44 protein-coding genes, 1 tRNA gene and 4 pseudogenes (2 of these 49 only partly in view) are annotated in these 57,671 nt (G+C 58.8%); 18 read left to right on the plus strand and 31 right to left on the minus strand.

Translation table 11 applies throughout. The features are described from left to right. Nucleotides 1-896: the 5' portion of a hypothetical protein gene (locus tag D3Y57_RS12010; RefSeq protein ID WP_121153187.1), read on the minus strand. It extends 1,390 nt beyond the left edge of the window; only the first 896 of its 2,286 coding nucleotides appear in the window; the start codon lies at nt 894-896; its stop codon lies off the left edge, out of view. Beyond that, nucleotides 893-1,636 (minus strand): hypothetical protein, encoded by a 744-nt coding sequence (locus tag D3Y57_RS12015; RefSeq protein WP_162987098.1) that lies wholly within the window; start codon nt 1,634-1,636, stop codon nt 893-895. Before D3Y57_RS12015 ends, D3Y57_RS12010 begins: the two co-directional genes overlap by 4 nt. 344 nt (nt 1,637-1,980) lie before the next feature. Here D3Y57_RS12015 and rpsU point away from each other — a divergent pair, with 344 nt between their 5' ends. Beyond that, nucleotides 1,981-2,181 (plus strand): 30S ribosomal protein S21, encoded by a 201-nt coding sequence (gene rpsU, locus D3Y57_RS12020; RefSeq protein ID WP_121155837.1) that lies wholly within the window; start codon nt 1,981-1,983, stop codon nt 2,179-2,181. 174 nt (nt 2,182-2,355) lie between these two features. Here the strand turns inward: rpsU and D3Y57_RS12025 are convergent, their stop codons facing one another. The 4 genes and pseudogenes from D3Y57_RS12025 to D3Y57_RS12040 all read right to left on the minus strand — a co-directional run bounded on the left by D3Y57_RS12025 (nt 2,356) and on the right by D3Y57_RS12040 (nt 5,278). Beyond that, entirely contained in the window at nt 2,356-2,676 is a 321-nt protein-coding gene (locus D3Y57_RS12025; RefSeq protein ID WP_121153189.1) for a DUF736 domain-containing protein, read from the minus strand. A gap of 276 nt (nt 2,677-2,952) precedes the next feature. Then, nucleotides 2,953-3,273: pseudogene (locus tag D3Y57_RS20910) on the minus strand (HEPN domain-containing protein); the annotation flags it as partial. 12 nt (nt 3,274-3,285) lie between these two features. Further along, nucleotides 3,286-4,514, minus strand: a protein-coding gene (locus tag D3Y57_RS12035; RefSeq protein WP_205590142.1) for an IS3 family transposase whose coding sequence is annotated in 2 segments (ribosomal slippage) — nt 3,286-4,179 and nt 4,182-4,514 — 1,227 coding nt in all. Because the reading frame shifts where the segments join, the coding sequence is not laid out codon by codon here. Between the two features lie 53 nt (nt 4,515-4,567). After that, nucleotides 4,568-5,278 (minus strand): ArdC-like ssDNA-binding domain-containing protein, encoded by a 711-nt coding sequence (locus D3Y57_RS12040; RefSeq protein WP_121153190.1) that lies wholly within the window; start codon nt 5,276-5,278, stop codon nt 4,568-4,570. Nucleotides 5,279-5,822: 544 nt separating this feature from the next. Between D3Y57_RS12040 and D3Y57_RS12045 the strand changes: the two genes are divergently transcribed. Beyond that, nucleotides 5,823-6,032, plus strand: coding sequence for a helix-turn-helix transcriptional regulator (locus D3Y57_RS12045; RefSeq protein WP_121153191.1), 210 nt, complete (start codon nt 5,823-5,825; stop codon nt 6,030-6,032). Between the two features lie 415 nt (nt 6,033-6,447). On the opposite strand, the gene D3Y57_RS12050 is transcribed toward D3Y57_RS12045, so the two are convergent. The 6 genes and pseudogenes from D3Y57_RS12050 to D3Y57_RS12075 form a co-directional block, all read right to left on the minus strand. Then, a complete protein-coding gene (locus D3Y57_RS12050) occupies nt 6,448-11,946 on the minus strand; it encodes an autotransporter-associated beta strand repeat-containing protein (RefSeq protein WP_121153192.1) in 5,499 nt (1,832 codons plus the stop codon). A 680-nt stretch (nt 11,947-12,626) separates the two neighbouring features. Further along, nucleotides 12,627-13,007: a hypothetical protein gene (locus D3Y57_RS12055; protein WP_205590123.1), complete on the minus strand. Its 381-nt coding sequence runs from the start codon at nt 13,005-13,007 to the stop codon at nt 12,627-12,629. Next, a complete protein-coding gene (locus tag D3Y57_RS12060; RefSeq protein WP_121153193.1) occupies nt 13,004-13,921 on the minus strand; it encodes a nucleotidyl transferase AbiEii/AbiGii toxin family protein in 918 nt (305 codons plus the stop codon). Before D3Y57_RS12060 ends, D3Y57_RS12055 begins: the two co-directional genes overlap by 4 nt. Then, nucleotides 13,918-14,571, minus strand: a complete 654-nt coding sequence (locus tag D3Y57_RS12065; RefSeq protein WP_239026044.1) for a type IV toxin-antitoxin system AbiEi family antitoxin domain-containing protein — start codon at nt 14,569-14,571, stop codon at nt 13,918-13,920. Before D3Y57_RS12065 ends, D3Y57_RS12060 begins: the two co-directional genes overlap by 4 nt. Before the next feature lie 86 nt (nt 14,572-14,657). Beyond that, nucleotides 14,658-14,777: pseudogene (locus tag D3Y57_RS20915) on the minus strand (AbiEi antitoxin N-terminal domain-containing protein); the annotation flags it as partial. Nucleotides 14,778-15,604: 827 nt separating this feature from the next. Then, entirely contained in the window at nt 15,605-16,750 is a 1,146-nt protein-coding gene (locus tag D3Y57_RS12075) for a hypothetical protein (RefSeq protein ID WP_162987099.1), read from the minus strand. 290 nt (nt 16,751-17,040) lie between these two features. Here D3Y57_RS12075 and D3Y57_RS12080 point away from each other — a divergent pair, with 290 nt between their 5' ends. Then, on the plus strand, nt 17,041-19,146 hold the full coding sequence (locus tag D3Y57_RS12080) for a DUF6077 domain-containing protein (RefSeq protein WP_162987100.1): 2,106 nt from the start codon (nt 17,041-17,043) through the stop codon (nt 19,144-19,146). Between the two features lie 152 nt (nt 19,147-19,298). Here the strand turns inward: D3Y57_RS12080 and D3Y57_RS12085 are convergent, their stop codons facing one another. The 5 genes and pseudogenes from D3Y57_RS12085 to D3Y57_RS12105 form a co-directional block, all read right to left on the minus strand. Continuing rightward, nucleotides 19,299-20,369 carry an acyltransferase family protein gene (locus D3Y57_RS12085; RefSeq protein WP_121153197.1) on the minus strand — a complete coding sequence of 357 codons (1,071 nt, stop codon included), beginning with the start codon at nt 20,367-20,369 and terminating at the stop codon, nt 19,299-19,301. Nucleotides 20,370-20,624: 255 nt separating this feature from the next. Next, a pseudogene (locus tag D3Y57_RS12090) lies at nt 20,625-21,871 on the minus strand (adenosylmethionine--8-amino-7-oxononanoate transaminase). After that, complete coding sequence (bioD, locus tag D3Y57_RS12095) at nt 21,868-22,491, minus strand: dethiobiotin synthase (RefSeq protein WP_121153198.1); 624 nt, start codon at nt 22,489-22,491, stop codon at nt 21,868-21,870. Before bioD ends, D3Y57_RS12090 begins: the two are co-directional and overlap by 4 nt. Then, complete coding sequence (locus D3Y57_RS12100; RefSeq protein WP_121153199.1) at nt 22,488-23,627, minus strand: 8-amino-7-oxononanoate synthase; 1,140 nt, start codon at nt 23,625-23,627, stop codon at nt 22,488-22,490. Before D3Y57_RS12100 ends, bioD begins: the two co-directional genes overlap by 4 nt. A gap of 70 nt (nt 23,628-23,697) precedes the next feature. After that, complete coding sequence (locus tag D3Y57_RS12105; protein ID WP_121153200.1) at nt 23,698-24,315, minus strand: DNA-3-methyladenine glycosylase family protein; 618 nt, start codon at nt 24,313-24,315, stop codon at nt 23,698-23,700. Nucleotides 24,316-24,415: 100 nt separating this feature from the next. Here D3Y57_RS12105 and D3Y57_RS12110 point away from each other — a divergent pair, with 100 nt between their 5' ends. Continuing rightward, nucleotides 24,416-24,733, plus strand: a complete 318-nt coding sequence (locus D3Y57_RS12110) for a 2Fe-2S iron-sulfur cluster-binding protein (RefSeq protein WP_121153201.1) — start codon at nt 24,416-24,418, stop codon at nt 24,731-24,733. On the opposite strand, the gene msrA is transcribed toward D3Y57_RS12110, so the two are convergent. The 3 genes and pseudogenes from msrA to pabB all read right to left on the minus strand — a co-directional run bounded on the left by msrA (nt 24,734) and on the right by pabB (nt 28,638). Further along, nucleotides 24,734-25,408, minus strand: a complete 675-nt coding sequence (msrA, locus tag D3Y57_RS12115; RefSeq protein ID WP_121153202.1) for a peptide-methionine (S)-S-oxide reductase MsrA — start codon at nt 25,406-25,408, stop codon at nt 24,734-24,736. A gap of 236 nt (nt 25,409-25,644) precedes the next feature. Next, nucleotides 25,645-26,846: pseudogene (locus D3Y57_RS12120) on the minus strand (pyridoxal phosphate-dependent aminotransferase). A gap of 25 nt (nt 26,847-26,871) precedes the next feature. Then, nucleotides 26,872-28,638 (minus strand): aminodeoxychorismate synthase component I, encoded by a 1,767-nt coding sequence (gene pabB / locus D3Y57_RS12125; protein ID WP_121153203.1) that lies wholly within the window; start codon nt 28,636-28,638, stop codon nt 26,872-26,874. 119 nt (nt 28,639-28,757) lie between these two features. Here pabB and D3Y57_RS12130 point away from each other — a divergent pair, with 119 nt between their 5' ends. Then, entirely contained in the window at nt 28,758-30,026 is a 1,269-nt protein-coding gene (locus tag D3Y57_RS12130) for a dipeptidase (RefSeq protein ID WP_121153204.1), read from the plus strand. On the opposite strand, the gene D3Y57_RS12135 is transcribed toward D3Y57_RS12130, so the two are convergent. Together D3Y57_RS12135 and D3Y57_RS12140 are read right to left on the minus strand one after the other, a co-directional pair. Continuing rightward, nucleotides 30,023-31,327 carry a glutamate--tRNA ligase gene (locus tag D3Y57_RS12135; protein WP_121153205.1) on the minus strand — a complete coding sequence of 435 codons (1,305 nt, stop codon included), beginning with the start codon at nt 31,325-31,327 and terminating at the stop codon, nt 30,023-30,025. The two genes, D3Y57_RS12130 and D3Y57_RS12135, sit on opposite strands and share 4 nt — an antisense overlap. Next, nucleotides 31,324-32,973 carry an NAD+ synthase gene (locus tag D3Y57_RS12140; protein ID WP_121153206.1) on the minus strand — a complete coding sequence of 550 codons (1,650 nt, stop codon included), beginning with the start codon at nt 32,971-32,973 and terminating at the stop codon, nt 31,324-31,326. The genes D3Y57_RS12135 and D3Y57_RS12140 overlap by 4 nt, the downstream gene beginning before the upstream one ends. Before the next feature lie 98 nt (nt 32,974-33,071). Here D3Y57_RS12140 and polA point away from each other — a divergent pair, with 98 nt between their 5' ends. Together polA and D3Y57_RS12150 are read left to right on the plus strand one after the other, a co-directional pair. Next, a complete protein-coding gene (polA, locus tag D3Y57_RS12145) occupies nt 33,072-35,837 on the plus strand; it encodes a DNA polymerase I (RefSeq protein ID WP_121153207.1) in 2,766 nt (921 codons plus the stop codon). A gap of 70 nt (nt 35,838-35,907) precedes the next feature. After that, a complete protein-coding gene (locus tag D3Y57_RS12150; protein ID WP_121153208.1) occupies nt 35,908-37,473 on the plus strand; it encodes an oligosaccharide flippase family protein in 1,566 nt (521 codons plus the stop codon). On the opposite strand, the gene purH is transcribed toward D3Y57_RS12150, so the two are convergent. The 5 genes from purH to D3Y57_RS12175 form a co-directional block, all read right to left on the minus strand. Continuing rightward, entirely contained in the window at nt 37,445-39,013 is a 1,569-nt protein-coding gene (purH, locus tag D3Y57_RS12155; RefSeq protein ID WP_121153209.1) for a bifunctional phosphoribosylaminoimidazolecarboxamide formyltransferase/IMP cyclohydrolase, read from the minus strand. The genes D3Y57_RS12150 and purH overlap by 29 nt on opposite strands. Before the next feature lies 1 nt (nt 39,014). Continuing rightward, complete coding sequence (locus D3Y57_RS12160) at nt 39,015-40,727, minus strand: heparinase II/III family protein (RefSeq protein ID WP_121155841.1); 1,713 nt, start codon at nt 40,725-40,727, stop codon at nt 39,015-39,017. Nucleotides 40,728-40,789: 62 nt separating this feature from the next. After that, nucleotides 40,790-41,482, minus strand: coding sequence for a ribulose-phosphate 3-epimerase (gene rpe, locus D3Y57_RS12165; RefSeq protein ID WP_121153210.1), 693 nt, complete (start codon nt 41,480-41,482; stop codon nt 40,790-40,792). 84 nt (nt 41,483-41,566) lie between these two features. After that, nucleotides 41,567-42,934, minus strand: a complete 1,368-nt coding sequence (locus D3Y57_RS12170) for a hypothetical protein (protein ID WP_162987101.1) — start codon at nt 42,932-42,934, stop codon at nt 41,567-41,569. A 251-nt stretch (nt 42,935-43,185) separates the two neighbouring features. Beyond that, nucleotides 43,186-44,460 (minus strand): RsmB/NOP family class I SAM-dependent RNA methyltransferase, encoded by a 1,275-nt coding sequence (locus D3Y57_RS12175; protein WP_121153212.1) that lies wholly within the window; start codon nt 44,458-44,460, stop codon nt 43,186-43,188. A 28-nt stretch (nt 44,461-44,488) separates the two neighbouring features. Between D3Y57_RS12175 and D3Y57_RS12180 the strand changes: the two genes are divergently transcribed. Continuing rightward, nucleotides 44,489-44,659 carry a DUF1674 domain-containing protein gene (locus tag D3Y57_RS12180; RefSeq protein WP_121153213.1) on the plus strand — a complete coding sequence of 57 codons (171 nt, stop codon included), beginning with the start codon at nt 44,489-44,491 and terminating at the stop codon, nt 44,657-44,659. Here the strand turns inward: D3Y57_RS12180 and D3Y57_RS12185 are convergent. Continuing rightward, a complete protein-coding gene (locus tag D3Y57_RS12185; RefSeq protein ID WP_121153214.1) occupies nt 44,656-45,633 on the minus strand; it encodes an NAD(P)H-dependent glycerol-3-phosphate dehydrogenase in 978 nt (325 codons plus the stop codon). The genes D3Y57_RS12180 and D3Y57_RS12185 overlap by 4 nt on opposite strands. Next, nucleotides 45,630-46,661: a tRNA (adenosine(37)-N6)-threonylcarbamoyltransferase complex transferase subunit TsaD gene (gene tsaD, locus D3Y57_RS12190; RefSeq protein WP_121153215.1), complete on the minus strand. Its 1,032-nt coding sequence runs from the start codon at nt 46,659-46,661 to the stop codon at nt 45,630-45,632. Before tsaD ends, D3Y57_RS12185 begins: the two co-directional genes overlap by 4 nt. 40 nt (nt 46,662-46,701) lie before the next feature. On the opposite strand from tsaD, the gene hemC reads away from it, so the two are divergent. From hemC to D3Y57_RS12215, 5 genes are all read left to right on the plus strand, one after another. After that, complete coding sequence (gene hemC, locus D3Y57_RS12195) at nt 46,702-47,616, plus strand: hydroxymethylbilane synthase (RefSeq protein ID WP_121153216.1); 915 nt, start codon at nt 46,702-46,704, stop codon at nt 47,614-47,616. Beyond that, a complete protein-coding gene (locus tag D3Y57_RS12200) occupies nt 47,613-48,278 on the plus strand; it encodes a uroporphyrinogen-III synthase (RefSeq protein WP_121153217.1) in 666 nt (221 codons plus the stop codon). Before hemC ends, D3Y57_RS12200 begins: the two co-directional genes overlap by 4 nt. Before the next feature lie 21 nt (nt 48,279-48,299). After that, on the plus strand, nt 48,300-49,259 hold the full coding sequence (locus D3Y57_RS12205; protein WP_121153218.1) for a hypothetical protein: 960 nt from the start codon (nt 48,300-48,302) through the stop codon (nt 49,257-49,259). A 114-nt stretch (nt 49,260-49,373) separates the two neighbouring features. After that, nucleotides 49,374-50,099 (plus strand): 6-phosphogluconolactonase, encoded by a 726-nt coding sequence (locus tag D3Y57_RS12210; protein WP_121153219.1) that lies wholly within the window; start codon nt 49,374-49,376, stop codon nt 50,097-50,099. Continuing rightward, entirely contained in the window at nt 50,100-51,083 is a 984-nt protein-coding gene (locus D3Y57_RS12215) for a cation diffusion facilitator family transporter (protein ID WP_121153220.1), read from the plus strand. A gap of 121 nt (nt 51,084-51,204) precedes the next feature. On the opposite strand, the gene D3Y57_RS12220 is transcribed toward D3Y57_RS12215, so the two are convergent. Beyond that, nucleotides 51,205-51,279 (minus strand) — tRNA-Gly (locus tag D3Y57_RS12220). Between the two features lie 173 nt (nt 51,280-51,452). Here D3Y57_RS12220 and D3Y57_RS12225 point away from each other — a divergent pair. Both D3Y57_RS12225 and D3Y57_RS12230 read left to right on the plus strand, forming a co-directional pair. Then, entirely contained in the window at nt 51,453-52,349 is an 897-nt protein-coding gene (locus D3Y57_RS12225) for a tetratricopeptide repeat protein (RefSeq protein ID WP_121155843.1), read from the plus strand. Next, complete coding sequence (locus D3Y57_RS12230) at nt 52,346-52,990, plus strand: LON peptidase substrate-binding domain-containing protein (RefSeq protein ID WP_277873355.1); 645 nt, start codon at nt 52,346-52,348, stop codon at nt 52,988-52,990. Before D3Y57_RS12225 ends, D3Y57_RS12230 begins: the two co-directional genes overlap by 4 nt. On the opposite strand, the gene D3Y57_RS12235 is transcribed toward D3Y57_RS12230, so the two are convergent. Then, complete coding sequence (locus D3Y57_RS12235) at nt 52,991-54,196, minus strand: FAD-dependent monooxygenase (RefSeq protein ID WP_121153222.1); 1,206 nt, start codon at nt 54,194-54,196, stop codon at nt 52,991-52,993. A 113-nt stretch (nt 54,197-54,309) separates the two neighbouring features. Between D3Y57_RS12235 and D3Y57_RS12240 the strand changes: the two genes are divergently transcribed. The 3 genes from D3Y57_RS12240 to D3Y57_RS12250 all read left to right on the plus strand — a co-directional run. Further along, nucleotides 54,310-56,604, plus strand: coding sequence for an FtsK/SpoIIIE family DNA translocase (locus D3Y57_RS12240; RefSeq protein ID WP_121155845.1), 2,295 nt, complete (start codon nt 54,310-54,312; stop codon nt 56,602-56,604). Nucleotides 56,605-56,673: 69 nt separating this feature from the next. Beyond that, a complete protein-coding gene (locus D3Y57_RS12245) occupies nt 56,674-57,291 on the plus strand; it encodes a LolA family protein (protein WP_430739037.1) in 618 nt (205 codons plus the stop codon). A 295-nt stretch (nt 57,292-57,586) separates the two neighbouring features. Beyond that, on the plus strand, nt 57,587-57,671 hold the beginning of the coding sequence (locus D3Y57_RS12250) for an exodeoxyribonuclease III (protein WP_121155849.1). 710 nt of this gene lie beyond the right edge of the window; 85 of the gene's 795 nt are visible here — the first part of the coding sequence; its start codon is at nt 57,587-57,589; its stop codon lies beyond the right edge, outside the window.

Below are 57,671 nucleotides of genomic sequence, written 5' to 3' on the forward strand. Positions count from 1 at the left end.
GTCCAGATCAGCCCCGCCATCGCGGTCGAAAGCGCCTCCGGCGGCATGAGCTCCGGCCGCCAGCCGCCGTCGGGTTCATCGGCCGTCACGATGGCCTCGAACCTTCCCAGCGTGAATCCGAGCACGTCGCGGCGGTGGGCGGGCGTCAAAAGGTCGTTGTGGACCTGCCGGGCGAGCCAGAAGAGCGATGACGACCCGAGTTCATCCACCCTCGTACCGATGGCTCGTATGAGCCTGCGCAGCAGGCCCGGCCGGTCAAGTGCCGTGAGTGACAGGAGCGGCTCGATCGCCTGATGCCAGTGGTAGCCGAGGAGGTCGAATGGCCGTCGGTCGATCAGCCCGGGGGCGATCTCCCGCGCCGCCTCGGCGACCGCCCGGCTCGGCGTCCAGGCAGTCGCGGCCTGCACGAGCAGCGCGAGGACGTCGTCGATGTCGATGTCCGCGGCAGCCACCGCGCGCAGATGGTCGATGCGCCCGGCGACGCCGAGCTGCGCGCGCATGATCGCCGACAGGCCCTCCAGCGACGCGCCGTAGCTCGCTTCCCGCTTGAACGAACCCACGATCGCGGCGACGTCCCCCGGGTCCGTCACGCACTTGCCAGCGACGATCGCTCCTATGTCGATAACCGGGTCGGGTCGGGGCTCGTAGCTCCTCGTGCTCCGCTCCTCGGAAGCGCGCCGACGAGCGAAAACGGCGAGGATGTCGGGCGGGATCGGGCCGACGGTCTCCGCCGCCGCGACCACCTCCCGCATGTGCCACGCCTCCTGCTTGTCGTCCACCATGTCGCGCAGGATGGTTTGCGCGACCTCGCCCTGATGAGGCTGTGGCAGCTTGGATAGAAGGGTCGGAAGATACTTGAAGCGCCAGGTCCCGCCGAACGCATGGAGGGCCGTCACCGCCCCGATGCCGATCCCTCCAGCCTCCAGCAGCGTCTCCCCACTTCCGGCAGCGAGGTCGGGAGGCCCACCCGTTCCCGGCTGTCCAGCCTCGACGCCGCCGCAAGCGCGGTGGGCGGATGCATCCTGGCCAGCGTCCTAAACACGTCGTGCCAGGGGAACTTGTGGCTGTTGATCTGCGAATAGACTTCCGCCAGTCGGAGGATCCGGTATCCGCATTCGGGAGCATGCTCGCTTTCGGCGACCGAGCGCCCCATCTCTAGCAGCATGTGGAGCCGCTCGTGCAGCTCCTCGCCGACGCGGTCGGCCTCCTCCAGCGCCTGCCTGAAGTAGGCCGCGCTCTCCTCCTTCATGATCGGCAGCAGCTGTCTGGAGATCGCGGCGAGGTTGCGGGCGGTCGCGCGGTAGCGAGCTGCGAATTGCGCCAGCATGGGTGCAATGTCGCCCCACGGCCACGCCCTGTCGGGGTGTTGCGTGGAGTATTTCAGCTGATTGACGACGATTCTGCTGGCGGAGCCGATGTCTTCGCCTCCATAGTATTCCACTGTGTCCGCGACGAGCAAGCCCGCTTCGATGCGCTTCCCCCTATAACGATCCTTCTCGGAAAGGCCTTCGACGGAGATGGCCACCAAGTCGTCTCGGCCGCCAAGTATCCTCAGCGCACGGCGGGTCGTCCAATTTATATGAAAGTCTTCGCCATCGTTTCGGAATCGAACGAGGTCTGTGTATTCATTTGCCACGCATTTGTCAGTCCGCTCGCGTAAATCCGACGTAGGCTGACCGATATGGGCCCGCACGCCAAGCATAATCGGTGTAGCTGCAAGCGCGTTCCCATCAAGTCCGAGGCGGCAGCTGGGGCTTGCCGGTGTTAGAGCGGAGGACCGATGCGGGGTTGGATAGCTACCGTCTCGCTCCAAGTGAAGGAACGGCCGAAAAGGTTAGGCCTTTGCCCGAAAGCGGACGGGCGGCTTTCCACCATTTTCACTAAGTTCCGCTTGCGTATTTCGTGACTTGGCTTCTGACCCAAGCAGCCATACAGCACCAGCATCTAGCAAGCGCCAAGATAGCCGAAAGCCCAGTCATCATGCAGATCATAGTCCGTGACAACAACGTTGACCAAGCACTCCGCGCCCTGAAAAAGAAGCTGCAGCGTGAAGGCGTTTATCGCGAGATGAAGCTCCGTCGGCACTATGAGAAACCATCGGAAAGGCGAGCACGCGAGCATGCGGCTGCAGTTAGTCGTGCCCGAAAGGCGGAGCGTAAGCGCGCTGAGAAGGACGGCTGACAGTCAGCCAACTACCAAAATCGCATCGCCATTGAATTAGCCGGAGCGAGTGAGGCTTTTGAAACCGGCTTGGAACAGCTTCAAAGCGAATGACGTGAGTCAAGCCGGCAGTTCTGCAATTATCGCCGATCCGAAAAGCGACCTGCAGTTGGCTGACCGCAGGTCGCAAACTATTCAGTCTGCCGGGTTCCAGATGACCGCAAACCGGTTGTCGTCCTCGCCAGGCACCCGACCGAGGTTCGCATAAAGCCGCCGCGGTCCGAATTCCGGGGCCGCCAAGCTCAGCGACACGTAGATGTGCCCGGAAGCTGCCGACTGCCGGTTCCAGCCTGCTCCAATCTCGACATCGCCCGAGTATACCCGATAATCGGGCTGGGTGTCGTTGGCCCTGCAGTCGTTGAAGGCGATGGTGATCTCGGCGCGGATGCTGAGCGTCCTGAGCTGGCCGGTGAACGAACCGTCTTCTGCCTGAGTGACATATCCAATAGCTGGCATCGTAGTTACTCCTTTGTGTGCGAGCGGGACCTGTTCCCGTCGACAGCCGACCAGAGGGGATGGGTATCAGGGGGCTTGCGCACCACTTGGCCGCAGCGTCAGCGGAGGACCCGGACCAGCGCTATTTTTGCTGCGCGAGGAGCTGCCTTGCAGCGGGGAAAAATGGCGCAGGGTTCGGGTTGCGCGTGGCCCCGCCCAGCCCCAGGTCACGGCGATCAGTGACGGGATCGGATCCACTCGTCCGAGAAGTAATCCATCAATCCGCTGGATATGGCCTCAGGCGGCGCGTGCGGTTCGCTCAAGCGCCTCAATTTGCTCGGTGCAGATAACCTCGACCACCTTGCCCAGGGCCTCGACACGATCCCCCAGCCAGGCGAGTTCGTCCTCGGTGATGCGATAGTGTTTGGAATAGCGGGCTTTGACGTAAGCTTCCTTGAGTTTGTCGAAGCGCGCGCGGTCGCTCTTGGTCTCCCGCGGCCAGACCTCGATCAGCCGCGGATCGATCCGTTCGGCCTGAGTGCGCAGGAAACCAAGGTTGTGAACATGAGGTGTGTAGAAGGTGCAGACCAGCAGGATGCAGTGATAGAAGCTTTCGGCTGTTGTTGCCCCCTAAAGGCCTGACAGAGCCTCGCAGGTTTGTGCGATGAACTCGCGTGGTGATCGATAGCGCAAAGCGCGGTGCGGATGCACCTCGTTATAATGGGCGAACCAACCGGGCAGTTGATCGATAACGCTTTGCGCATCAGGCCGAGGGTTCACGCGGACATAGTCGCGCTTGAGAGTGCGGACAAATGCTTCTGCCATGCCGTTCGATTGCGGACTGCTGACCGGGGTCGTGCGCGGGATCAGTCCAATGCCTCGGGCGAAGGCACGCGTATCGCGGGCGGTGTAGCAGCTGCCGTTATCGGTGAGCCACTCGATCGGCTCGGGCACGCGATTCACCCGTCCATAGCGATGCTCGACGGTGACGACCATCAAGTCCTGAACGTCCTCGGCGGTGATGCCGCCCGTCGTCGCCACGTGTCCCATCGCCTCGCGGTCGCAGCAGTCGAGTGCGAACGCCACGCGTACCTTCTCGCCATTGTCGCAAGTGATCTCCAGCCCGTCGGAGCACCAGCGCGTGTTACGCAGATCAACGGCGACCCGGCCGTCGTGACGCCGTTCCTCACGGCGTTCGCCGTCTCGCTGGAGCAGCAGCCCGTGCACCTTCATGACGCGATAAACGCGCTTGGGATTGGGCGCTTCGCGCCCGGTCTTCTCGGCTTGCCGACGCAACAGAGCATGAACACGGCGATAGCCGTAAGTAGGCAGATCGGCGACGAGCGCGCGGATTTCGGCGACCAGTTCGGCATCCGGCAGCGGTGGTCGTCCTCGTGGCCGCGGAGGAGGTCGATTACGGACTGCGGAAAGGTGTGGGCGGGCGATCCCGATCGCTTCTGCGACCGCACTCACCGTCCATCCCCCGGCAACGAGGTCGAGCGCAACAGCAGTTTTTTTGGGCCTGCGGCCCGGGACACGGCCTCGCGGAGCAACTCATTCTCCATGGCCTTCTTGCCGAGCAGCCGGTGCAGTTCGCGCACCTGCGCCTCGAGTGCACGATACTCGGACGCCGGCACCACTTCCTCGCCAGCTGCTGCGGCAGTCAGCGCGCCCTGGTTCATCAACCTGCGCCAGGTGAAGATCTGGCTGCCGCTGATGCCGTGCTGGCGGGCGACGAGCGACACGCTCATCCCCGGCAGATACGTCTCCTCGACGATCCGGACCTTTTCCTCCGGTGTCCAACGCCTCCGGCGCTGAACACCGGAGAGGACCTCGCCATCATTGTAACGCCTGGTCATACTGTCAGTCATATGCCTCACTCTTATATAAGAGCGAGGCCCTGTCAGGTCATTTAGGGGGCCACTTCATCGGCTGACTGGTGCAAAAGGAAAGCAGCGTCCTTTGGATACTGCCGGCTGAGAGCTTCTAGCCCAAGTTCAAGTTTGCGCTGGCCGCTGGGCAACCATTCCTCAAAATATTCTCGCGCCATGGCAAGCGCCTGAACGATATCCTGATCGGGTGCGTAAAAGGCGACAGGGCCACCGATGCGGAAGTCAGCGCCGCTGGCAGCGATCAGCGCCTCGGCACGCGGCATGATGTCGCATGCTGATGGCAGTATCGGCGCTGCAGTCATGGCCTTCGGCAGTCCCTCGCACTGATCGATATTGAACACGGTGAAGCGCTTCAGAAATGCAATCGCCCGCGCGTCGCGATCCTCATCACGGGCTTGTGTCTCCTCGCCCTTGGGTGTGAAGCGATCGGCATAACAGACGGTCACGCCCTTCTCGCCACGCCTGACGCTCCCGCCAGCAACCTGCGCCTGCCGAAAGGTCAGCCAGCGCTGCGAGCTGAACCCGCCATCGATCACCGCCGACCACAGGATCAGCACGTTGATCCCGGAATACCGCCGTCCGCTCGCGGCGTTGGCAGGCATGGCACAGCCACAGACCGAACTGTCCCAGGGCTGCGCCCAGGGCAGACGTCCCTCTTCAAGCTCCGCAATCACCCGTTCAGTGACCTCGGCATAGAGACTCTGACGATGTTGGTTGGTCCTGACACTCATAGCCCTTAACTCCTCAAACCAGCGCAACCGGCGCCGGAATGGCGGGGTGGGCGGCAGGAGCGGTCCCCACGGACCTGCAAGAGCGGCGGGAAGCACCCGCAGGGCCGCAACAACGAGGAGAACCCCGGCACAGCCGGGGTTGCCGCCCGCCGCGGCGGGGCCACGGGGCAAGCGACGCCCACACCGCCGATTTCGAAGACCGCGAAGCCAACGCCAGCGCGGCAAAGCCGTGCTGTCCGCATGTCGGGCAACGCCCGACCAGTTTCAGTCCGTTATGATGCACCGCGCACGGGGGGCAGCCCGACTCGGTCGCGGCCTTAGCTTGATCCATCGCGATCGACGGTCAGAGCGCAGTGCCAGACGGCCCTCGACGCCCGTCGACCGCAAAATTCGGCTAAACTTTGTGAGAGCTACGTGGAGCAACGGAGATGAACACGGATGATGACCGCCATTTAGGGAAATTAGCGGGATTGAGGTGCTGCGAATTCAGTTTCAGATCGGTCAGACACGTTTCGTGGAAACCTGATTTGAAAGGACCTGCCCCATGACCGACGACCCATCCAATCGTATCATCCGCCTGCCAACCGTACTTCACAAAACGGGTCTCAGCCGCTCGACGCTCTACCGCAAAATGGAAGCGGGCACGTTCCCCAGAAACCTGCAGATCAGCACCCGGTGCGCGGGCTGGCGCGAAGCCGACGTCAATGTCTGGCTGCGCAATCCAATGTTCTATTCAGCACAACACGGCGTTTAACATGAGCCACCTCGTGGCTTGCGGTTTGCAAATGTGATTTGGCGGGGAATGGGACAAAGGCGTCATTGGCTGTGTGCTCACGAATGGCAGGTTTCCATCAAACACCGGTCATTTCGGTTGCCCGCCAACGACGGCTCGGAATGGGAGTGACTGGCCGAAAGCGAAATGTCAGGTTTGCAGTGCGGAATAGAGCTACAGGAATGTGATCGCACGACCGCAGTGGTCAAATGCCGAACATAATCCTTCTGCCTGCAAATGGCTGCTGCCATCAAAGACATTTTTCGCACATTGTGAAGCGAACCATCGGCGTCGTGGCTCAAGGGCGCCGTTGACCGGCATCGCCGGGACACAAGAAGAGCCGCTGACCTTGAGGTCAGCGACTCTCAAGCCGCAATAAGTATGAGCGAATCCGCGCTTAGAACTGGATACCCATCGTTACCTTGGCACCATGATCGGCCTGATGCGCGCCCGCGTTAACGACATAGGCAGCGCCCAGACGCACCGCGCCAAATGACAGGTCGAAGCCGCTGTGGATCTTGATCGCATCGCCCGGAAGAGCAGAGCCTGTCACAGTGAACGGCGACGATCCGGCAAAGGACGAAGTTGCCGTTCCAGCAAGATCGCCCCAGCCATGCTGCCAGGCGACCGTCAGGCGCGGTTCGAACGTCGCGCGCGTGCCATCGAAAGGCACCTTTGCAGACAGGTGGACGCCGGCGGTGCTATAGTCGACATCGCGCGTGACACGTGCAACCGTCAGCGCGCTCAATCCGGCACTTTCCTGGGCGCCACCGATCCGAAGACGTAGATGCGTGTAGCCTGCAAAGGGCTCCAACCGGAACGTCGGTCCGTCGAACAGCGCATAACCGATCTCGCCAAAGCCTTGGACGGTATGGCCCTTTTGCGATGACTTCACCGTTTCGGTGAGGCCAGTGAAATCGACGTCCCGGCTCGTATAGATGTCGTGCCACGAATAGGCGCCACCGATCTGGGCACGGAATCGGCCCATGGTGTAGCCCGCCTGCGCGCCAGCATAATAGCTGTTCACGTCGGCATTGCTGCCACGTGCGCCCATCCGGTAGGTGCCCTCCGAATAGCCGCTGGCAATGCTGCCGCGGAAGCCGTCACGACCATAGTTGATCCCGGCGATGATGCCCTTGCGCAGCGTATCCAGCTTGGCAGTACCGGTGTTGGGCCGTGCATCGAACTGCCCGGTATTGTCGACCAGGTCGCCCCAGATGCCAAATCCTTCCGACGTCCGGCGACCATCGAGCAACAGGGCATCGCGCACCTTGCTCCCCTCCTCGATCAACGCCGATGGCACGCTTGCGTAGATTTCACCCGATAGCGCGTCGAACGCCTGGCGCGCATTTGGTGCCGTCAGCGGCAGTATCACGTTCGATAGTCCGGATGCCGGAACACCCTGGATCGCACTGGCGACTGCAAGCTGGTTTGGAGTCTGGGCAACCGATGAGAACGTCGCGTCGTTGCGAAGTAGCACTAACGCCACTGTGGTCGGCGCATATTCCAGGGTCGGGGTCAGGAAGGCATAGTTCGACGTCAGCGCGGCAAATTTGCCGGAGACGCCGCCGGTTGCGCTGAGGATCGTGTAGCTGGTGGTCGGCGCATAAGCCGCGCCGGTCGCCAGGACCTGAACCGTTCCGCCCTGTAGCGTAACGGTACCCGTGACATTGACCCGATCGGCTGCGGTCGGGCTGACGTCGACAGCGTAATATGCGCCTGCTGCAATGGTCAGATTGCCGTTGATGTTGAGCGTGCCGATTGAGTTGCCTGGTGCAAGCGTCGCGCCGCTGGAGATTGTGACGCCGCCAACCTGTCCATTGCCGCCGAGACGACCGGTTCCCGAGATCGTCACCGCCGATGCGATCTGCCCGTTGACCGACAGAATCCCATCGCTGACCAGCGTGGCACCGGTGTAGGTGCTGGCGCCGCTGAGGACCAGATTGCCGGTGCCAGACTTGATCAGGCCCCCAGCCCCGCTGATTGACCCTGCATAGTCGGTTTCGACGTTCTGGGCGACGGTCAGCGTGCCGCTGCCGAGCGCGATCACTCCCGAGCCGTTGAGCTGCGCGACGGTTTGGTTGAAGCTTGCCAGATCGAATGTGCCGCTGGCAGCCAGCGTCAGGGCTGCGGTATTGGCAAGGCGATCCGACGCGCCGAGCAGGAGCGTTCCGCCGGAGATTGCTACGGTTTCCGCCGCCGACGTGCCGTTGAGGGTCGTCGTACCCGAAACCTGGGTCAGCGCGCCGGCGCCCAAATTGGCATTCACGACGCCATTGCTAAGCGAATAAATCGCCGCCGTCAGGGTACCGGTGCCGTTGAGGGCGCTGTTCGTCAGGTTAAATGCCGCAACCGTGTCGGTGTTCGCGCCGATATCGCCAATCGCGTTGTTAAGCGACAGCGTCGATGCCTCCGCCAGAGCGTTGGACGCGCCAAGTACAAACGCCCCTCCATCAATCAGCGTCGTGCCGGTATATGTGTTGATGCCCGAAAGCGTCAGCGTGCCAGAGCCTATCTGTGTGATGCCCCCGGCACCCGACACGATACCGGATAGTGTGGAACTGCTATCATTGGTGCCGAGGAAAAGCGTGTTCGCCCCAAGGGTCACCGCTCCCGCGCCGTTGAGCGAAGTAATCGTCTCATCGTCCAGAAGGTTGAGCGTGGCACCGGCATTGACCGACACTGATCCGCTGCTGGCAATCGCGCTACCACCGGCTAACGATAAAGTTCCTGCATTGATCGTGGTCGAGCCGGAAAAGGTGTTTGCTGCAGAAAGTGTAACGTTGCCCATGCCGTTCTTCACGAACGATCCGGTACCGCTGATCGCTTTTGCCACGATACCATCGAGCGACTGATCATAGTCGATCGTCCCATTGTCTACGATGTTGTCGCCGGAAATGGTGTCGGTTGCACCCTGCAAAGTTGTACCGCTATCGATCGTTGTAGCACCGTTCCAGGCATTACCTGTGTTCGTCAGAATAAACGTACCGGCAACAGGAGTGTTCGTTGCATCGACACTCCCAAAGGTCACCGCTTGGGCCTCCGCGCCAGTCTGTGTAATTGCCCCTGACAGTGTCGCGACGACTTGCGCACCGTAGGTCTCCAGCACCGTGGGATCAGCGCCAACGTCGGTTGATTGCAACACGATGTTGTTGGCGTATGTTCCTGAAGCGCCGAACTGTGTCGTCGGATCTTGCTCATAGATCGTGCCCGTGCCGAAGCCACCTGCGGTGGTCGCCCGGATCGTCGCGCCGTTCACGTAAATGTCGCCGGTAAGCCCAGTCGCGCCATCGAAAACCAACAGCCCCGACGGCGTCCCGTTCCCCGCCAGAATCGTCGCAGCCGTCGTCGTTGGATCGCTCGCCACGCCGGTCAGCGTCCACGTGCCGGTACCCGTTTTGGCGATCGTGTTCGCACCACTGACTGTCGACAGATCGAAGCTGGCCGAAGCACCGTTCTCCATCGTATCGTCGCCACCCCCGGTCAGGTTCAGCGTGTTGTTGCCATTTGCACCCAGGTTGATTGGACCATAGACCGCCGCCGCATAGGTGCCGGCCGCTCTTACGGTAACGCTCATCCCATTAACCGGGTCGATTACCGTGTCCGGTCCCGTAGTCACCGCACCGGAATAAAGGCTAACCGCATTGGTGCTGTTGCCCGCAAGGTTTATCGCCCCCGTTGTTGAGCCAGCGAAAAGGTTCACTGTAACGCCCGCTCCACCGTCGGAAAGGTTGTCATTCGACGTCAACCCGCCGCCAGAGCCTGTTGCCGTGCCATAATTGTCGAACGTTCCACCGTTGCCCGCCAGTTGAACCGCATAGCCGTAAGTCGCGTCGGTGCCGCCCGTTAGCGTAGCGCCGGAAGCATTGGTGATCGCAGCGCCGCTGGTTGCGGTGATCGCCGAATTGTTGATGCTTTTGATCGAACCAGTATTGAGTATCGAAGAGTTAGCGCCTCCGGCCAGGACGGCATCGGACGATGCGGAGATTGAACCTGCATTGCTCAGGACAAGCGTAGCATCAGCAACAAGGGCATTTGGACCACCGTAAATCACGCCGGTCGTTTGGTTGGTGATCTGGCCACCCGAATTCAGTGTTATAGCAGAAATGCCACCACTCGTGATCACGCCGGTGGTTGTGTCATAGCTACCTGAGGCGATCGTGCCGGAATTGACGATGGCGTCATTCGCGTTCGTGCTGAAAACACCGTAGTTGGCACCGACGATCGTGCCGGTATTGGTGATCGCCATCTGATCGCCAGCATCGGACCCAACGGCCCAACCCGAACCCGCCAGCTGCCCTTGTCCGTAAATGACGCCGGTGCTGGCATTGTTGAGAATCAGCGATCCCGCCCGAACTGTAACGCCCTCGTAATGAAGGCCTTTGATCAAGCCGGCGTTGTTGATGGTGGTGACACCCGTGCCGTTGAAGACTGCGATTCCGGTATCTTGGCCAATCAATGACGCGCCGACGTTTGTCGCATCGCCATTGTTGATCGTCGCGCCAGCAGCCACAACAACGCCTTGCGTCCCACCCACTGGACCCGTTGTCGAGATGGAGCCAAGATTTGTGAGCGTCGCGACACCCAGATTGATAGCGGGATCGGCGCGATAACTGCCGGTCGACGCGATTATGACGTCTGACCCGTCACTGATGTTAAATCCGCCGCTTTCGCTCAAAGCTCCCGCAAAGGTCAGGGAGCCGGCACCCACCGCTGTAACGCTGCCGGTGCCGTGGATGTCGTTGCCGAGCGTTGCCGAGCCGCCTGCCGAAGCGCCGCTGTCGATCGACAATGAACCCGCCACACCGATTGTGCCGTTCAGCGTGCCCTGCACTCCGCCCGAACCAAGCACCAGCGCGTTGTCGCCTCCAGTGAATGTGATCGCATCTGCGGTTCCACCGCCGCTGATCGTTCCAGTGTTAACGATGACGAGGTTGGCACCCACGACGCCCGCTCCGTCTGCACCCGCAGCTCCGTGAGAATAATTAGAATCGTAAGAATAGGCGGACGGTGTTCCAGCAGCGCCGCCCAGACCGCCAATGATTGTTCCCGCGTTGGTTAAAGTTCCGGAAGTGAAAACTCCCACCCCTCCCGCGCCGCCGTCGCCAGTAACATTATTGTAACCTGTGTAAGCTGCACCGCCTGCGCCCCCGTTACCACCGCGAACGGTTGCGCCACTCTCGATGGTGATCGACGGTGCAGCAGTTACTACAATACCGCTGCCGCCGTCACCGCCGCCGCCGCCGCTACCATATTGCGACTGTCCGCCGCCGCCGCCGACGCCTCCAGTGACATTGACGATGACAGTGAAGTTTGTCGCACCGGCTTCGTTAATGCCCGCGCCGCCGGCACCGCCACCACCGCCCCCGCCTAAATAAGTGTTATCCGCGCCGGCCCCGCCGTCACCGCCGGTGGTCACGGCGGTGATGCCCGTGCCGACCATGATCGCACCATCGCCGCCCCCGCCGCCGCCTGCCGAGGAGCCAGAATTACGATAACTATAATTTACGACCTGCGTACCCGAAGACCCGGCCATTCCTGCAGAACCACCTGCACCGCCCGAGTTGGCAACTACTGTTCCCGATGAATTTAAAGCGTTGCCACCGGAGGCACCGGCACCACCGCCCGCACCTCCTTTAGAGGAATAATAATAGGGATTAAAATCATCTGCATCTGTCCCCGCGACGCCCGACGTGCCGCCGGCCGGCACGGGTGTTCCGGCCCCCTGGAAATAGTCAGCGCCGCCTGAACCGCCCTTTGTTGACTGCGCCGTCGCAGGGCTCACCAGCGCGATACCCACCAGCGCGGTCGATGCAAACAAGGCTCGGCGCAGTGCCGCCTCGTGACGACGGCCATAACCTAACAGTTCACTCGTGAGCGCAATCGACTTCATCATTTCTGGATTTCCCCTCCCCTCTCCTGAGGGGCCATTAAGCAACGGATTCGAATAATTTGTACGGTGCCCGACCTAGATAAGTTGGAGTTAAATATCGGTTATGTTTCCAGCGATTTTCGCGAATGGGTCGAGACAATCTACAAGAAGGAGGCGATGGTGACCGGAAGCGAGCGGCAGCTCCAATGCCGCCTCCTCGCGCGAACTCATTGCCGCGCTCGAAGTACGCTGGTGTGGGAATGGAAGACGGGGAACCCGGACAACGGTCGGTCTTGGCCTCGGCAGCGCCCTCCTCGCGCCTTTGGGCAAATGCATTCGCTTTCAGCAGGTGGGACCAGGGCACGGTCGCCCGACTAATGCTTCGGACCGAGATGAATGAGCGGCAGCTTTCAGGAAGAACGTGAGCGCCTTGTAACGACGCAATTTGGGCGCATTGCCGATCGTCTGCTTCGATCAACTTGATTGGCAGCTTCTGTCAGACCTGGACGTTCACCGGAGGAAGACCAAACGACCGGCTCTGGTCTGCACCGGCCGGTCGCCTACGTGCGGCGGCACGGAGGCATTATAGGAACAATGGCTGAAACCGGGATACTGGGAAGCGGCCGCACCGATCAAAGCGAGCTGGAACTATCGGCGACAACTCAAAAGTCGTAACTTATGCATAACATGCCGATCGGGGTGGGTTACATCGCTGGCCAGCCGCGTGGCCACCAGTCGAAATCCCGTGCGGCCCATACCGCCCCGCTCTGGTCCACGGCGAAGAACACATAACGCGGCGGGTCAGGCCATCCATGCCAGTCGCGCTCCCGCACAATCCAGCGGCGCCCGTCCACCTCGCCCACCGCGATCGTTACATCTCCGAAGCGCGCCAAGATCGCGTCGGCCGCGATCTGGCTCACTTCCTCCTGGGTGGGTGTTCTCCATTCGACCGATAGGCGCCGGCAGCGCCGAAAGCGCCACATGAACCGGATATCCTCGCCCATGCTTTGCCCGAAGTCGACATGCGGATCGGGGGCCGGGCCAAGCGCCACATACCGGAGGAAGCCGAGCATAGCCTTGATCATGGATCCAGGCATTGATCCACAGCCCGCAATTGTTCCTCGAATTTGGACGGGTTCTGCTCGCGCAGCTTTTCGAGGTTGATACTCTTCCACCGAAGCGCCGGCAGGTCTGCGATTGCGGGTTCAAAGCCAAACGCATCCCAGTCCGGCGACAATTGGTGAAAGGTCGTCAGGAAGCGCCGCGCGTCACTTAGACGTGCGCGCGACAGGATCTCGGCGATCAAGCGTTCGCGCGCCTTTAGCAGCGCGTCCAATGGCAGATCGTTTACGGTCATGCCGAGGAACTCGTCGCTGTACTGGGCAGAGATATCAAGCCGATGGGGACAAAGCAGCTCGTGCGCAGGGCGAGGATGGCTGACGAGATAGATCAGGAAGGCCTTGAAGAGATCGTTGCTGATGCCCTCGTTGGCGAACAGGAAGTGGATGTCGAAGAGGTCGCGGGGATGCTGCCGGTCAAGCGCGGCTGCGATTTTGCCAGCATAGAGATCGGCCTCGGAGACCAGCTGCATCTCGGCGAAGCCGAAGCGGTTCTCCACCGCCGCGCTAACCGATCGGACCGTCGGCGCAAACACCGTGCCGCGCAATACGGGCGAAACCTCGATCTTGATCGTTACGCCGTCCGCCTGGACGATAAGTCTTTTGCCATCGGGCAAAAGCCGCCGCTCCACGGCCATCCGTCCGCTCCGCTCGAGCCGCACCGCGATCCGTTCGAGCCCATCGCGGACCGCCTGCAGTGAGGCGTCGCGGTCGGCTACCGGCAGATAGACAAGGTCGATATCGACCGACAGGCGCGGGAGATCACGCACGAACAGGTTGATCGCGGTCCCACCCTTGAGAGCAAAAATCTCCTCGTGCGCGATTTCCGGGATGGCGCGAACCAGCAAGCTGACCTGGTCAGCGTAGCGTTGCGCCGTCATTGTGCTGTTTCCCCTGCTCTGGCGGTCAGGCTTGCCGGGACCGTTATCTGATATCGGGCATCCAGGCGGCCGCCCGCGACGAGCTGCCGCTTGCCCCGGCCGAGATCGATGTCGCTACGATCGATGTGTTTCGACCAGCCATGCCCGTGACGATCGGCGAAGAACAGGAAGAGCCGCTTGGCACGAACGCTGGTGCAACTCTCGAGCAGATTGGTCAGCAGCTTAGGGCGCAACGTCGTCAAATTTTCGAAGATCATGTCGGCATGTTCGAATGTCGGACCTTGCGGCACATTCTCCAGCATTTCGATCGATGCGCGCTCCGCGCCGGCGACCTTCAGGAAGTGATCCCAAGGCTCGCTGGCATCGGGAGAGGGAACGACAGCACCAAGGCGGTCCGTTCCGAGATCAAGCCGGTGCCAATCGATGCCAAGCGATGGCGTCGAGAATAGGGCGCGTTTGTGAAGGGAAATCGCTGCATCGGTCGGAAGCTTTGGGAGCCACGACGGTATCGTGCTGTCGGGATCATAGAGGTGGATCGTTTGATCGTCTCCAAGCCGCGCGAAATGCCCTTGGCCCAGAAGCTCGAGAGCAGTGATGCCGCCGACATAGAATGAAGTCGACCCGAAACGCTGTGCCGATAGAACCGCCATGTCCCATCGCAGGCTTGTCGCCCCCCCGATCCGCCTGCCCTCCGATAGACGCGGGGCGCTACTCGTTCGAGCCAGCCCCTTTTGACATAATCATGGATAGAGGTCCGAGAGATCCCTTGTGCCTGCAACCACGCGGAATCGACCAGCAAGCCAGGCGAAAGGCTGGTGAGCAGATGGTTTAGTGGTTGGCGTTTCCGTTCGTCCATGATGAACTATTTGGCCGATGTGCAAACCATTAGCAACCGCCTAGTTTATGAAATAGCGAATATGTTTGCTCTGCGCGAACGTTATCGCGAAGTTGAAAACTCACCTGGCAGCCGCTCTATCGCGAGCGATTGCGTTCATAATTGTGACCTACGCATCCCATGCCGATTGGGGCTGATTCGCCAACAATATCGATCTCCAAAACCTCAGGACACGATCAAAAAAATTAGTCATGCCGTCGCGCGAACTTGATGGACTTTCTGATGGTACAGCGCGCATTTAACTGAAATTAAATTGTGATATTTCAATCAGTTATGGAGAAATTACAGGTCTCGTTGGGGTCACCATTCAAGTAAATTCGTTTACTTGAATGTAGTGCAAAATCGAGTGTGCCACGCCATTGTGACGAAGGCGAAAAGGTTGCTCTGTGTATAGGGCGCCGCCTCAGGCTATGGCTGATGATTTGATTCTCAGCGCTACAACGATGCGGTTGAACAAGGGTCCGTCGGATGAAGCGATTGCCGGTCGGTCGTTTGCGCCCCATAATTGTTGGGTGCATCACGCCAGCGTAAGCCGTTGGCCGATCAGGAAGGTGATCCCGCCGTCCACTCACCAATATTCCTATCATTGCTACTTCCGCGATAATTGGGGAATGGAGCTAAAATTGGCGCACCTCCGCTTTGGCGAGCCAAAGCGATCACTTATGAGAACATCTCCTCAGAGCCGCCATTGAATTAAAGAATAGATTTTCTCTCATGCACTTTAATGGCCCGATCCTTAATAACCGTTAAGTTTCGTACATTTATGAATGGTGTTCACGAGAGATTGATTAAAGATACCGTCTTACGATTATATCAGAGGCAATGCTCAAATAGTCTTTGATAGATCTTGTCATTTTTTGTACGATCAAGGCTAGAAAGTCTAGAGGGCGACTGGAAAAGCGGCGAACGAGCAAGATGTCATAGGCATAAACTACAGCGATCACCGTCCCGAGGAGCATAATGGCGGATAGGGTTTGCAATATTACGCTGCCGTAATAATTTGCCCAGCAGGAGATGATCGCATTGCCAAAACCAAAAACAAATAAGGATCGCTTCCCAACCACGAGCGCCGCTTCTCTTGGTTTAAAGCTTCGTAAGCCAAGCACAAGGACGGGAATTACGAAAACAGCCAATGCGCCATAGATCATTGTGTAAGCCGGATGATTGAGATTTCGCAGCGTAAGGTCGCTTAGCGTTTTACCAGTTACTGCAACGATGCTGTTTTCGGTGACTGACCAGGCGGCAACCACCGCGAATGCCAGAAACGGTGCGATCAATCGCGCCAAGCCCCGATTAGTCTGCAGAACGTCGACTATCAGTCTTCCCACCCATACCCCGCCTAGTACAAGCGCAAGACTGTGGAGAATCGATGGTCCCGCGATCATGTTTTGCGTCCCTGCGCCAATAGCGAGGTCGATGATCCGCTGGATATATGCAAACCCTGGCACACGATCCGATATTTGCAGCGCCTTGATCGGGACAAATGCGAGATGAACGAGAAACGCAAATGCCAGCGCGCGAACAAGCCCAACCTTCTGCAGTGCGGCGATCAACCAAGGAAGCGCCAAAAAGTAGACCGTATACAAAGTCAAAATTTGCACATAAGCCGTAGATCCCATAAAAAAAGCGGACCTTATAGTGTATAATAGAGACTGGCTTCCAGTTAAAAACAATAAAAATAAGTTAAACAAAAACCAAAGGTAACATTCTCCGGCCCTCATCCAACAAATTCTTGTAAAATATCCGAAACTAATCTTATTATATCTCGGTATATAAACTATCGTAATCATGCAGCCAAAGAGCACGAGAAATAAAGGAGTCGATGCGCGCATCGCCAATTCCGCTGCACTTGTAAATACCAAACCTACTCTACCGAAAGCGTGGGATAGCAATGCAAGAAAAATAGCAATGATACGAGCGATATCGATACCCACTATTCTATCCGATGATCGCGGTATCTTATATAAATTTCCGTCATTGCAAGCGATGTTCATTTCGACTCATCTATAATGATAAATTTCTAATATATTCCGTCTCTGACAACGAAACACTACAACTCAGGGGCAAGCGCATATTCTTTGGCCAACCATAAAGCCAAACTGAGGAAGCCGCGATCTCCTTAAAAGCTGGACATCTAAGCTCGATTCTTTTCTCAAGGTTATGCGCGATCGCTTTGGCATCTCTTTCGACCTTTAGCGAAGCGCCAAGAAACCGGGGATGAGTGATGACTAATTTTCTGGACAACGGAGGGGGGGCGTCCAGTCTTACTCATAAAATACAGCTTTGGTGGCGTCCTCAACGGCCTTTCTCAACGTCTGAGAATCAAGCGATTAGCCCACAGGGTTTTGCGGCGATCTTCGTTAGTTTGTTTCTTATCTGGTATGCCGCATGGACGATAATCTGCAACGCTGCCGTTTTAAGCGGAGCGCATTATGCAGCGATTTTTCCGCAGACGCTTATTATTCCGACTCTGCTAGTTGCCGCTGCGACACCATGGGTCAGTCGTATGGCGAGGGAGCGATATAAGGACAAGGAATCCCTGGCTCTGATCGGCGGCTTTACGCCGCAGTGGTGGCTCGCGGTAGCTCTCGCGGCTGGCTCAACGACGATATTGATTGTCGCCGATCAGCTGAAGCACGGAAGTATCGCCTCAGGGGGATCTCCGCGTTTGACGCAAGTCGCGACCGGACTTTGTGTCGTTACGACTCTTGCTGTTGCTTGGTTCATTAGTTTCGGACCGAAAAATGGCCTGACATTCAACCTTTCCGGGTCATCGAACTCTTGGTGGCGCCTTATTGCCCTCATAATTCTTGTCTTCGGGATTTATTATTTTGGTCACCGTCAAGACGAGGACGAATCCAATTTTATAAACTTAGCACTCGGCGCCCAGCGCACTCATGGCGGAATATTTTCTCTCGACACCATGATCGGCGATGGTCCGCATGCAATTCATCTTCCAACATATAAATTCCATAGCTTTGAGTTATTGAGCGCTTCCCTTTCGAGCTTATTTCATATTGAGCCAATCTACGTCGCGCACTTAATGCTACCGGCTCCGCAGCTTGTCCTTATCTCAATGATAGCATGGCTTCTGCTCGAGCCAGTCGTCGGAAAACTCTGGCTTGCATCGAGTATTTTTTTGCTGGGTTTCCAATTTTTTGCCACCGAAGGCTATTCGACTTGGGGCCTCCACGGACTGCCGCGACTCTTCGAGGGCAAGGCGTTTTTGGTTACCGCGCTCGTGCCGTTGATTGCTGGAATGACAATCCGATGGTTCCAGCACGGCAACCGCACGGACTTGTTACTTTTGGGTACCGCGCAAATATGCGCGATCGGTTTCTCTGCGAATGGATTATATGTTGGCCCGTCTGCCAGCGCATTCGTAGCTTGCGCGTTTCTTATAGCCAAACCGAGCATCTTCTCCTTGCAAAGAGCATCCGCTCTTTTGCTTACGCTCATCTACCCGGCGATAATGGCGGTGATCATCTCGCTCACTCACCTAGCATTCCCGTCGGAAATACTCGTTACCGGGCAACCGCTCGCGCAATTGCTAAGTGTGAGCGGGAACAGTCTTTTCGGCATGCTGGTATTAACATTCATGATGCTGCTCGCCATGGGATTGGCGCATACTCCAATTTTCCGGCCGGCCATTGCATACGTACCCTTTGCACTGATCGCGACACTCAATCCTCTTTCGTGGAAAATCATATCGGGCCTGACAGGAAACCTTGGTTTCCGAATATTCTGGGCGTTGCCGATTCCAATGATGGCGGGGATCTTGGCGACCCTGACGTTGCTGCGGGCCAAAATCAGAAGCGAGGCCATTGTCACCACGATTGCTGCCCTAACGCTTGTTGCGGGCATCGCGTTCAATGCACTTTTAAGTAGCACACCATTTAAAGTGCATTGGCATCTACCGACATTGAAAGTGAATGCAGATCAGTATGGGAATGCTAGGTTACTCGCAAAGATCACGGGGCCAGGTTGTGCAATACTCGCGCCTGAGGTCGTCTCACAATGGCTCTCAACAATTGAAGGCGCTGCCTATCCGGTGTTTACCCGTCGATTGTATCTCGTTCACTATCGTTTCACGATGCCCCCTCGCGAGTTGAGGGCGCGTGAACAACTTGCCGATCTTGTGGAAAAGCCAGCAATCATCACCGCCACGCCCGATTTGCGGCAGCTTCTTATCCCAATCGGCACCATCGCTGTCGCGAAGACCATAGGGCCGATCGCGGCGGCAGACTCGCTCGCGCGGCAGCTTAATTTGAAGGGCCCATTTGCCAGACGCGACCTTCTCGTCTGGACTGGAACTTGCGCAAAACTCTGATCGAGAGTCCGACCTGAGAATGAAACGAACAGATGAGGGAGGGCGCTTTCTAAAGAGGCTGCTTGGCGCCTCTGCCTTCCCCGTCGCAGCTAAAAAAACGCTAATCATCCAACTCAGTCTCGATGCGCTTAAGGAACCGCTCGGCCGGTGCCTCACAGCCTAACGGCTCCAAGACTTGCCTTATACCGCGCACGTACTCTCATCGGCTTGCCGTTAAACAGAAAAGTCATCAGCTTACTTCGAACAACTAAGAGGTGAAACCAATAAGAAGCAGTTAAAACAAAAGCTATCCTGATTATATAATCTAACAGATATGATGATGAAGATGGAATATAAACTAACGCATAACCTGCAATCGGAAAATGTATTAGATAAATAGTGTAAGAAGACTTAGAAAATTTAATGATTTTCTCTGAGTAATTTCTGATCTTAAATGCCTGCTGCAGTATTAGACAGATTATTGGATACATCACGGAACTATAGGTGAATGTTTTAATTATGGTCTGATGCTGTCCAAAACCATCTAGAGCTTCATATCCGTAGATATATACAAAAATGCTCATTGGCACGAGAGAGCAAATTATCAAAATAACCAGGGCAACGTTATTACTGTTCGCAAGATCTCTAACAGATTGATATTTTCCATAGAAATATCCAAGCAAGAACGGGGCAACATATTGCACGGTTTCGCAGGTTAAATCTGAAACCCTTTTCATGGCTGGCAGCACGTAAAATGTCGCCTGCGTTGCGAATACAGTCACAATGGTAAATGCCATCACCACCAACATAGCAGGAACCAGTTTCATCTCTGAAATGTCAAGATAACTAGTTACATCATATTCTCTCGTAGTAAAATATATGTTGCCTATATAAAGTATAGTGCAATAAACTAACAATGAAATTAAGAACCACATGTGATACAGTTCTATTGAATGAGTAAGAGGATAAAGTAGCGTATTCGTAACTAACAATCCAACTAACATGGGAATTCCAAGTTGGATCATCTTTTTATGAAACCAGACTCTTGGATGTCTTGAATGTAAGACGATTCCGGACAAAACGCCTGCTATCGCCATAAATGCGCCCATGCGAAACATGCTTGATAGTATTTGAATAAGGTATTCTGCGGGAACGTGCTTTGCATCTGTTGTATGCAAGCAAACCCCCAACGTAAGAAATACTGCGCGCCACACGTCAAGGCCGTCAATTCGTTCGCTTGTCACAACAACCCCCGATTTGCTCGGCGCGTGTTAACCGCTAGTGCGTCGCGACAAATCATAACAAATGGTTAACGAAACGCGAGTCTCACAGCGGAGTTTCGCGATCAGGCGTTCCATGATCGGGTCGGGATTCTGATAATGCTGTATTAATCGAAGGCATCAATCCAATCGAAACCGACTGGCAAACTTCGTTGATGAATATCGTATTTATATAAAATATTAGTTATAATCAGTAATGACACAATCTTGGCAATAGTTTCAATTTATATAATCACGTATGATGTTATATACCGCAATCAAGTCGCCGTTATCGATGCAATAGGGCGGCATGACATATATCGTATTACCCAATGGCCGTAACAACACGTCGTGTTCTCTTGCATAAGCCATCAGGCGTGGAGCCAGAGCAGACAGATAGGTACCGTTGGTATCGGCAATCTCAAACGCCGCGATTGTACCGAGGCGACGAATATTGAATATATTCGGATTGCCAGAAAAATAATCAAGTTGCCGTTGCTGTCGCCTGCCGAGATCGGCAACTCGTTCCAGGACCGGCTCATCGCGCCAGATAACCATGTTAGCATTTGCCGCTGCGCAGGCGATCGGGTTTGCGGTGTAACTCGATGAATGAAAAAACATTCTGGCCCGATCGGTCGAGCGATGCGCATCGAAAATAGCAGGCGTTGCAAGCGTCACCGCCAATGGCATTGCCCCCCGGTCAGTCCCTTGGACAAGCATAGAATGTCGGGCACAATGTCTGCCTGCTCACAGGCGAGCAGCGTTCCAGTGCGGCCCCAGCCGGTCATGATCTCATCGGCGATAAACAGTACATTATGGCGCAGACAGATTGCGCGCATTTCGGCCAACACGACGGGTGAATAGATCAACATGCCCCCCGCCCCCAAAACGAGCGGCTCCACAATGAACGCAGCCGGTTTGGGAGAAACACTGCATTGACGATCGAGTTCGTCGAAAGTTGCCTGCTCGTGCTCCTTGACTGGAAAGGGGATCGTGCCGACATCGAACAAAAGCGGTGAGTAAGCTTGATTAAAAACCCCACGTGCGCCGACCGACATCGCGCCGATCGTGTCACCGTGGTAGCTGTGTTGCATCACCAAAATGCGATCGCGGGGCTCGCCGCGATTGGCCCAGAAACCGAGTGCCATTTTTAACGCGACTTCGACACTGGTCGATCCACTGTCCGAAAAGAACACGTGGGCGAGTGGCGCGGGCATCATTTCGATCAATGCGCGGGCAAGCGTCTCTGCGGGTTCGTGCGTCCAACCAGCGAAGATGATCTGGTCAAGCTTGCCCGCCTGTTCGGCGATCGCGGCCATGATCCGCGGGTTGTTGTGGCCATGAGTTGTCACCCACCATGACGAAATTGCGTCAATGATGCGGCGACCATCCTGCGTGTAAAGGGCGGCGCCATCGGCATGGGTGACGAGTGGGATCGGTTCGTTGAGACCGTGCTGCGTGAAAGGGTGCCATACGGGCGATGTCATGCGGTGAAATCCGCGACGTTGAAGTTGGCAGAGAACACCTGAGCAAGTGTGGCGCGGTTCAGAGGAGCGAGGGAGGGCAGGCGACCGAGTCGCTTAACCTTGCCCATGGTGGTAATCGTGGATTCAGTATCTTCGTTGGTCTCGCCGATAAAAACGATGCCTAAAAGCGGGACGCGGCGCGCGCGGAGGGCTTCGATCGACAACAAGCTGTGATTGATCGTGCCGAGGGTCGTGCGCGCCACCAGCACTGTGGAAAACGCCCAGTCGGCAAGCAAATCAGCATACACGTAAGCGCGGGTTATCGGCACCATGACGCCACCTGCCCCCTCTATAATAAGGGGCTTCGTGGTAGGGAGCGTCAGTCGGGCGGTATCTATTGTAACACCGTCAAGCTCCGCCGCACGATGGGGCGAGCACGGGGTGGTGAGGCGATAAGCTTCGGGATGAATGCGGTGAGCGGCCAACCCCGAAAGCTCGGCAACGCGCTGGCTGTCGGTTTCTTCGTCAAGGCCAGCCTGTATCGGCTTCCAGTAATCTGCGTCGAGAGCAGCGGCCAATGCGGCAGCGAAAACGGTCTTGCCTATTCCAGTATCGGTCCCGGTGACGACAATCGCGCTCATTTCAGCGCGTCCTCGAGTTTAGCAGCGAGTGCCAATATATCGTCGGCACCAATATTAAGCGTGAGCGAGATACGCAGGCGCGATGTGCCCGCCGGTACGGTCGGCGGACGAATACCCCGGACGTCGAAACCCGCAGCCTGTAGCGAGGTTGCAACGCGCATCGTGCGAGCATCGTCGCCGAGAATGACCGGCATGATCTGGGAACCGGTTACAAGCGCTCCGAAGGGGGCAAGCGCGGTGCCCGCGATATCGATAAGCGCGTGCAGCCGATTCTGACGTTCGGGTTCCTCGACGAGCAATCGCAGCGCGGCGCGGACGGCGGCGGCCATCAGCGGCGATGGTGCCGTGGAAAAGATAAAGGCACGGCTTCGGTTGACGAGAAAGTCGCGCATGATTTGTGGACCGCACAGCAACGCGCCTTCGCAGCCCAGTGCCTTCCCACAAGTGCGCAGAACGATGACGTTATCCAGACCGTCGAACGGTGCGGCCAATCCGCGTCCTTCAGGGCCAAAAACGCCAGTGCCGTGAGCGTCATCGATCAGAAAATAACCATCATGACGTCGGGCAAGCTGCATAAGCTCACCAAGCGGAGCCCGGTCGCCATCCATGCTATAAAGGCTTTCCACCGCTATCCACACGCGCCCAGTGCCGCCCTCTCGACGCCAACTGGTGATAACGTCCGCAAAGCCATCGACATCGTTATGCCCGGCTGCGCGATATTCGGCCCGGCCAAGACGCATCCCTTCATGCGCACTGGCATGGACGAGTTCGTCATAAACAATCAGGTCGCCGCGCTGAGGCAGTGTGCAAAGGAGCGCCGCATTCGCCGCATAGCCACTGGAAAAGAACAATGCGCTTTCGGAACCGAAGAAAACGGCGGCTTCATGTTCCAGTGCTTCGTGTTCGAGATGATTACCGCGCAACAGGCGCGACCCCCCAGATCCTAAAGGAACACCACTCGCCAGTGCGGCGGCGACGGCAGCAGCCAAACGGGGCGACGATGCGAGCCCCAGATAGTCGTTCGATGAGAAATCGCGACCGGCGCGGGGAATCAGTTGGCGGCGGCGACTAAGGACAGCAAGCTGAGCGAGATCGCGGGTTTGAGCGTCGAACATTTGGGCATCGATTGTCTGCATGACATTTGCGTTAAGTAGAACTGGCTGCCCATGCGACCGAAAAATTGCCTTCGCAAAATCATGCCTTCGATCAAATTACCGGTATCTTATAGTGATGCCACGCAAAAACCGCCGCTGCGCCGCGATGAGGTCGCCAGTTCTTCGCAACTTCGCGAACGGTTTTTTCAGTCGGGCGGGTGTTATGGCCCAGAATGCGTCCGACCGATTCCTGTACGGCAAGATCGCCTGCTGGCCAGATGTCAGCGCGTCCTTCGGCAAACAACAAATAAACTTCGGCGGACCAGCGCCCAATGCCTTTTACCGCAGTCAATTTGGCAATGGCCTCCTCATCATCCTCGGGCAGATTTTCGAGATCGAGTTCGCCTGCGACGATCAGTTCGGCAAGGCTGCGACAATAGCCAATCTTTTGGCGCGACAGTCCGGCGGCACGCAATTCCTCATCGGTCATCAGCACCATCGCAGCAGGGTCGGTGATCTCTCCAACGGCCGCCGCAACCTTCAACCAGACAGAATCCGCTGCCTTAAAGCTGATCTGCTGACCGACGATTGTACGCAGCAGAGTTGGATAGCCAGTGTCGCGACCTCGTGGTTCGGGGTAGCCAGCCTGCGCCAGCGCCTTGGCAAAACGCGGTTCTATGACGGCGAGCGCGTCGAGGCTGGCGCGAAGTTGTTCAGCGGAAAGTCCCATATATCTTCCTGAACCATCCTTCTTTCAGATTGATGCTCGCTTGATCCCGGACAGTTCCCGCGACATAGGCTGCCTTCGAACATACCGCACGGAGTCTTAGATGCCCAAGCTGATCGTTACCACACGCGAAGGAACCGTGCAGGAAATCAACGGGGATGCCGGGCTGACGGTTATGGAAGTCATCCGCGACGGCGGTGTGGACGAACTGCTCGCCCTATGCGGTGGTTGCTGTTCCTGTGCGACGTGTCACGTCTATGTCGACGCCGAATTTGCCGGCGCCCTGCCGCCGATCAGTGAAGACGAGAACGATCTGCTCGATTCATCCGATCAACGTGACGGACGATCGCGACTGTCGTGTCAGATTCCTTTCAGTGCAGCGCTGGACGGCTTGAAAATAACGATTGCCCCTGAAGATTGATCAACCGACCGGTCGCGCCGACCATAATGCAGGAAAGGTTTTCTGCAGTGCGACCAGTTTTGGCGCGTCCCAAGTCCGAATATAGCCGTTGTTCGGATTTAGAGCCGCGAAGTTCTGATGATACGCCTCAGCAGGGAAAAATCCGCCTGTTTCCAGTTTCGTGACGATCGGCGCGCCCCAAACTTTAGATGCGGTCAACTGACCGATATATGCGCGAGCGACGCGCCCCTGATCGGGTGACTGTGGAAAAATCGCCGAACGATAGCTGGTGCCAGAGTCCGGCCCCTGTCGGTTCAGTTCGGTCGGATTCATCGCCACGGAAAACAGAACCCGCAGCAGCGTGCCGTAACTGACGCGCGCTGGATCATAAGTGATCTTTATAGCTTCGGCATGGCGCGTCATCTCTGTACTCACCGTCTCGTAATTGGCCGTGCTCCGCATTCCGCCAGCATAGCCGGACACGACCGAAGTAACGCCCCTCACATGGCTGAAAACGGCTTCCATTCCCCAGAAACAACCACCGGCAAAAATCGCGGTGGCGGTGTGGCCGGACGCAGGCGCGTCAACCACTGGTATTGGAGCCAGCACAGTCCGCTCTGCGGCACCGGCGAACTGGATGGCAACGCCCCCGGCAAGGAGGAGTGCCACCGAGATGGGAAGAACGTAGTTTTTCATGGGCTGCCTTCAATTTCGGTACGCGTTCAATCTGGTAACGCTTGAACCGAATTTACAGGTGCAGGCCCGGTGTAGCGAGGAGCGCTACCGCACCGAAAGCAAAGCCGCCCAGAATACGCTGAACGAAATCTGATTTGACGAAGCTAAGCATGTGCCATTTCCTTTTCATCTGTCCCAGCTACGTGAAATAGCCGCCTAGGGTTTCACACTGGCTGAATGAAAAGATTAGCTTAGGTTCAGCTTAGTGCTTTGCAGGCAGTCTGGATTCGGGTGCACGCCTCGGTCAGGATTGCTTCAGACGTCGCATAGCTAACGCGGAAAGCGGGGCTGAGGCCGAAGGCCTCGCCATTCACCGCAGCAACCCGAGCATCATCGAGAAAATAGTTGATGAGGTCGGCGTCGTTGGTGATCTTCTGACCCTTTGGCGTAGTCTTGCCCATGCATCCCGTCGCATCGGGATAAACATAAAATGCACCCTCTGGCGTCGGGCAATGCAGGCCGGGCGCTTCGTTCAGCATCTTAACAACGAGATCGCGACGACCACGGAATGCGCTGTTGCGCTCGGTCAGGAACGACTGGTCGCCGTTCAGGGCGGCCAAGGCTGCAAATTGCGAGATTGAACAGGGATTCGACGTGGACTGTGACTGAAGCTTTGCCATCGCCTTGATCAACCACAATGGACCTGCGGCGTAGCCGATGCGCCAGCCGGTCATCGCATAAGCTTTCGAACAGCCGTTCATCGTCAGCGTGCGATCGTAAAGTTCGGGCGTAACCTGCGCGATCGTTGAGAACGGCGCATCAGCATACCAGATGTGTTCGTACATATCATCGGTCAGAACGAAGACGTGCGGATGACGCAGCAAAACTTCGCCGAGAGCACCGAGTTCTGCGGCCGTATAAGCGGCACCGGTCGGGTTCGAAGGCGAGTTGAGCAACACCCATTTGGTAGCAGGCGTAATCGCCGCATCCAATTGCTCAGGGAGAATCTTGTAATTCTGATTCGCACCCGCCGCGATGATAACCGGAGTGCCGCCGGCGAATTCAACGATATCGGGATAACTCACCCAATAAGGCGCGGGATGATAACTTCGTCGCCGGGCCCAACGGTCGCAAGGAAAGCGTTAAACAGAGTATGTTTGCCGCCGACATTTACGGTGACCTGATTGGTTGCGTAAGTCAGCCCATTGTCGCGCGAGAATTTGGCAGCGATGGCGGCTTTTAATTCAGGGATACCGTCGACATCGGTATATTTGGTCTTGCCGCAACGGATCGCCTCGATCGCAGCGTCCTTAACGAAATCGGGCGTGTCGAAATCGGGCTCACCCGCTGAAAGGCCAATGACATCGACTCCTGCACGCTTCAATTCGGCAACGCGCCCGGTCATCGCCAGTGTCGGCGATGGTTTGATGCGCTGGATGGCTGCTGACAGGTCGGTCATGGTTACTCCCAGGTTTCGGGGTCGCCTATAAACCCGTGATCTGCGCGAGCAACAGTCCACGAAGCGAATTGCCGATGAAAAATTGCTCGCCGAGGTCATCGACACGCAATTTAGCCTCCTTCGCTATGCCGGTCTGGATCAGTTGATTGCGAAGAACGCCGCCGAGCAAACCCTGTTCGAGCGGAGGGGTAAGGAGAGAATCTTCGCACGGCACGAAGATATTGGTGAAACTGCCTTCGGTCAGGAAACCTTCGCAATCGGTGAAAAGTACTTCGAACGCCCCCGACTTTCGACGGGCATCGTCGTAGAAATTGCGGTCGGTTGTCTTGTGCAAAAGCCGGAAGTCCCGTGGATCGACCGGCAGCGGCGCAACGACAACAGTCGCAATAAGTGGCGCTTCCGAAATCGCTTTTGTTTCAACGGCCATCGCGCCGCTTTTTGCCAGTAGCAATCGGACTCTGCTTGGGATGCGCAGGCGAAACGTTGCGGCCTGCAATTCATTACGCGCAGCATGGCGGTCGAACGTAAAGCCGAATAGTTCAGCACTGTTCTTCATGCGCTCAAGGTGAGTTTCCAGCCGGGTTAGGCCTGCCAGCGGGTCGAATGCCATTGTTTCGATCAGGTCGAAACGCCGATTGCTGGCAACAAAAACGCCCTTGGCGAGACATTCTGACCATTCGGGACCGGCACGCGAATCTGCAACAATGCCGGAGCCAAGGCCCATGTGTGTCGCGCTTTCGCCCAGTTGCAAGGTGCGGATCGCAACATTGAACACAGCATCGCGCGCGCCCGCGTCGATGCGCCCGATGCTGCCAGTATAAGCACCGCGCACTGCCTGTTCGATATCGGCAATGACCTCCATCGCGCGCAATTTCGGGGCACCGGTGATCGACCCGCAAGGGAAGAGAGCGCTCAGAACGTCGATCGCGTCCTTTTCAGGCTGCAACAGCGCGGTGACAGTGGAAGTCATTTGGTGGACTGTCGGATAGGTTTCGACGGCAAACAACGCAGGGACTTCGACACTGCCCGGCACCGCGACACGCGACAGATCGTTGCGCATAAGATCGACGATCATCAGATTTTCAGCGCGCTGCTTTTTGTCGGAGGACAGATCCACCACGGCTGCTCGATCGCGCACGGCGTCAGTATATCGGGTGGCGGTTCCTTTCATCGGGCGCGCAGTCAGGACACCATCGCGGCAATCGAAGAAAAGTTCGGGAGAAAGCGAAAGCAGCCAGTCCGCGCCGGTGTGGACAATACCGCCATAGCCAGCCGATGCCCGCCCACGAAGGCCTGCATAAAGAGCGAGCGGATGGCCAGCCGTGGCTACGTGCGCACGGAACGTCAGGTTAGCCTGATATATATCCCCCGCAGCGATCAGCGCCTGAACGCCAGCGATCGACCGGTCATAAGTCGCGCGATCGATCTCAGGTTTGGGCGCACCAGCCCACGCACCCAAGGGATCAGGGAGCAGCGCGGCAACCTGGTCGGCTGCGATCTCAGTGAAAGTGCGAAACAAACCGAACCAGAGCAACGGCAGTTCCGGGCTTTTTTCGGAAACTGCACCTCCGGCAATCGCTCCTCCGGCTTCATAGGTAAGAAACCCCGCGGCATGAAGGCCGCCGGTGCTCGCTGCCCGTAAAGCTTTGAGTGCTGCCACGATCTCAGATGGCTTACGTGTCGCGACGACCTGGACAGGGTCGACATAGAGCCGTGCCGCCACCGCCCCCACAGCCCGCGCGTCGTCCAGCAGGACGAATGGCGTGCCATCGCTGGGGAGTGCGGCGATCATGACGCCCCTTTGACAGCGCGATGGAGAGGTTGCCAGCCTAATCTAAGGCTCAGGGCACGTCGTCCCAAGCTGACAACAAACCCCTATCCTTGACCTCTGCTTCGGTGTTGAATGTCACAATGGAAATCCACAAAAAAAGCCTGATCGCAACGCTTCTTGCGCTCGCCCCTGTCGCTCTGTCTGCACAAACGATCGATCGCACTACGCAGCTTCGTATCGACCGTGTGCTGAAGGCGACGCCACTGATCGACGGTCACAACGACCTGCCCTGGGAATTGCGCAACCGATACGGGTCGCGGATCGAGACGACCGATATTACCCAGAGGTCAGACAAGCTCCCTACGCCGTTAATGACCGACATGGCGCGGCTGCATGCAGGTCATGTCGGCGGGCAATTCTGGTCGGTCTATATTCCGGCGACGGTGACCGGCCCCGCAGCAATCCAGATGACCATCGAGCAGATCGACATCGTCCATCGACTAGCGGCGCGTTATCCCCGTGATCTGGAGATGGCCTATACCGCAGCCGACATAGTCCGCATTCACAAGACGGGTCGGGTGGCTTCGCTGATCGGGATCGAGGGCGGGCATCAGATCGGCAATAATCTGGCGGCGCTGCGTCAGTTTTATGCGCTGGGCGCGCGCTATATGACGCTGGCGCATTTCCTGAACAACGACTGGGCGGACAGCGCGACCGACGATCCTGTGCATCATGGGCTGACCGATTTCGGTAAGCAGGTCGTGCGTGAAATGAACCGGATCGGCATGATGGTCGATTTGAGCCATGTCTCGCCCGAGACTATGAAAGCAGCGCTGGCCGCGACGAGTGCGCCGGTGCTCTTTTCCCATTCGGACGCGCGGGCGCTGAACGATTATCCACGTAACGTGCCCGACGATGTCCTGAAACTGGTTGCAGCCAACGGCGGCGTGGTCATGGTCAACTTTTATCCGTCGCACCTGTCGCCAGCATATACCACATGGAGCAGTGACCGAGCCGGCGAAACAGCGCGCGCGAAGGCACTCTACACGGGGCAACCCGAACGCTCGAAAGCAGCGGCAGCAGGCTGGACCCTAGCGCACCCGGCTCCGCCAGTGACCATTGCAGCGGTGGCCGACCATATCGATTATATCGTGAAGCTGGCGGGCATCGACCATGTCGGTATCGGCGGTGATCTTGACGGTATCGAGGCAACGATACCGGGACTGAATGGCGTCGACGGCTATCCGAACCTTTTTGCCGAGCTCATCCGGCGCGGCTGGTCCAATGCGAACCTTGGCAAACTGGCGGGCGGCAACTTGTTACGCGTAATGCGGCGCGTAGAAGCTGTTGCAGCGGCGGCCCGAGGAACGCCGCCAGAATTTACAGAAACCAAAACGATGACCGACTAGCTTTCAAATCTCGCGATTGCCCGTTCGCGCCCGATCAGCGGTAGCAACGTCGCCATATCGGGGCCGTGGTCGAGATTGGTTAGTGCACGACGCAGCGGTAAAAAGAGCGCCTTTCCGGTGCGGCCGGTCTGTTCTTTCAAAGTTGCCGTCAGGGCATGCCAGGGATCGGTGGACCAATCGATCGTTGCCGCCACGCTAGCCGCGGCCTTCAAGAAATCGCCATCTTCCGGGGCCGGATTGCCGTCGATCGGCCCCTCGATAACCTTCCACCAATCGGCCGCTTCGGCGACGGTGTGCAGGTTAGGCCTGACCGTCATCCATGTTGCTTCATCCAGCCCCTTGGGCAGGCGATCAGCAACCCGAGAGAATCCCGTACGATGCAGTATTTTTGCGTTGAGACCGCTGAGTTCCGCCATATCGAACCGGGCAGGCGCGCGTCCGAAGCGGGCAAAGTCGATAGTCTCGATAACCGACGCGGTATCGATAATCGGTTCGATGGGATCACTCGTGCCGAGTCGGGCCAGCAGCGCGAGCAACGCAATCGGTTCGATTCCCTCGTCCCGAAGCTCGTCACAACCGAGTGCGCCCAGTCGTTTCGACAGTTTTCCTTCGCTGCCCACCAGCAACGCCTCATGCGCGAAGGCAGGCGGCGTTGCTCCCAACGCGACGAACATCTGTAACTGTGCCGCCGTATTGGACACATGATCTTCACCGCGCACCACATGAGTGATGCCCATGTCGATATCGTCGATCGCAGAGGGCAACAGATAGAGCCAGGAGCCATCGGCGCGGCGAATGACCGGGTCGCTGAGCAGGTGAGGATCGAATCGCTGCTCGCCGCGAACAAGATCGTTCCAGAGGATCGGCGTGTCGTGATCAAGTTTGAAGCGCCAATGTGGCGCGCGGTCGGTCGGCGGCGCATCCGTCAGTGCGGCGCGATCATACACCGGCGGCAACCCGCGCCCCAATTGCACTTTGCGCTTTAGATCGAGTTCTTGCGGCGTTTCGTAAGCAGGATACACGCGGCCAGCCGCACGCAACTTTTCGAACTGCGCCTCATACAGCGCGAATCGCTCCGACTGGCGCTCTTCGCCATCGCGGTTCAGGCCCAACCAGTCCAGATCGGCACGGATCGTATCGACAAATGCTTCGGTCGAACGCGCAGCATCGGTATCGTCGATGCGCAGCAGGAACCGCCCACCATGTTTACGCGCCCACAGCCAGTTATGGAGTGCAGCACGAATGTTTCCGACGTGAAGGCGACCGGTTGGCGACGGCGCAAAGCGGGTGACGACGGTCATATCGTGCGGAACGCGTTGGTGATCGGGTAGCGCCGATCGCGCCCGAAATTCCGCGATCCGAGCTTCACACCGGGAGGCGACTGACGACGTTTATACTCTGCGACATAAAGCAGCCGCTCGATACGGGCGACGACGTCATGATCGAAACCCTTCGCCACGATTTCGGACACTGATAATTCCTGTTCGACAAGGCCATGAAGGATAGGATCGAGGACATCGTAAGGTGGCAAGGAGTCCGAATCCTGCTGGTCGTCGCGCAATTCGGCGGACGGTGGCCGCGTAATCACACGATCGGGCATTACCGGCCCATCCGGCCCCAGACCGAACCGCGGGCGATTGGCATTCCGCCAACGCGACAGTGCAAAAACCGTCGTCTTATACGCATCCTTCAGCACCGAATATCCGCCCGCCATATCGCCATAGATCGTCGCATAACCCACCGACATTTCGGACTTGTTGCCCGTTGTCAGCAGCATCGGGCCAAATTTGTTGCTGATCGCCATCAATGTCAGCCCGCGGATACGCGACTGGATATTCTCTTCGGCCAGATCGGGTGTCCGTCCCTCAAACACACCACTCAACATCGAATCGAATGCCATCATCGCTTCGGCAATCGGGATCGTATCGAGCCGACATCCCATCATTCGGGCGCATTCGGCTGCATCGCTGGTCGATATGTCGGCCGTGAAACGCGACGGCAGCATCACACACCACACACGATCCGCACCCAGCGCATCGACAGCGACTGCCGCAGACAGGGCAGAATCGATCCCGCCCGACAGCCCGAGCACAACGCCCGGAAAGCGGTTGGCATTAACGTAATCGCGCAACCCGACAACCATCGCGCTGTAAATATCGGCAGGATTGGGATCGAGCGTAGCAATCCGCCCCGGCTCACATCGCCAACCGTTTTCACCGCCCGTCCACAGCGTTTCGATGACAGCCTCATCCCAGTCAGGAAACTGGTGTGCCAGCGATCCATCACCGTTCAGCACGAAACTCGCGCCATCGAAAACCAGTTCGTCCTGCCCGCCGATGCGATTCAGATACGCAAGCGGCAGCCCAGTTTCCGTTACGCGCGCAGCTGCAACGCCCGACACACGAAGATCGTCTTTGTCGATCTCATACGGGCTGCCGTTGGGAACGATCAGCAATTCAGCGCCCGCCAATTTCAAATGATCGGTGACGCTGGAAAACCAAATATCTTCGCAAATCGGCACGCCGATCTTTACGCCTCGAAACGCGATCGGCTCTGACAAAGGCCCCGCGGCGAACAGGCGCTTTTCATCGAACGTGCCGTAATTCGGCAATTCATGCTTGGTTCGCACGGCAGCAACTTTGCCACCGTCGAGCAAGACCACACCGTTATAAAGCGCGCCATCGATCCGCAACACGGTGCCAACCAGCATGGCCGGCCCACCGTCGCCAGTAACACGCGCCATTTCCACCAGTTCGGCATCAGCGCGTTCGATCAGAGCCGGTTTCAACACCAGATCTTCGGGCGGGTAGCCGATCATCTGAAGTTCAGGGAAGACGATCAGGTCCGCGTCCTGAAACCGCGCCCGAATATCAAGCATCCCGGCGGCATTGCCTTTCAGGTCGCCGACCGACTGCGACATTTGCGCCAGAACGATTTTTAACTGCATCGCGCCTGCCTATGACTGCGGCGCTACCGCTGCAACCCCGCAGGTCGCAAACCCCGGGGCTTTGCCACGACGCGCGTAGCGGCTATCCGTGCGCGAGTATGTCCACACCCACCCCACATCTCTACCTCGTCGATGGCTCCGGCTATATTTTCCGTGCCTATCATCGCCTGCCACCGCTCACGAACATTCGTGGCGAACCGGTGGGTGCGGTTTATGGCTATACGACGATGCTGTGGAAGCTCGCCGAACAGCTTAACCGTGAGGACGGGCCGACGCACATGGCCGTCATTCTCGATGCGTCATCCAAGACGTTTCGGAACGACATGTACGATAAGTACAAGGCGCACCGGCCTCCGGCCCCCGAAGATTTGGTGCCGCAATTCCCAATGATCCGCGATGCGACGCGCGCATTCTCGATCCCCTGTATCGAGACCGTGGGACTCGAAGCAGACGACATCATCGCCTGCTATGCGAAGGCCGCGCTGGCGGCGGGTTGGGCGGTTACAGTCGTTTCGGCCGACAAGGATCTGATGCAGTTGATCGAGCCGGGTCTCGACCTGCTCGACACGATGAACAATCGGCGGATCGGGCCGGATTATGTAATCGAAAAATTCGGTGTCGCTCCTGAATTGCTAGGCGATGTCCTCGCGTTGATGGGCGATAGCGCCGACAATATCCCCGGCGTACCCGGCGTCGGTCCGAAAACTGCGTCCAAGCTGATTATCGAACATGGCGGACTTGAAGCTGTGCTGGCCGCAGCGCCCACGATGAAGCTCGGTAAGCTGCGCGATAATTTGATCGACCATGCCGACAACGCCCGATTGTCGCGCGAACTGGTGCGGCTGGTATGTGATCGCGAACTTCCCGAACCGCTTGAGGATTTGCTACTCAAGGGCATTCCCGACGCACCACTCCGCGAATTTCTTGAGCATCACGGGTTTAGGTCGCTGCTGACGAAGTTGAATGCGAGCGCTGCGGGCGGACCGCCAGCAACAGAGACTGTGGCGACACCACAGCCCGTCGATGATACGCCATTCGATCTCGATGCGTACGAATGTGTGACGACCGTTGAAAAACTCGACCAGTGGATCGAAGTCGCCACGCTTTCTGGCTTTGTCGCGATCGACACCGAGACCGACGGGCTGGATGCGACGCAGGCCAAGCTAATCGGCTTCAGCCTGTGCGTTGCGCCCGGCCTCGCCTGCTATGTCCCGTTGGCACATGGCGGCACCGACCTGCTTTCTGAAAAGCCACCGCAGATTCCGATGGCGGTCGCGCTGGATCGATTGCGTCCGTTGATGGCAGACCCCAGCGTGCTGAAGATCGCGCATAATCTGAAATACGATATGACGATCCTTGCGCGCCATGATGTCGTGGTCGCGCCATTCGACGACACGCTGGTAATCAGCTTTGCGCTGGATGCCGGTCGTCAGTTCAATCACAGCATGGACGAACTCGCGCTCCAGCACCTCGGCCACAAGTGCATCGCGTTCACCGACGTCTGCGGAAAAGGCAAAGCACAACTCTGTTTCGATCAAGTGCCGTTACGCGATGCGACGCGATACGCAGCCGAAGACGCGGACGTTACCTTCCGTTTGTGGAAGCGCCTGAAACCGCGCCTGTCGCGCGAAGAGGCAACAACTGTCTATGAGCGTGTCGATCGTCCCCTTGTCCCGGTAATTGCGGCAATGGAACGTGAAGGCGTCAAGGTCGATGCCGAACAATTGCGCGCGCTATCCTCTGAATTCGCCTATCAGATGGCCGCTCTCGAAACCGAAATCCACGAACTGGCCGGACATAAGTTTGCGGTCGGCAGCCCAAAACAACTCGGTGAGGTTTTGTTCGAAAAACTCGACCTGAAAGGCGGTCGCAAGGGCAAAGCGGGTGCGCATTCAACCGATGCCGCCGAACTAGAGCGCCTCGCCGGACAGGGCGTTCCGATCGCACGCAAAGTTCTCGACTGGCGCCAGATTGCCAAGCTCAAATCGACTTACACCGACGCGTTACAGCAACAAGTCAATCCAGAGACTGGGCGCGTTCACACCAGTTATTCGTTGAGTGGCGCACAGACCGGGCGGCTTTCTTCCAACGATCCAAATCTACAGAACATTCCGATTCGAACGGAAAATGGCCGGCGCATCCGAGAAGCGTTCATTGCCGAGACAGGCAACGTCCTGCTCAGTGCCGATTACAGCCAGATCGAATTGCGACTGGCCGCGCATATGGCGGACGTCCCAGCATTGAAAAACGCATTCGCCAATGGTGATGACATTCACAGCCTGACCGCGATGGAATTATTCGGAGAGGTAAACCGCGACACTCGTGGCCGTGCAAAGACGATCAACTTCTCGATCCTTTACGGCATTTCACGATGGGGTCTTGGCGGGCGACTTGGGATCACGGCGGACGAAGCGCAGGCCATGATCGACCGCTATTTCGAACGCTTTCCCGGCATTAACCGCTACATCGCCGAAACGCTGGAAACCACACGCGAACGCGGATTCACGACGACATTATTCGGTCGCAAAACGCATTTTACGCGGATCAAATCATCGAACCAGGCCGAACGGCAAGGCAGCGAGCGCGCCGCGATCAATGCGCCGATCCAGGGAACCAGTGCCGACATTATTAAACGGGCAATGGTTCGGATGTTGCCAGCTCTCGCGAAAGCAGGATTGCCAAACGTGCGAATGCTGCTCCAGGTTCATGATGAACTCGTGTTCGAATTGCCTGAAGCAGACGTCGAGGCCGCGAGCATCGTAATTCACGATGTCATGGCAAATGCAGCCGCGCCGCTGGTCGAACTTTCGATACCGCTGGGCGTTGAAATCGGCACGGGAAAAAGCTGGGGCGCGGCGCACTGATGCAAATTTTTGAAGCCCTGGCCTACGGCGCACCGTATTTCCTGGGGAATCGGAACAAACGGAACAGGCGTTGACCATTGCTGCGTCGGACGCCGACCTTGCCACGCTGGCGCGCGGTGGTCGCACCAATTTCATAGGGTTTCTGCTGCGTCTCGCGGCACGGTTTCCTTTCCTTTTCATTGCCGGGCGTATGTATGGCCTCGATGCCCTTGGCCGTTTTGCCTATGCAATCATCGTCGTCGAGTTTGCCGCGCAGTTAGCGACTATGGGCCTGAAACGAGGCCTCGCCAAACAGCTTACCGAGAGCACACGGGATCACGCGCATGAGGTGTGGGACGCACTCATCGTTTGCGTTCTCGCCTCGCTGGTGATCGGCGGGTTTTTGATTGCCGTGCCCGAACTGATGTTTCCAAACAGCGCGTTGAATGGGCTTGATCGCTTGCTGCCGCTTGTCGTCATTCTGATCGCTGCCGCCGATATTGCACTTTCCGCTCTGGCCTATCGCCTTGACGTCGGCGCGACAGTTCGAGCGCGGTCGATCGTTGAGCCGTGGACGCTCGGGATTGCAGCGTTTGCCCTTGCTTTCGTGACCAAGCGCGACGGTCTTATCATATCGTACGTTTTGTCGATGGCGGCGGCGTTCGTTGCCTCAATCATACCCTTGATCCGCAGCTATGGCTGGCCGCGCCTTTGGCGTCCTCGGCTAAACCTGATCGCGGGAATTGCGCGGCAGAATACCCCGCTTGCCGCTGCGGATGCCATCGAATGGGCATCACGTCGTATCGACGTCGCGATGCTGGGTTTGTTCCTGCCGCCGGCTGCTGTCGCGGTTTACTGGATGGCCCAGCAAATTGCGTCGATACCGCAAAAGCTAAAGACCAGCTTTGATTCGATACTTGCGCCGATCATTAGCCAAAACCTTACGGCCGGGAACACCAGGGCAGTTGCCGAGCAGGTCAGCCAGGTCGGCTTTTGGATCATCGGCGCCCAGTTGGGTACCGCATTGATGATAGGTATTCCCGGTGAGGCCGTGATGGGAGTGGTCGGCCCTAATTTCGTAGCAGGCACAGGCGCGTTGGCGTTGCTGCTTGCGGCGGAGTTCATGGCGGCAACCGCAGCGGTCTCGGAATCGGCTCTCATCTACATCTCGCGTGGGCGCAACGCGATGATTTCGCTGCTCGTCATTGGTATCGAAGCCGGGCTGTGCTTTGCGTTATTATATGCGGCGCGCGAGGTACGACTGCCGGGTTTTTTCCCAAAAAACGGTGGACAATTGCCACTTTACTATCAAGCTGCCGCGCCCGCGCTTGGGCTGTTGATGGCTCTTGGGCTGGGGTCGATAATTAAAGCACGGCTGCTCTCACGACTTCTGAATGCGCCGGTCACGGGTTGGCGCTGGGCACTGGCGTGGGCGGCGATAGTCGGGTCGGTGGTTGGCTGGGCCGCGACCCAGTATCTGCCCGAGTGGGCGGAGCTTGCCTTCGGCATCCCGGCTATCGCGGGCAGCTATCTGGTGACATTATGGTATTTCGGATTCGGGCCCGACGACCGCGAACTGTTCCGGCTGAAACGGCGTCAGTCCGATACACCCGCGGTCGCCGAAAACCTTAATGCCGGAAGTGCCGAATCCCTGTAAATACCATCGCCAGATTAGCAGCGTCAGCGGCGGCAATGACCTCATCATCGCGAATCGAACCTCCGGGCTGTATCACAGCAGTAGCTCCAGCTTCGACCGCAGCGAGCAATCCATCTGCAAAAGGGAAAAACGCATCGGAGGCCACCGCCGAGCCGATGGTATGCGGTTCCGCCCAACCAGCCTTTTCGGCAGCGTCTTTTGCTTTCCATGCAGCGATACGCGCGGATTCAAGTCGGTTCATTTGTCCTGCGCCAATACCCGCCGTGCTGCCATCCTTGGCATAGACGATTGCGTTCGATTTGGTATGTTTTGCCACAGTCCATGCGAAGCGGCAGTCAGCCAATTCGTTTTCGGTCGGAGCCCGTTTGGTAACCACCTGCAACTCACCCAATCGACCGGCATCGCGTGACTGGAGCAGGTAACCACCAGCGATCGTTTTCAGCGTCATACCTGCCCGGGCGGGATCAGGCAGGTCGCCGGTCAACAAGAGGCGAAGATTTTTCTTCGTGGCGAAAATTGCGCGAGCGGCAGCGTCGGCATCGGGCGCAATTACCACTTCGGTGAAAATCGAAGTTATTGCTTCGGCGGTTTCCTGATCGAGAGTTTGATTTACACAGATAATGCCACCGAAAGCAGAAACCGTGTCGCAAGCAAACGCTTGTAGATAGGCCTGTTTCAGCGTTGTCGCCGATGCCACTCCGCAGGGGTTGGCGTGTTTGACTATCACCACGGTCGGCGGCCCATCGCGGAATTCGCTGAGCAAATCGAGCGCGGCATCGGCATCGGCATAATTGTTGTAGCTCAACGCCTTGCCCTGGATCTGGGTGGCCTTCGACACTCCCGATGCGGTGTAGAAAGCGGCCTGCTGATGCGGGTTTTCGCCATATCGTAACACTTCCGCGCGTGTCGCAGTTACTGTTAGAACGTCTGGAAATTGCTGGTTTTGGTCCACAGTTGCAAACCAATTGGCGATCATTGCGTCATAGCTCGCGGTTGCTGCATAGGCTTTCGCCGCGTATTTCCGACGTAATTCGAGCGAGATGGTACCTTCGTTTTCGTCCAGCGCGGCCATCAGTTCGCGATAGTCGCCGGGATCGGTCACAATGGTTACGAAAGCATGATTTTTCGCAGCCGACCGGATCATCGACGGTCCACCGATATCGATATTCTCGATAATCTCGTCGCGGGCAGCGCCCTTTGCGACGGTCGCGGCGAACGGGTAAAGGTTGACGATAACGAGGTCGATCGCGCCGATGCCGTGTTCCTCCATCGAGGCGACGTGTTCGGCATTGTCGCGCACTGCGAGCAACCCGCCGTGAACGACGGGATGTAGCGTTTTTACCCGGCCATCCATCATTTCGGGAAAGCCGGTGAGATCGTCGATGTCGCGGACTGTCAGCCCGGCATCGCGCAACGCACGAGCGGTACCACCGGTGGAAACCAGTTCGACGCCGTGACGCACCAGTGCTTGCCCAAGCGGGATGAGGCCACCCTTGTCCGAAACCGACAAGAGCGCGCGCTTAATCTTGATATTCGTCATTTTATCCTGCTCGTTTTAATAACCAGCCGATGCTTGCTCCGCCCGCGGGCGCGACACCCGACACAACGAATTGCACGGTCGGTCGCGGACGACCGGCCGCATCGACCCAAAGACTTTCCTCGACAGTCAAAGTGCCACCACGACAGCGAAACTGCCAAAGCGGACCATGATCGATCCGCAGCAACGCCGCCTGCCCATCAGCCGTCGGCGTAACCTCTACGCCCGGTGCCAGATGAAAGCGGATCGCGAAAGCCGCACCCGACGAACGGCGGCGGCGGCGAGGCGAAGGGAGCAAAGCATCCTCGCCGCGCAGCTCGCGCCCGTTGCCCGACAGCGCAAGCGTACGCTTGTGGATAAAGCCATAGCGCCGCGCATAACCGTCGTGGCTGGCATCAATGCGACTGCCGCCCTCCAGTTCCTGGCGGTCAATCTCTATCGTGTTGACGCCCTGACCCAGCGCACCATCGGCAAGGATTGCAGTCGAATTGCTATCCCCAACCGTCAGCGTGGAATGCGCCGCCGTCGTTCGCAGACCCTGCGTCAGTTCTGAGGGGATTCCAGTGCTGCCCCTCGAGCCACCACAATTGACGATCAGTCGCTGCGTGCCATCGGACAATTCGAAGGCGAGCGTCGAAGCGCATCCGGTGCCGCCAAGGCGACTGGCCGGTGGCGGTGCGGCATCCATCACCATGACCGTGCCGCCCGCCGACAATCGCTGATAACCCCAATCGCGGGCCTGCCGGAGCGGACGGGTGCGAACCGCGCTGGCGGCAACGACCTGTTCGATGCGGTCCGAAGCGACGGGGCCGGAACCCTGCCAACTGGACAGTCCGCCATCGCCCATCGTGATACCGAGCAGAGCCGAAACCGCGCGCTGCTTTACGTTCTCGATAAAATCCGGTGTTTCACGGCGGCGCGCAGCATAAACCTGCCCCAGCATCGACAGCAGCAGGATCGCGTCGATCTGGTCATGGGGGCTGCGGGCGATCGCGCCACCATCTTCGCTAAAACCCGCTGCCAGCGCGCGCTGTAGCCCGGCTTCACCGAAAGCCAGCCGGTGATCGCCGCCGGGGATGAGTAAACCTGCCGCCACGACGCCAGTCCACGCCGACACACGAGCATTGCCCTGAGGCGCGCGATCGGCACCCCGATCGAGATGGCGCGCCATCCGGGCAAGCGCGTTGAGAACTGCCGAACGATAGATGAGATCGGTGGATGACAGGATCAGCGGTGCATTCGCGGTCCAGAAAAGAATGCGCCAGCCGCACAAATCCATCCGCCACGCGGCATCGCTGACGTGTTCGCCGTGCGCCGCAAGCCATTTGCGCATCAACTGTTCGGCGACCGGCGCGGCCTGTGCACGCGATCCTGTGGCAGCAAGATCACGGAGCCATTCGAAACGCTGGAGATAATCGGAAAATCCCGCCGAATACCCAGCGCCGGACATATCGAGATCGTCGAGAGCGACGGTTTCCCCCTGCCAGCGCATCGTTCCCGACAACAACCATTGCCCGATGTGACGATTGCCGGGGACAGGGTCGGTCGGCACTGCCAATAGTTTAAGCGGGAAGCGCCCCTTCAGGCGCAACGCGTGAAGGGGAGTGGTCCACGTCAGGCGATGGAAGTGGTTGGAAAGCCGCTCGCCGAGAGATAGCCCCTTGTCGCCACCGACACGAACAAGGCGCTTGCCAACCTCTATTTCGGCACCCGCCACTTCGACATCCTCGCCACCGATGGGGGCGTCTTTAGGCCCGACTTTATCTGGGCCTTTCCGGGTCACGCGTCTTGGAGACCGGCGATTTTCTGGCCTGCGCTTTTCAGACCGGCGATATTGGAAGCATAAGCCGATGGTCCGCCGCGGAACGTCGCGGTGCCCGCCACCAATACATCCGCCCCTGCGGCAATGGCCTGTACTGCGGTTTTCATATCGATGCCGCCATCGACCTCCAGCCGGATATCGCGGCCGGTCTTGTCGATCATCTTTCGCACCGCTTCGATCTTGCGGAGCTGGCTTTCGATGAAGCTCTGCCCCCCGAAACCGGGATTGACGCTCATAATCAGCACCAGATCGATGTCGTCGATGAGATAGTCGAGCATCTTCGCAGGGGTACCGGGATTGAGCGACACGCCCGCCATCTTGCCGAGCGACTTGATACGCTGAACCGTACGATGAATGTGCGGGCCAGCCTCTGGATGGACAGTAATGTGATCCGCCCCAGCCTCTGCAAAAGCATCAAGGAAACTATCGACCGGAGAAATCATCAAATGAACGTCGAGCGGCAGCGTCGTATGCGGACGCAGCGCCTTTACCACGGCCGGTCCGATGGTGAGGTTGGGGACGAAATGCCCGTCCATGACATCGACATGAATCCAGTCCGCCCCCGCAGCTTCGAGCGCACGGACCTCCTCACCCAGACGGGCGAAGTCGGCGGACAGGATGGATGGGGCGATACGTATAGGAGAAGTCATCGGTTTTTGCCTTAGCCCGGTGATGTTAGGGGAGCAAGGATTGTGGGAGACAAACGAGTTTTAGCAAAACAACCGACGTGCCAATTAGCGCCGCACCCGATAGAGTGCTGAACTTCCGTTGGTCCAGATCAATTGCAGGTCACGCCCAAGCGCGGCGGGCGGGAAGCCGATAGTCCATACGTGTGTGAAGCCCGCTCGCGGGAACTCTCGAATTGCCGTGACAAAGTTCGAGCCGATATCGGGACAGACACTTGGATAGACGAGTTGCGAAGGGTCAGCGAGATAGGGGATCGCAGCGGCGTGACGAATATGCAGAAGTTGCTGCCCTTCCAAACTCCATTGATCATTGGTGAAGACGTCGCGGCGGACGATTGCCATTCCCGGCAGTTGATCGCGCCGAAGGTCCGACCAGGCCCCGCCACACGGGCGCGAGACGAGAGAGAGCACAGATGCGCCGCGCGGGATGGTGGGGATTGCTGCAAGTTCGCGCTGCTGTTCGACCGAGCGAAGCGCAAAGCTGACCGTTGTTGCGGTCATTCGGACCGAGAAGAAGACAACCGCCACGACTGCCAGCACCTGCGCAAACCGTCCCCCGCCCTTTGGCGGTGCGATCGCGAGCAGTCCGAGCATAATCATCGCTGGTGCCATTCGCATATCGACATAGGCACCGCCGAGCGCAAGCCGTGGAAGCAAGATGAACGCGAAGAGGAACAGCAGAGCCGGCCAGCCAAGGAGTGCCGAAAAACCCAGTTTCGGGCTACGCGCCGCAACGTAGAGTATAAGAACGATCGGCACCAAGCACGCTATGTCGAACGCCGCCCAGCGATCGCGCAAGATCGAGACAAACCAAAGACTCTTTGCCCCCCAATTGAACCAGTCGTCTGCGCGCACACCCTGTCCGGCCGACGCCAACACCATAACGAGCAACGGCAAAGCCAGCGGCACGCCCTGCACTGCGGCCGCGATAAACGTCGCGTGCCAGGTCCGTTTTTCCGAGCGGAATCGCGCCAGTTCCGCACCAGCGGCCATTAGGCAGAACATCATCCAGCCGAAGCTATGCGCCAACCACAGTCCACACGCGATCGGTACGAAGATCGTGGCGCGCAATGCAAACCGCCGCTGTCGTCCCAGCCGCAGCCACAAGGCGAAAACGCACAGAGCCAACCCCTGTGCCAAAGCGAAATTGACGAATCCGAACTGGAACGGCCACGCATATGCAAGTGGCATCGCAAACAACGCCGTCGGCGGCACTGGGCCATGTGCTTCGTGTGCGCTGCAGAGTAAACCAGCCATCGTCAACAGAGGGATGAGCATCACCCCGAACTTTGCAGCCTGCTCGAACGGCAGCACGGTGGCGAAGGCAGGCACCAGAAGATCCATCCCAAGATTGCCAATCGGCGCCCAGGCAAACGCATAATAATGCGCCAGCACAGCGGATTGCCCAATGGTCATCTCGATGTGCCACCGCCCCATATGACCTGGAAGATCCGACAACGGCGGCAGCGCAGGCCAGAAAAGAGGAATAAGCCCCGCTAGCATGATCGCAGCGAGAACACTGCGTCGTTCCCACCAAGGAAGGCGGGAGTGGTTTGAATATTTATTGGGAGCCATCACGCGGGGACATGGCATGGCCGATGCCGAGAGACCAACAATATCATCCACTCAGGAAGCACTTGAAGTGAGCCCACGGCATGGCGGAATGGTCAGAAAGGTTTCAGCCTCGCCATGAAGAATCCGTCCAGACCGGGCCGTGGCAAAATGCGGACCCAGCCTTCGGGGGCCGGGGTCAGGCCCAGCGGCAGTTCGTTCGCGCTTACCGGATCGACGGTAAGCCCGCTCTTGGCAATCACCTGTTCGCCTTCTTCGGGTTCCATCGAGCAGGTAGCATAAACCAGTCGTCCGTCGGGTTTCAGCCACTGGATCGCGCGGGCGAGCATTCGGCCCTGTAGTGCGGACAGCGAAGCGATGTCCTTGTCGCCGATACGGTGCAGGACGTCGGGGTGGCGCGCGAAGATGCCGGTTGCGGTGCAGGGCGCGTCGAGGAGAATGGCATCGACCGGGGCCGCTGGCTCCCATTTCATGACGTCGGCTTCGACGATTTCGGCGGTTAGCTTCGTGCGTTCCAGGTTTTCGCGAAGGCGCTGGATGCGGCCTGAATGCTGTTCGACGGCGATGACGTTCCAGCCAGCGGCGGCGAGTTGCATGGTTTTACCACCCGGTGCTGCGCACAGGTCGAGAACGGTGCGACCATTTCCAGCGCCGAGCAGCTTCACCGGAATTTGGGCAGCGATATTCTGGACCCAGAAGCGACCGTCTTCGTAGCCGGGGAGTGCGGTGACGCTGAGGCCACGCGGCAGGCGGCGGTGGCCGGGGGCGAGTTGTTCCCCTTCGATGCGATCGTCGGCGGGATCGCGGAGAGCGAGATCGAGTGGCGGCGGTGCGGCGATGGCGCGGGCGGCGTTTTCCAGCGCCTCCAGTCCCCATGCTTTGGTCCAGCGTTCCACCACTTCGGCCGGAAGCGTGGGAATTTCGGGCAGCAGCGCGCCGCGCCGGGTCAATGTTCCGAAGACGCCGTGGACGAGCCTGCGTGGACCACCAAGGACGAGCGGCAATGCCGTGGCAATGGCAGCGTGGGGCGGCGTACCGAGGATGAGAGCCTGTACAAGCGCGAGGCGGAGGACGCTGCGCGCCTTTACGTCGTGGGGCAGCGGCTTTTCAGTGGCGGAATCGATCAGCGCATCGAGATCGGGAAGGTGGCGCAGGACTTCGGTGGCGATGGCGATGGCGAGCGCGCGATCCTCTGGCCGTGTGACACCGCGCGTGGCGTGGATGACCGAGCTATCGAGGCGTTGGCCCTGACGCAGGACGGCGTCGATGAGGCGGAGGGCAGCGGCGCGAGCGCGGGCTCCTGCGATCTCACCTTCCGGGCCAGACCCTTGGGGGGTTGCATTGGTGCGCTTAGGCTCCGACTTGTCCACTGAGTATCCTGTACTGAGGCATATTGCGATGAATGGTAACCGTCCGGCTCACGTCAAGCCGCCCGCCGATCTGCCGCCGAACACACCTGTGCCCGAACCCGAGCCGATTGTCGCTCAAGATGAGTCGGGCGGTCCGAAGGGGCTGGAACCGACACGGTATAACGACTGGGAAAATAAAGGGATCTGCTGGGACTTTTAGCCTTCGCGTCCAAGCGGGCGGGACATAAGCGCGGCGACCACCGCATCGACTTTCGATTCGCCGGAAAGGAGTGCGCAGACGGCTTCGACGACGGGCATGGCGATTTCGAGGGCTTTTGCAGACTGAGCGAGGACGGGGGCGGTGAAGGCTCCCTCCGCCACGCTGGCGCGATCGGCGAGAAGCGATTCGGCAGATTCACCTTTGCCAAGGCCGACACCGAGCGAAAAGTTGCGCGAGGCGACTGACGAGCATGTGAGGACCAGATCACCGAGGCCAGACAAACCGCTGAGCGTTTCGGCGCGGCCTCCACGAGCGACGCCGTAACGCACCATTTCGGCAAATCCGCGCGCGATCAGGGCAGCGCGGGCATTTTCGCCGAGACCTGCCCCCGCAACAACTCCGCAGGCGATGGCGAGAACGTTTTTAACTGCGCCGCCGATCTCCGCACCCGCGACATCATCCGAGGCATAGGGACGGAAAGTCGGCTGGGCGAGACGTTCGGCAAGCGCGCGACCGATGTTTTCATCGGCGCAGGCAAGGGTGACGGCGGTAGGTAGCCCGCGCGCGACTTCGGCTGCGAATGTGGGACCGGACAGCACCGCGATGGGCGCGCGGGGGTGAACCGAATGCGCGATCTCGGACATGAGTGCGACGGTGCCGGCCTCTATACCCTTTGCGCACAGGACAAGCGGGCGAGTGTCCACGGGGGTTTCGGACAGCACGGCACGGAGATGCTGGGCGGGCACGACGACGAGTAATGCGTCGCAGGCGACCAGATCCGCGAGTGATTCTGTGGCGCGGATCGCGGCCGATAGCGGGATGTTGGGGAGAAACTGACGGTTTTCATGTTCACGGTTGATCGACGCCACGACGTCGTGTTCGCGCGCCCACAGGGTGACGGGATCGCCAGCCGCAGCTGCAACCTGCGCGAGTGCAGTTCCCCATGCTCCGCCACCGATGACGCCTATTCTCATGCTTTTACTCCTGCACCGCGCGCTTTTTCTGCCGAAGGGTCGAGCGGCCACCGGGGATAGGCCGGGGTATCGAGGGCGTCGCGATAGCCCGCTTCGAAACGCTCGATCCCCGCCCATGCGATCATCGCGGCATTGTCAGTACACAGCCAGAGCGGCGGCGCGACGAACGGCAGCCCGCGCGATGCAGCCAAGGCGCTAAGGGCGGTGCGGATGGCTGTGTTGGCGGCAACGCCACCTGCGACGACGAGCGCGGTTGCGCCTTCTGCTGCTGAAAGTGCCTTTGAAGTACGGTCGATCAGGCAGTCTACGACGGCAGACTGAAAGGATGCGGCGATGTCTTCGGGTCTGTACTGGCCGGTATCGCGAGCGCGGAGGACTGCGCTCTTAAGGCCAGCGAAGGAGAAATGTGGTTCAGACGATCCGAACAGGGGTCGCGGAAGTTTGACCGCCTTGGCATCGCCAAGCGCCGCTGCACGTTCGACAGCCTGTCCGCCGAAACCAAGTCCCAAAAGTTTAGCAGTCTTGTCGAACGCTTCGCCCGCTGCGTCGTCGATTGTGGTGGCAAGGCGGCGATAATCGCCGACGCCGCGCACAAACAGCAACTGGCAATGGCCGCCCGACACGAGCAGCAGCAGATAAGGAAACCGGAGCGTAGCATCCGCGAGGCGCGGGCTGAGCGCATGACCTTCCAGATGATTGACCGCGACCAGCGGTTTGCCACTGGCATGGGCAAGGGCCTTTGCAGTAACGAGACCGACCATGACACCACCGATAAGGCCGGGGCCAGCGGTCGCTGCCACAGCATCGACGTCAGCCAACGTGATCCCTGCATCGGACAGCGCAGCCTCCACCAGCGGGATCAGTACCTCGACATGCGCGCGTGCGGCGATTTCCGGCACGACACCGCCATAGGGCGCGTGGGCAGCCTCCTGTCCGGCGAGCCGGTGGCTGAGAATCACGCGGTCGCCATCGACCAGCGCAGCCGCGGTCTCATCGCAACTCGATTCGATGCCGAGTATCAGTGTCATCGGACTTTCGCCTTCATCAGCGAGCCGCTAGCACGCGCGAATGACCGCCGCTACTATTCGCCTTGGGACCAGAGGTTCGCCGCTTGCACTTGCGCAGGCACGATTGACGCGTGACGCGCTGTGCGCGGCGCATGGCTGGGTCGAGGGCCGTATCGAGATCGTGCCGATAATGACCGCTGGCGACCGAATTCAGGATCGACCACTGGCGGAAATCGGCGGAAAGGCGCTTTGGACCAAGGCGCTGGATGGCGCACTGTTCGCCGGGGATATCGATTTCGCGGTTCATTCGCTCAAAGACGTAGAGACGCTGCGGCCCGCGGGAATCACGATCGCCGCGATGCTGCCGCGCGCCGATGTGCGTGATCGCCTGATCGGTGCCACTTCGATCGCCGCACTAAAACCTGGTGCGCGCGTGGGGACAAGTTCGCCGCGCCGCGCCGCGCAACTGCTGCGATTGCGGCCAGACCTGATCATCGCACCGATTCGGGGAAATGTGGCAACGCGACTGGCGAAGCTGGACGCGGGCGAGGCCGATGCAACGTTATTGGCGGCGGCTGGGCTGGATCGGCTGAATCAGCACGACGTCGGTGCAGCGATTAAGGTCGAAGAATTGTTGCCCGCCGCGTCGCAGGGCGCGATCGGGATCGAATGCCGGACCGAGAATGAGACCATGCGTGCGCTGCTCGATGCGATCGATTGCAAGGCGACACGGGCGGCGGTTTGTGCCGAACGCAGCTTGTTGGCGGAACTGGATGCCGACTGCCATTCTCCGGTTGGTGCCTATGCCGTGATGCGTGATGGTGCGATGATCCTGACGGCAGAGCTCCTATCGGGCGACGGTGCGCTTCATGTGAAGGGCGCTATTGTCATCGACGGCCCCGATTCGGCCGCACAGTTGGCGAAGCAATTGCTGGAAGCGGCACCCCCGGAATTGCGGGTGCTGTTCGGCAAGTGAATCGGCGGCTGCTAATCCTGAGGCCCGAACCCGGCGCATCGGCAACTGCTGCAAGAGCGGCGGCGATGGGGATGAAGGCGATCGTTCGGCCACTGTTCGAAACGCACGCAGTCGAATGGTCGGCCCCTGATGCGGCGATGTTCGATTCGGTTCTGATGACAAGCGCCAATGCCGCCCTGCATGGGGGAAGCGGATTGGCAAAATATCTGAATTTGCCGCTTTATGCCGTTGGAGATGCGACTGCCGAAGCCGCGAAAAGGGTGGGTTTCAGAAATATTATCTCGGGAAACGACGACGTTACTACGATCATCGGGAAAATGGCCGAGGATCAGCGCAACCATGCGTTGCATCTGGCGGGCCGCGATCGGACTGCATTTGAAAGCACATCGTTCGGCGTCGAAACGGTTACGGTCTACGTGAGCGAAATCGTATCCGCTCCGGCGATTCCCGACGATGTCGTAGCGTTAGTGCATTCCGCCCGTGCCGCCCGGCGTTTTGCCGCTGTAACGATGCAAAAATCCTCAATCGCGCTCATCGCAATCAGCAGCGCAGCCGCCAATGCAGCAGGTTCCGGATGGCAATCAGTCGAGATTGCCGGTCAGCCTCAAGACGCTGCGATGCTGGCACTCGCCGCCAGACTGTGCGAAATGCGCGAGGAATAGGCGACGGGACCGGACAGCACGATGGCGAGCGACTATAATAATGACACTGATGCGACCGTGACATGGCAGGACGATGGCCAGGGGCGCCGAAAACGCCCGATGCGCAATGCGGTGATTATTGCGCTGTTGGCATTCCTAGCCGGGTCGGTGGTTATGGTCTGGGCATTCACGCGCTGGAACCCGGCGCGCAAAATGATCGGAGCTGCACCGATTGCGCTCGTGTCGACCGCGCCAGCGAATGCTCAGGCAGCAGCAGCCCTGCCTGCGCCAACCGGCGTCACGACGTCAGTATTACCCGCAACCGCGGCCGTTCCCACGCAGAGCGCGGCTGTCGATATGCGCGTTTCGGAACTGGAGGAACGCATTGCGCGGATCGACCTGCGCGCCGCTGCTGCCGCCGGAAATGCGGGACGTGCCGAGAATCTGCTGATCGCATTTGCGGCGCGTCGTGCCATCGATCGCGGAACCGGACTGGGCTATATCGAAGGTCAGATCAAAACCCGTTTCGGCGAGACACAGCCAAGGGCGGTGGCGGCGGTCATCGCCGCCGGACAAAATCCCGTAACGATAGCCAATTTGAAACAGGGTCTGGATCAGATCGCCCCTAATCTTTCCGGTGGGTCGAAAGATGAAGGCTGGTGGGTCGCCACCAAACGCGCACTATCGACGATGGTCGTTATACGTCGCGAAGGGACTCCAGCCCCAGCACCGGATGAACGCATTGCCCGTGCACGGTTGATGTTGGACGGTGGACAGGTCGATGGTGCGCTGGCCGAAGTTGCGCGCCTGCCCGGACAGGCGCTGGCAGGTGACTGGATGACCGCAGCCCGTCGCTGGGTAGAGGCGCACCGTGCGCTGGACATCATCGAAGCGGCGGCGATCATGCCGCCTCCCGCAGATGCTGAGTCGGCGGAATCTGTTGCGAACGCGGCGATTCCGACTGGGGCACCTCCGGTTACGCCCACGATCGTGAACCCGTAATTTCAATTCATCGTTAGCGGGAACTTGTTTCAGCATCCATTTTTCCGCAGGAACCGCGCGTGTGGACCAATGGATGCCGAACCGATTTCAGCATAACGACTGCGTGTATATTTAATGAAGGACATACAAGTGACGATCGAAGCCGAATGGTGGGACTATGACACCGCCGAAGAACTTGCCCAAGCCGTAGCCGGGGATGTCGGCTTCATCATCGATTCTGCGCTGGATGCGCGAGGATCGGCACTGATCGCTTTGCCCGGCGGCAAGACGCCGCTCGCCGCGCTCGACCTCATCAGTCAGCAAAAACGCAGTTGGAAGCATGTGACGATCGTGCCGACCGACGATCGTATCGTCGATGTGACCAGCCCCCTTTCCAACGTCGCAATGCTCGCCAAGATGTTCTTGCCAAAAGGCGGCCGCGTTATCCCGCTGACCGGCGGCGCAACGGCAGCCGACTATAAGATGAGCGGCAAGGCGGCGGATGCGCGATTGGCCGATCTGCCGTGGCCCATCGATCTGGTCTGGCTGGGTATGGGCGGTGACGGCCATGTTGCATCGATCTTTGCCGGCCCCGATCTGGAAGAAGCGCTGAACGGTCCCAAGGAGCAGCGCGCGCTGGGCGTGATGCCTGACCCAATGCCCGCCGAAGCACCGGTGGCACGCGTTACGTTGAGCAAAGCTGCGATCCTGTCGGCGCGAACCTTATTGATGACGATAACAGGCGATGACAAAAAGGCGCTGCTGGAACAGGCGATCGAGGACGGTAGCCGTTCACTCACGCCCGTTGGCCGCGTGCTGGCGGATTGCGAACTGCCCATCGACATTCACTGGGCCGCCTGAGTGGGCGCCCATGACCACCATGATCACGGGAGCGATCATGGGCATTCGCACGGTAACGATGGCGGCCATGGGCATGGCCACTCACATGGCGGGCACGGGCATAGCCACGCGCCCGCCAATTTCGATTCGGCGTTTCTGATCGGGATTTCGCTGAACGTCGGTTTTGTCGTGCTCGAGGCGATCTACGGATTCGCCGCCAACTCGATGGCGCTGCTGGCTGACGCGGGCCACAATCTTTCGGACGTATTCGGCCTGTTGATGGCGTGGGGCGCTGCTGCGGCAGGAAAGCGAGCTGCGTCGAAGCGCTTTACTTATGGCTGGCGGAAGTCGTCAGTGCTGGCCGCTTTATTCAACGCGGTGTTCCTGCTGGTCGCGGTCGGAGCAATCGCGGTCGAAGCCATCCGTCGCTTCGGCGAACCGCAGTCGGTTGCCAGCAACACCGTTATGGTGGTCGCGGGACTCGGCATATTGATCAACGGCGCAACGGCGTTGCTGTTCGCGCGGGGACGGGCCAGCGACATCAACATTCGCGGAGCCTATCTGCACATGGCATCGGATGCAGCGGTTTCGGCAGGTGTCGTCGTATCAGGGTTTATAATCGCGCGTACCGGATGGGCATGGCTCGACCCGGCAACGAGTCTGGCGATTGTCGCGGTTATTGTAGTCGGGACATGGGGCCTGTTGCGTGATTCGGTAACGATGGCGTTGGATGCCGTACCACCTTCGATAGATCCGGTTGCCGTGTCCGGTGCGCTCGGTGACCTGCCGGGAGTAACGCAGGTCCATCACCTGCATATCTGGCCGATGAGCACGACGGAGAGCGCCCTGACCGTCCACCTGGTGACCCCGGATGGTCAGCCGGGAGACGCATTCCTGCATGACGTCTGCACGATGCTTAAAACACGATTCGGGATCCAACATTCGACGATCCAGGTTGAGATTGCCGAAGGGGCCTGTGCGCCGACTGAAGGGCATTCCCACTAAGTGTTAGTTTAAGAGCCAGTTACGAGCAAAGCCGGCGTCATTGGTCCTCGCCATTGGCGAGGCCACCCGCACTTGCGCGGAGACTGATTTACCACTGCTAAATCAGTCTCGCACTACGCGATGGAGCGGGCGAAGGGATTCGAACCCTCGACCCCGACCTTGGCAAGGTCGTGCTCTACCCCTGAGCTACGCCCGCTCGAGCGTCGATGGTGACCGTTACAGTCTCCGTCGGGTAGGGCGGCCAGCTAGCAGAGGGTTTCGCGGGACGCAACCCTATCTCTATACGAGCCGTCTCCCCTTGGCAGATGCGCGACAAACCCCACATAAGGGCAATACGAAAAACTGGAGAATCATGTGGCGACGCTGGGATTGAGTGCGGCTGACCGGGAGCAGATCGAAACATTCCGTCTGGATGTGATCGAACCGTCGATGACCAAGCTCGTCATCCTCGATTTCTGGGCGGAATGGTGTGGACCCTGCAAGGCGCTGTCGCCGGTGCTCGAAAAAGTAGCGGCGGATTATGCGGCGAAGGGCGTGATGCTCGTAAAAGTCGATGTAGATGCCAACAAGGCCATTGCAGCGCAATTTCGCGTGCAGAGCATCCCGACTGTCTATGCCGTGTTCCAGGGACAGCTTGTGGCCGACCTGACGCCTGCACGGACTGAGGGGGCACTAATTAAACTGCTCGACACAATCCTGAAGAAATTGCCGATACAAGGCGAGGAGCAAGCTCTGGAGGCCGAGATCGAGCCGCTGATCGCAATGGGCGAGGAAGTGCTGACGGCTGGCGATGTCGAACGCGCTGCGGGCATCTTCGCGCAGATCGTCGATATGGCACCCGATAATCCTGCGGCGATTTCAGGTCTGGCGAGGGCTCTGACGGCTGGCGGGCGTATCGATGAGGCAACGGACCTGCTGGGCGCGGTTTCGGCTGAACTGGAGAAAGACCCGGCGATCGTCCGCGCACATTCGGCGTTGGCGCTGGCGAAAGATGCCAAGCCGGTTGCCGACCTGTCTGGGCTGGAAGCCGAGGTTGCGGCGAATCCTGAAAATATGGACAAGCGATTCGAACTGGCGGGCGGCCTGATGGCGGCCGGCAATCGTGACGGTGCCGCTGATCATTTGCTGGCGATGATTGCTACCGATCGTGAATGGAACGAAGGCGCGGCAAAGGCGCAATTGCTGAAACTATTCGATGTGGTGGGCGTCATGGATCCCTGGGTTTCGGCGCAACGACGGCGGTTGTCGGCGGTGTTGTTCACGTGAGCCAGAAAACAACCGGTCTTCAGCGCATATCGATTTTTCCGCTGGGTGGCGCGCTGCTGTTCCCACGGATGCAGTTACCGCTGCACATATTCGAACCGCGTTATCGGGCGCTAATCAGCGATGCTATGGCGCGCGACCGGCGAATCGGGCTGATCCAGCCGCGAATCATCCGCGCCGAGGACGATAACGATACACCACCGCTATTCGACATCGGCTGTTTAGGGAAAATCGCGCATGTTGAGGCGCTGGATGACGGGCGTTACAATATCGTTCTCGAGGGTCTGGCGCGTTTTCGTATGACCCGCGAACTCGACGTGACGACGCCGTTTCGCCAGATCGAGGCGGAAATCGAGGTCGATGATCGCGAAGACACCAATCTGGCATTGGCGCGGCGCGCGAGCCTGGAACACGAATCGCGGCGCTTTGCCGAAGGTCAGGGCTATGCCGTCGATTGGGAAGCCGTGGCGCGGTTGGACGACGAGTCGCTGGTTAACGGCATAGCGCAGATCGCGCCCTTTGATGCGGCGGCGAAACAGGCATTGCTGGAGGCAGCATCACTGGCTGATCGGGCAGACCTCATCGTTCAGTTGATGCAGTTCTTCGGTCGTCACGGCGGCGAAGATCGGGTTACGCTTCAGTAATCAGATTGTGATGCCCTGAAGCAGTTTCGGAAGCGCACCGGTTTCACCCCGCGCTTCGGCCATGAACATTGATTTGAGTGGCGCGATACGTCGGACCGCACCCAGTCCAAAGCGACGAACGGCGCGCGCCGGACGACCTGGGATCCCAAACAGCCGCGTCAGCGTGTCGGTCGCGGTTGCCACCATCAACGTATCGAAGCTCCGCCAGCTTTGATAGCGGGCGAGCAATTGCACATCGGCAAGGTCTAGCCCGAGCCGGCTACCCTCCACCAAAACTTCCACCAGAGCGGCGACGTCGCGAAAGCCAAGGTTCAGGCCCTGCCCAGCGATCGGATGGATGCCATGGGCCGCGTCGCCAACCAGCGCCAGCCGTTCGCCGGTGATAACAGCGGCATGGTGGAAACTCAGTGGATAAGACGAGCGCGGGGCCGCCGCAGAGAGTTCGCCGAGCAGGCCACCGGTACGCTTGTGCGCTTCGACCGCAAAGGCGTGGTCGCTGAGAGCAAGGATGCCGGGAGCGTCTTTCGCGGTCACTGTCCAGACGAGGGCGGATCGATTTCCGGGAAGCATCGGCAACAGCGCAAACGGCCCGGCTGGGTAGAAAATTTCATGCGCGACATTGTCGTGTGGGATGCTGTGATCGAAGGCTGATATGATCGCTGTATGATCGTATTTCCATGATGCTGTACGAATGCCAGCGGCAGCGCGTGTCGGTGAATTGCGGCCCTCGGCAGCAATCAGCAAATCGGCATCGATGGTGCTGCCATCATCCAAAACAGCGTGAACGCCGGAGGGGCCGCGCGTGACCGACGTGGCGCGCGCCGGAGCTTTCAGAGTGACGTGTTCGGCTGCGAGCGCGGCTTCATACAGCGCGCGGCGGACAAGGCGGTTTTCAACCATTATGCCGAGTGCTTCACCATCGGTCGGCGTGAAGTCGAGCGGGTTCTTCGACAGTCCATCGCGGACTTCGATGCGGCGAATTTTGCAACCCTGTGTATCAAGGCGTGATGCCACCCCGATCGCCTCGAGCATCCGCCAGCTTGCCGAGGCAATAGCGCTGGCCCGCCCATCGAAATTCGCTGTCAGCATTTTGGCGGGATCAGCAGGATCAATTACGACCGAGGTCAGCCCATGAGCATCAAGTGCGAGAGCGGTAGTCAGCCCGACAAGGCCACCACCAAGGATGAGAACATCTGCGCGTTGCATCGGGCATCTATCGCATTCCGGCAGTCGTCACGCCAGCGGACTCTTGACGGAGACTCGTGCTGAAGCGCATGGTAAATGCGAACGAAACGCGCACAAATTTATCGGGGGTAGTCATGAGCAGCCGGGCGGTCGCCATTCGTCCCACCCTGCGGGAATCGGTGAAGCGTGGCGCTGTGCGGAGCAGTGCACTGGCCGGCGCGATTGCGTTAATCCTGTTTGCGCTATTGTTGGCGACGGCGCTCATTACCTATCGCCCCAGCGACCCCGCTATGAACACCGCTGCGGCGGGGCCTGCGCGCAATTTGGTGGGCGCACCTGGAGCCTGGACCTCGGACATCATGCTATGGTTGCTTGGTCCCGCCGTGATTCTGCTGCTGCCGGTCATTATTGTAACCGCAATCCGCCTTTGGCGTGATGTTCCCGTCAGTGGCTGGCGACGGCGTTTCGTCGGGTCGACCCTCGGCATCACCCTTGTCGCAATTGCACTATCGCTGTTCAGAGATGGGTCGATGACCGGCCTACCCGCTGGGCTCGGTGGTGTGGTCGGGCTTTCAGGCACCAGCGCGGTTCATTGGCTGGCGGCTTTTATTCCGAATGCTGGCATCGGCGAAATCGTTTCATGGACGGTCATGGCGATATTGGCCGTTGTTGGGATCGTAGTTTGGGCCAAAAGCCTCGACCTGGACGCAACCGAGCGCGCTTTTCTGTTTCGACGGCGGGAGCGTACCTTGGCTGAGCCCAAACCAGTCGCTACGCCTCGCATTACCGAATCGACCCCCCGTATCGCAACGCTTGTCGAAGAGCGTCCGCGCCCAGTGATCGCCGATCGCGCGCCCGCAACATCGAAGGGCAAGGGTGAGAAGGAGCGGCAATCGAGCCTGGCACTGCGCGACAAATACACTTTGCCGACGCTCGACCTGTTAACCCCGCCACCGCCATCGTCGGGACCAGTCATCGACAAAGCGGGGCTGGAGCGCAACGCACGCCTGCTGGAAAGCGTGCTCGACGACTTTCATGTAAAGGGTTCGATCGTCGAGGTTCGCCCCGGCCCCGTCGTCACAATGTACGAACTGGAACCCGCCGCCGGCATAAAAGCCAGTCGCGTTATTCAGTTAGCGGACGACATTGCACGCAACATGTCGGCGCTGTCGGCGCGCGTTGCGACGATTCCCGGACGCAGCGTGATCGGCATCGAATTGCCGAATGCACGACGCGAATCAGTGGTACTGCATGAACTGGTCGCGAGTCAGGCGTTCGAGGATCAGTCGGCACAATTGCCGATCATTCTGGGCAAGAATATCGCGGGTGACCCGGTTATTGCCGACCTTGCGCCGATGCCGCATCTGCTTGTCGCGGGTACGACTGGTTCGGGTAAATCGGTCGGATTGAATGCGATGATCGTATCGCTGCTGTATCGCCTGACGCCAGATCAGTGCCGGATGATCATGATCGATCCCAAGATGCTCGAACTGTCGAGTTATGAAGACATCCCGCATCTGTTGTCGCCGGTCGTTACCGAACCGGCAAAGGCCATCCGCGCGCTGAAATGGGCGGTAGAGCAGATGGAGGAACGCTATCGCATGATGGCGTCAGTCGGTGTTCGTGGACTTGCCAGCTTCAACGATAAGGTGCGCGCCGCCAAGGCTAAGGGAACACGACTGGGGCGGCGCGTCCAGACAGGTTACGATGCTGAAACCGGTCAGCCGCTTTACGAAGAAGAGGCGCTCGACTTCGAGGTTCTGCCGCAGATTGTCGTGATCGTCGACGAACTTGCCGATCTGATGATGACGGCGGGCAAGGAAGTCGAATTTCTGATCCAGCGACTTGCCCAAAAGGCTCGCGCTGCGGGTATCCATCTCATCATGGCAACGCAGCGCCCGTCGGTCGACGTAATTACCGGCGTTATCAAGGCCAACCTCCCGACGCGCATCAGCTTTCAGGTCACGTCGAAGATCGATTCGCGGACCATTCTTGGCGAACAGGGTGCCGAACAACTGCTCGGCAAGGGCGATATGCTCTATATGCCCGGCGGCAAACAGATCGTTCGCGTCCATGGCCCCTTCGTTAGCGACGAAGAAGTGAAGGCGGTTGCCGATCACTGGCGCGCACAGGGCCGGCCCGATTATATTCAGGCGGTTACAGAGGAGCCCGAAGATGGCGGCTATACCCTCGATGGTGCACCATCGGGCGAGGATAGTCCCGAGGATCAGGCTTATCGCAAGGCCCGGCAATTGGTCGCCGAATCACAAAAAGCATCGACTAGCTGGCTGCAGCGGCAATTGCGCGTGGGCTATAATAGTGCGGCGCGTTTGATCGAACGGATGGAAACCGACGGACTGGTCAGCCGTCCCGATCATGTTGGACGTCGTGAGGTATTGATGGATACCGACGGACGACCACTGAACTAATTAACGGTTCAGAGCGGGTTAAAGCGGCCACAGCCACAGGCCACCGGAAAGTTAAATGGAGAAGATCGCGTGACCTATCGCCTGTTTGCGCCATTCGCGCTGATCGCCACCGTTGCAGGTGCGCAAGTCGTTCCTGCTCCCAATCCCGATCTGCTCGCGGTTTCGGCACACCTTAAAGCCGTTCACACGATGACCGCGGATTTCGTGCAAACTGACCGGTCGGGGAAAACGCTGACCGGGAAGTTGACGCTCAAACGACCCGGCAAGATTCGATTCCAGTATCAGGACGGCGTACCCATACTGATTGTGGGCGATGGCAAGGCGCTGACTTTTATTGATTATTCGGTGAAACAGGTTTCGCGCTGGCCGATCGGAAATTCGCCGCTGGGTGTGTTGCTGGACCCATCGAAAGATCTGACGCGATTCGCGCGCATTGTCGATACCAGTGATCCCCGTATCGTCATGGCTGAGGCACGCGACCCGCGCCATCCCGAATATGGTGCAATCACACTGGCATTCGCGCGCGAGCCGGGCGCGCCCGCCGGCTTGCGATTGCAGGGGTGGGTTGCGCTGGACGCGCAGAACAACCGCACGTCAGTTCGCCTGAGCAATCAGCGATTTAACGTGCCTGTTAGCGACGGAGCGTTTGCATGGCGCGACCCGCGCCCAATGGGGCCCCGCCATTAAGAGTCACGTTCATATTCGCGACAGGTAAGTACGGGTAAAACGGTCAGGCAGTCACAGAGAGACGAACCGCCGGGATTTCCCCCTGTTGACCGTCCTTTCGCCTTTGTGGCTCGCCTGCGTGACGAACGCCGGTCGACCCCCGCTCCATGCCCCCGGAGCGGGGGTCTTTCTGTTTGCGGTTGCCGCTGGTGCGAGGCTTTTCCTCGCATATGCTCGGACGGTCGTTCGACCTTACGCGCCCATAGGCGTATCGGAACGCTGGAATATTGAGCTTGGCGTCGCTACATCGCCCGTCATGAACGACACGCTGAAGATCGCTTCCTGGAACATCAACTCAGTCCGGTTCCGAATCGGAATCGTCGAACAGTTTCTTCGGCAGG

Source organism: Sphingomonas paeninsulae (genome assembly GCF_003660165.1).
GTDB classification, from domain to species: Bacteria; Pseudomonadota; Alphaproteobacteria; order Sphingomonadales; family Sphingomonadaceae; genus Sphingomonas_O; species Sphingomonas_O paeninsulae.

Coding starts and splice junctions, on each gene's coding strand:
- rpsU (WP_121155837.1), top strand. CDS start 1,981: ATGCAGATCATAGTCCGTGACAACAACGTTGACCAAGCACTCCGCGCC.
- D3Y57_RS12025 (WP_121153189.1), bottom strand. CDS start 2,676: ATGCCAGCTATTGGATATGTCACTCAGGCAGAAGACGGTTCGTTCACC.
- D3Y57_RS12040 (WP_121153190.1), bottom strand. CDS start 5,278: ATGAGTGTCAGGACCAACCAACATCGTCAGAGTCTCTATGCCGAGGTC.
- D3Y57_RS12045 (WP_121153191.1), top strand. CDS start 5,823: ATGACCGACGACCCATCCAATCGTATCATCCGCCTGCCAACCGTACTT.
- D3Y57_RS12050 (WP_121153192.1), bottom strand. CDS start 11,946: ATGATGAAGTCGATTGCGCTCACGAGTGAACTGTTAGGTTATGGCCGT.
- D3Y57_RS12055 (WP_205590123.1), bottom strand. CDS start 13,007: ATGATCAAGGCTATGCTCGGCTTCCTCCGGTATGTGGCGCTTGGCCCG.
- D3Y57_RS12060 (WP_121153193.1), bottom strand. CDS start 13,921: ATGACGGCGCAACGCTACGCTGACCAGGTCAGCTTGCTGGTTCGCGCC.
- D3Y57_RS12065 (WP_239026044.1), bottom strand. CDS start 14,571: ATGGCGGTTCTATCGGCACAGCGTTTCGGGTCGACTTCATTCTATGTC.
- D3Y57_RS12080 (WP_162987100.1), top strand. CDS start 17,041: ATGACTAATTTTCTGGACAACGGAGGGGGGGCGTCCAGTCTTACTCAT.
- bioD (WP_121153198.1), bottom strand. CDS start 22,491: ATGAGCGCGATTGTCGTCACCGGGACCGATACTGGAATAGGCAAGACC.
- D3Y57_RS12100 (WP_121153199.1), bottom strand. CDS start 23,627: ATGCAGACAATCGATGCCCAAATGTTCGACGCTCAAACCCGCGATCTC.
- D3Y57_RS12105 (WP_121153200.1), bottom strand. CDS start 24,315: ATGGGACTTTCCGCTGAACAACTTCGCGCCAGCCTCGACGCGCTCGCC.
- D3Y57_RS12110 (WP_121153201.1), top strand. CDS start 24,416: ATGCCCAAGCTGATCGTTACCACACGCGAAGGAACCGTGCAGGAAATC.
- msrA (WP_121153202.1), bottom strand. CDS start 25,408: ATGAAAAACTACGTTCTTCCCATCTCGGTGGCACTCCTCCTTGCCGGG.
- pabB (WP_121153203.1), bottom strand. CDS start 28,638: ATGATCGCCGCACTCCCCAGCGATGGCACGCCATTCGTCCTGCTGGAC.
- D3Y57_RS12130 (WP_121153204.1), top strand. CDS start 28,758: ATGGAAATCCACAAAAAAAGCCTGATCGCAACGCTTCTTGCGCTCGCC.
- D3Y57_RS12135 (WP_121153205.1), bottom strand. CDS start 31,327: ATGACCGTCGTCACCCGCTTTGCGCCGTCGCCAACCGGTCGCCTTCAC.
- D3Y57_RS12140 (WP_121153206.1), bottom strand. CDS start 32,973: ATGCAGTTAAAAATCGTTCTGGCGCAAATGTCGCAGTCGGTCGGCGAC.
- polA (WP_121153207.1), top strand. CDS start 33,072: ATGTCCACACCCACCCCACATCTCTACCTCGTCGATGGCTCCGGCTAT.
- purH (WP_121153209.1), bottom strand. CDS start 39,013: ATGACGAATATCAAGATTAAGCGCGCGCTCTTGTCGGTTTCGGACAAG.
- rpe (WP_121153210.1), bottom strand. CDS start 41,482: ATGACTTCTCCTATACGTATCGCCCCATCCATCCTGTCCGCCGACTTC.
- D3Y57_RS12170 (WP_162987101.1), bottom strand. CDS start 42,934: ATGACCATTGGGCAATCCGCTGTGCTGGCGCATTATTATGCGTTTGCC.
- D3Y57_RS12180 (WP_121153213.1), top strand. CDS start 44,489: ATGAATGGTAACCGTCCGGCTCACGTCAAGCCGCCCGCCGATCTGCCG.
- D3Y57_RS12185 (WP_121153214.1), bottom strand. CDS start 45,633: ATGAGAATAGGCGTCATCGGTGGCGGAGCATGGGGAACTGCACTCGCG.
- tsaD (WP_121153215.1), bottom strand. CDS start 46,661: ATGACACTGATACTCGGCATCGAATCGAGTTGCGATGAGACCGCGGCT.
- hemC (WP_121153216.1), top strand. CDS start 46,702: ATGACCGCCGCTACTATTCGCCTTGGGACCAGAGGTTCGCCGCTTGCA.
- D3Y57_RS12205 (WP_121153218.1), top strand. CDS start 48,300: ATGGCGAGCGACTATAATAATGACACTGATGCGACCGTGACATGGCAG.
- D3Y57_RS12210 (WP_121153219.1), top strand. CDS start 49,374: ATGAAGGACATACAAGTGACGATCGAAGCCGAATGGTGGGACTATGAC.
- D3Y57_RS12235 (WP_121153222.1), bottom strand. CDS start 54,196: ATGCAACGCGCAGATGTTCTCATCCTTGGTGGTGGCCTTGTCGGGCTG.
- D3Y57_RS12240 (WP_121155845.1), top strand. CDS start 54,310: ATGAGCAGCCGGGCGGTCGCCATTCGTCCCACCCTGCGGGAATCGGTG.